This window comes from Streptomyces botrytidirepellens, from assembly GCF_003721215.1.
In the GTDB taxonomy this organism is placed as follows: domain Bacteria; phylum Actinomycetota; class Actinomycetes; order Streptomycetales; family Streptomycetaceae; genus Streptomyces; species Streptomyces himastatinicus.
Genome location: NZ_RIBZ01000179.1, coordinates 1 through 56446, shown reverse-complemented (window position 1 = coordinate 56446; position 56446 = coordinate 1). Strand labels below are relative to the sequence as shown.

General features: G+C 71.9%; 54 protein-coding genes (1 of these 54 cut by a window edge). 33 read left to right on the top strand and 21 right to left on the bottom strand.

Annotation, left to right across the window (positions count from 1 at the left end; translation table 11 throughout):
- From EEJ42_RS13930 to EEJ42_RS13875, 12 genes are all read left to right on the top strand, one after another.
- Positions 1-1157, top strand: the 3' portion of a protein-coding gene (locus tag EEJ42_RS13930) for an acylneuraminate cytidylyltransferase (protein WP_123100257.1). Its footprint begins 43 nt before the window's first position; only the last 1157 of its 1200 coding nucleotides appear in the window; its start codon lies beyond the left edge, outside the window; its stop codon occupies positions 1155-1157.
- A complete protein-coding gene (locus EEJ42_RS13925; protein ID WP_009717215.1) occupies positions 1158-2090 on the top strand; it encodes an N-acetylneuraminate synthase family protein in 933 nt (310 codons plus the stop codon).
- A 167-nt stretch (positions 2091-2257) separates the two neighbouring features.
- A complete protein-coding gene (locus EEJ42_RS13920; RefSeq protein ID WP_123100314.1) occupies positions 2258-3373 on the top strand; it encodes a hypothetical protein in 1116 nt (371 codons plus the stop codon).
- Positions 3374-3567: 194 nt separating this feature from the next.
- Positions 3568-4791: an amidohydrolase gene (locus tag EEJ42_RS13915; RefSeq protein ID WP_123100256.1), complete on the top strand. Its 1224-nt coding sequence runs from the start codon at positions 3568-3570 to the stop codon at positions 4789-4791.
- A 134-nt stretch (positions 4792-4925) separates the two neighbouring features.
- Positions 4926-5957, top strand: coding sequence for a BMP family lipoprotein (locus EEJ42_RS13910; RefSeq protein WP_123100255.1), 1032 nt, complete (start codon positions 4926-4928; stop codon positions 5955-5957).
- Positions 5958-6044: 87 nt separating this feature from the next.
- Positions 6045-7697, top strand: coding sequence for an ABC transporter ATP-binding protein (locus tag EEJ42_RS13905; RefSeq protein ID WP_123100254.1), 1653 nt, complete (start codon positions 6045-6047; stop codon positions 7695-7697).
- The gene (locus EEJ42_RS13900; protein ID WP_123100253.1) at positions 7694-8815 is read left to right on the top strand and encodes an ABC transporter permease; all 1122 of its coding nucleotides are present in this window, start codon (positions 7694-7696) and stop codon (positions 8813-8815) included. Before EEJ42_RS13905 ends, EEJ42_RS13900 begins: the two co-directional genes overlap by 4 nt.
- Positions 8812-10104 (top strand): ABC transporter permease, encoded by a 1293-nt coding sequence (locus EEJ42_RS13895; RefSeq protein WP_123100252.1) that lies wholly within the window; start codon positions 8812-8814, stop codon positions 10102-10104. The genes EEJ42_RS13900 and EEJ42_RS13895 overlap by 4 nt, the downstream gene beginning before the upstream one ends.
- The gene (locus tag EEJ42_RS13890; protein ID WP_123100251.1) at positions 10101-10520 is read left to right on the top strand and encodes a cytidine deaminase; all 420 of its coding nucleotides are present in this window, start codon (positions 10101-10103) and stop codon (positions 10518-10520) included. Before EEJ42_RS13895 ends, EEJ42_RS13890 begins: the two co-directional genes overlap by 4 nt.
- Before the next feature lie 59 nt (positions 10521-10579).
- Entirely contained in the window at positions 10580-11857 is a 1278-nt protein-coding gene (locus EEJ42_RS13885; protein WP_123100250.1) for a thymidine phosphorylase, read from the top strand.
- Positions 11858-12072: 215 nt separating this feature from the next.
- Positions 12073-13749 (top strand): ABC-F family ATP-binding cassette domain-containing protein, encoded by a 1677-nt coding sequence (locus tag EEJ42_RS13880; protein ID WP_246096680.1) that lies wholly within the window; start codon positions 12073-12075, stop codon positions 13747-13749.
- Between the two features lie 42 nt (positions 13750-13791).
- Complete coding sequence (locus tag EEJ42_RS13875; protein WP_123100249.1) at positions 13792-14433, top strand: LysE family translocator; 642 nt, start codon at positions 13792-13794, stop codon at positions 14431-14433.
- A 267-nt stretch (positions 14434-14700) separates the two neighbouring features.
- On the opposite strand, the gene EEJ42_RS13870 is transcribed toward EEJ42_RS13875, so the two are convergent.
- A complete protein-coding gene (locus EEJ42_RS13870) occupies positions 14701-15150 on the bottom strand; it encodes a low molecular weight phosphatase family protein (protein ID WP_148081938.1) in 450 nt (149 codons plus the stop codon).
- A 270-nt stretch (positions 15151-15420) separates the two neighbouring features.
- Here EEJ42_RS13870 and EEJ42_RS13865 point away from each other — a divergent pair, with 270 nt between their 5' ends.
- Positions 15421-17310 carry an ATP-binding cassette domain-containing protein gene (locus EEJ42_RS13865; protein ID WP_184503073.1) on the top strand — a complete coding sequence of 630 codons (1890 nt, stop codon included), beginning with the start codon at positions 15421-15423 and terminating at the stop codon, positions 17308-17310.
- 177 nt (positions 17311-17487) lie between these two features.
- Entirely contained in the window at positions 17488-17754 is a 267-nt protein-coding gene (locus EEJ42_RS13860) for a hypothetical protein (protein WP_123100247.1), read from the top strand.
- A gap of 148 nt (positions 17755-17902) precedes the next feature.
- On the opposite strand, the gene EEJ42_RS13855 is transcribed toward EEJ42_RS13860, so the two are convergent.
- Entirely contained in the window at positions 17903-18595 is a 693-nt protein-coding gene (locus EEJ42_RS13855) for a PepSY domain-containing protein (protein ID WP_123100246.1), read from the bottom strand.
- Between the two features lie 214 nt (positions 18596-18809).
- Complete coding sequence (locus EEJ42_RS13850) at positions 18810-20099, bottom strand: MFS transporter (protein ID WP_123100245.1); 1290 nt, start codon at positions 20097-20099, stop codon at positions 18810-18812.
- 93 nt (positions 20100-20192) lie between these two features.
- Between EEJ42_RS13850 and EEJ42_RS13845 the strand changes: the two genes are divergently transcribed.
- Positions 20193-21146 carry a LysR family transcriptional regulator gene (locus EEJ42_RS13845; protein ID WP_123100244.1) on the top strand — a complete coding sequence of 318 codons (954 nt, stop codon included), beginning with the start codon at positions 20193-20195 and terminating at the stop codon, positions 21144-21146.
- Here the strand turns inward: EEJ42_RS13845 and EEJ42_RS13840 are convergent.
- Positions 21103-21804, bottom strand: coding sequence for a TetR/AcrR family transcriptional regulator (locus EEJ42_RS13840; protein ID WP_246096667.1), 702 nt, complete (start codon positions 21802-21804; stop codon positions 21103-21105). The genes EEJ42_RS13845 and EEJ42_RS13840 overlap by 44 nt on opposite strands.
- 201 nt (positions 21805-22005) lie before the next feature.
- On the opposite strand from EEJ42_RS13840, the gene EEJ42_RS13835 reads away from it, so the two are divergent.
- The 5 genes from EEJ42_RS13835 (at position 22006) to EEJ42_RS13815 (ending at position 27540) form a co-directional block, all read left to right on the top strand.
- Positions 22006-23307 carry a UDP-glucose dehydrogenase family protein gene (locus EEJ42_RS13835; protein ID WP_123100243.1) on the top strand — a complete coding sequence of 434 codons (1302 nt, stop codon included), beginning with the start codon at positions 22006-22008 and terminating at the stop codon, positions 23305-23307.
- Positions 23308-23424: 117 nt separating this feature from the next.
- Positions 23425-24642: a glycosyltransferase gene (locus EEJ42_RS13830; protein WP_123100242.1), complete on the top strand. Its 1218-nt coding sequence runs from the start codon at positions 23425-23427 to the stop codon at positions 24640-24642.
- A 57-nt stretch (positions 24643-24699) separates the two neighbouring features.
- Entirely contained in the window at positions 24700-26328 is a 1629-nt protein-coding gene (locus EEJ42_RS13825; protein WP_123100241.1) for an MDR family MFS transporter, read from the top strand.
- 64 nt (positions 26329-26392) lie between these two features.
- Positions 26393-27154, top strand: a complete 762-nt coding sequence (locus tag EEJ42_RS13820; protein WP_123100240.1) for an SDR family NAD(P)-dependent oxidoreductase — start codon at positions 26393-26395, stop codon at positions 27152-27154.
- 26 nt (positions 27155-27180) lie between these two features.
- Positions 27181-27540 (top strand): MerR family transcriptional regulator, encoded by a 360-nt coding sequence (locus EEJ42_RS13815; RefSeq protein ID WP_221179368.1) that lies wholly within the window; start codon positions 27181-27183, stop codon positions 27538-27540.
- Between the two features lie 31 nt (positions 27541-27571).
- Here the strand turns inward: EEJ42_RS13815 and EEJ42_RS13810 are convergent, their stop codons facing one another.
- The 3 genes from EEJ42_RS13810 to EEJ42_RS13800 all read right to left on the bottom strand — a co-directional run bounded on the left by EEJ42_RS13810 (position 27572) and on the right by EEJ42_RS13800 (position 30148).
- Positions 27572-27814, bottom strand: coding sequence for a hypothetical protein (locus EEJ42_RS13810; protein ID WP_123100238.1), 243 nt, complete (start codon positions 27812-27814; stop codon positions 27572-27574).
- Positions 27815-27822: 8 nt separating this feature from the next.
- Positions 27823-29157, bottom strand: coding sequence for a S8 family peptidase (locus EEJ42_RS13805; protein WP_246096655.1), 1335 nt, complete (start codon positions 29155-29157; stop codon positions 27823-27825).
- Between the two features lie 226 nt (positions 29158-29383).
- Positions 29384-30148: an alpha/beta hydrolase gene (locus tag EEJ42_RS13800; protein ID WP_123100237.1), complete on the bottom strand. Its 765-nt coding sequence runs from the start codon at positions 30146-30148 to the stop codon at positions 29384-29386.
- Between the two features lie 103 nt (positions 30149-30251).
- On the opposite strand from EEJ42_RS13800, the gene EEJ42_RS13795 reads away from it, so the two are divergent.
- Together EEJ42_RS13795 and EEJ42_RS13790 are read left to right on the top strand one after the other, a co-directional pair.
- Positions 30252-31418: an adenosine deaminase gene (locus EEJ42_RS13795; protein ID WP_123100236.1), complete on the top strand. Its 1167-nt coding sequence runs from the start codon at positions 30252-30254 to the stop codon at positions 31416-31418.
- Positions 31419-31556: 138 nt separating this feature from the next.
- Entirely contained in the window at positions 31557-31874 is a 318-nt protein-coding gene (locus EEJ42_RS13790) for an ATP-binding protein (RefSeq protein WP_123100235.1), read from the top strand.
- Between the two features lie 79 nt (positions 31875-31953).
- Here EEJ42_RS13790 and EEJ42_RS13785 read toward each other — a convergent pair whose 3' ends face one another.
- The 5 genes from EEJ42_RS13785 to afsQ1 form a co-directional block, all read right to left on the bottom strand.
- Positions 31954-32157, bottom strand: coding sequence for a PspC domain-containing protein (locus EEJ42_RS13785; RefSeq protein WP_123100234.1), 204 nt, complete (start codon positions 32155-32157; stop codon positions 31954-31956).
- 68 nt (positions 32158-32225) lie between these two features.
- The gene (locus tag EEJ42_RS13780; RefSeq protein WP_123100233.1) at positions 32226-32801 is read right to left on the bottom strand and encodes a VanZ family protein; all 576 of its coding nucleotides are present in this window, start codon (positions 32799-32801) and stop codon (positions 32226-32228) included.
- Positions 32802-32983: 182 nt separating this feature from the next.
- Positions 32984-33601, bottom strand: coding sequence for a hypothetical protein (locus EEJ42_RS13775; RefSeq protein WP_123100232.1), 618 nt, complete (start codon positions 33599-33601; stop codon positions 32984-32986).
- Positions 33598-35121, bottom strand: a complete 1524-nt coding sequence (locus EEJ42_RS13770) for a sensor histidine kinase (RefSeq protein WP_184503079.1) — start codon at positions 35119-35121, stop codon at positions 33598-33600. Before EEJ42_RS13770 ends, EEJ42_RS13775 begins: the two co-directional genes overlap by 4 nt.
- 136 nt (positions 35122-35257) lie before the next feature.
- A complete protein-coding gene (afsQ1, locus tag EEJ42_RS13765) occupies positions 35258-35935 on the bottom strand; it encodes a two-component system response regulator AfsQ1 (protein ID WP_009717259.1) in 678 nt (225 codons plus the stop codon).
- A 197-nt stretch (positions 35936-36132) separates the two neighbouring features.
- Here afsQ1 and EEJ42_RS13760 point away from each other — a divergent pair, with 197 nt between their 5' ends.
- Positions 36133-36915, top strand: coding sequence for a SigE family RNA polymerase sigma factor (locus tag EEJ42_RS13760; protein ID WP_123100231.1), 783 nt, complete (start codon positions 36133-36135; stop codon positions 36913-36915).
- 263 nt (positions 36916-37178) lie between these two features.
- On the top strand, positions 37179-37493 hold the full coding sequence (locus EEJ42_RS13755) for an SCO4225 family membrane protein (RefSeq protein WP_148081937.1): 315 nt from the start codon (positions 37179-37181) through the stop codon (positions 37491-37493).
- 16 nt (positions 37494-37509) lie between these two features.
- Here EEJ42_RS13755 and EEJ42_RS13750 read toward each other — a convergent pair whose 3' ends face one another.
- Complete coding sequence (locus tag EEJ42_RS13750; RefSeq protein WP_246096714.1) at positions 37510-38151, bottom strand: SDR family oxidoreductase; 642 nt, start codon at positions 38149-38151, stop codon at positions 37510-37512.
- Positions 38152-38354: 203 nt separating this feature from the next.
- On the opposite strand from EEJ42_RS13750, the gene EEJ42_RS13745 reads away from it, so the two are divergent.
- Complete coding sequence (locus tag EEJ42_RS13745) at positions 38355-39392, top strand: Lrp/AsnC family transcriptional regulator (RefSeq protein ID WP_123100228.1); 1038 nt, start codon at positions 38355-38357, stop codon at positions 39390-39392.
- 10 nt (positions 39393-39402) lie between these two features.
- Here the strand turns inward: EEJ42_RS13745 and EEJ42_RS13740 are convergent, their stop codons facing one another.
- The gene (locus EEJ42_RS13740; protein ID WP_123100227.1) at positions 39403-40095 is read right to left on the bottom strand and encodes a uridine kinase family protein; all 693 of its coding nucleotides are present in this window, start codon (positions 40093-40095) and stop codon (positions 39403-39405) included.
- Positions 40096-41498: 1403 nt separating this feature from the next.
- Between EEJ42_RS13740 and EEJ42_RS13730 the strand changes: the two genes are divergently transcribed.
- From EEJ42_RS13730 to EEJ42_RS13710, 5 genes are all read left to right on the top strand, one after another.
- Positions 41499-41984, top strand: coding sequence for a GNAT family N-acetyltransferase (locus EEJ42_RS13730; protein WP_123100225.1), 486 nt, complete (start codon positions 41499-41501; stop codon positions 41982-41984).
- Positions 41981-42715, top strand: a complete 735-nt coding sequence (locus EEJ42_RS13725; RefSeq protein ID WP_123100224.1) for a nucleotidyltransferase domain-containing protein — start codon at positions 41981-41983, stop codon at positions 42713-42715. Before EEJ42_RS13730 ends, EEJ42_RS13725 begins: the two co-directional genes overlap by 4 nt.
- Before the next feature lie 132 nt (positions 42716-42847).
- On the top strand, positions 42848-43420 hold the full coding sequence (locus tag EEJ42_RS13720; RefSeq protein ID WP_123100223.1) for a TetR/AcrR family transcriptional regulator: 573 nt from the start codon (positions 42848-42850) through the stop codon (positions 43418-43420).
- Between the two features lie 10 nt (positions 43421-43430).
- Positions 43431-44102, top strand: a complete 672-nt coding sequence (locus EEJ42_RS13715) for an enoyl-CoA hydratase-related protein (RefSeq protein WP_123100222.1) — start codon at positions 43431-43433, stop codon at positions 44100-44102.
- A 53-nt stretch (positions 44103-44155) separates the two neighbouring features.
- On the top strand, positions 44156-44599 hold the full coding sequence (locus EEJ42_RS13710) for a PaaI family thioesterase (RefSeq protein ID WP_123100221.1): 444 nt from the start codon (positions 44156-44158) through the stop codon (positions 44597-44599).
- A gap of 12 nt (positions 44600-44611) precedes the next feature.
- Here EEJ42_RS13710 and EEJ42_RS13705 read toward each other — a convergent pair whose 3' ends face one another.
- The 3 genes from EEJ42_RS13705 to deoC are packed head-to-tail and all read right to left on the bottom strand — an operon-like array spanning position 44612 to position 47900.
- Positions 44612-45472 carry an aldehyde dehydrogenase family protein gene (locus tag EEJ42_RS13705; protein ID WP_123100220.1) on the bottom strand — a complete coding sequence of 287 codons (861 nt, stop codon included), beginning with the start codon at positions 45470-45472 and terminating at the stop codon, positions 44612-44614.
- Positions 45465-46898: an aldehyde dehydrogenase family protein gene (locus tag EEJ42_RS13700; RefSeq protein WP_123100219.1), complete on the bottom strand. Its 1434-nt coding sequence runs from the start codon at positions 46896-46898 to the stop codon at positions 45465-45467. The genes EEJ42_RS13705 and EEJ42_RS13700 overlap by 8 nt, the downstream gene beginning before the upstream one ends.
- A 6-nt stretch (positions 46899-46904) precedes the next feature.
- Positions 46905-47900: a deoxyribose-phosphate aldolase gene (deoC, locus tag EEJ42_RS13695; RefSeq protein WP_184503072.1), complete on the bottom strand. Its 996-nt coding sequence runs from the start codon at positions 47898-47900 to the stop codon at positions 46905-46907.
- A 146-nt stretch (positions 47901-48046) separates the two neighbouring features.
- Here deoC and EEJ42_RS13690 point away from each other — a divergent pair, with 146 nt between their 5' ends.
- On the top strand, positions 48047-48730 hold the full coding sequence (locus EEJ42_RS13690) for a PH domain-containing protein (RefSeq protein ID WP_184503071.1): 684 nt from the start codon (positions 48047-48049) through the stop codon (positions 48728-48730).
- A 9-nt stretch (positions 48731-48739) separates the two neighbouring features.
- Here the strand turns inward: EEJ42_RS13690 and EEJ42_RS13685 are convergent, their stop codons facing one another.
- From EEJ42_RS13685 to EEJ42_RS13670, 4 genes are all read right to left on the bottom strand, one after another.
- A complete protein-coding gene (locus tag EEJ42_RS13685; protein ID WP_123100217.1) occupies positions 48740-50431 on the bottom strand; it encodes a phospho-sugar mutase in 1692 nt (563 codons plus the stop codon).
- Positions 50432-51537: 1106 nt separating this feature from the next.
- A complete protein-coding gene (locus EEJ42_RS13680) occupies positions 51538-52368 on the bottom strand; it encodes a purine-nucleoside phosphorylase (RefSeq protein ID WP_123100307.1) in 831 nt (276 codons plus the stop codon).
- An 81-nt stretch (positions 52369-52449) separates the two neighbouring features.
- A complete protein-coding gene (locus EEJ42_RS13675; protein WP_246096641.1) occupies positions 52450-53427 on the bottom strand; it encodes a hypothetical protein in 978 nt (325 codons plus the stop codon).
- Positions 53428-53507: 80 nt separating this feature from the next.
- Positions 53508-53945 (bottom strand): gamma-glutamylcyclotransferase family protein, encoded by a 438-nt coding sequence (locus tag EEJ42_RS13670; RefSeq protein WP_123100215.1) that lies wholly within the window; start codon positions 53943-53945, stop codon positions 53508-53510.
- Between the two features lie 108 nt (positions 53946-54053).
- Between EEJ42_RS13670 and EEJ42_RS13665 the strand changes: the two genes are divergently transcribed.
- Together EEJ42_RS13665 and EEJ42_RS13660 are read left to right on the top strand one after the other, a co-directional pair.
- Positions 54054-55499 carry an NAD(P)H-quinone dehydrogenase gene (locus EEJ42_RS13665; RefSeq protein WP_123100214.1) on the top strand — a complete coding sequence of 482 codons (1446 nt, stop codon included), beginning with the start codon at positions 54054-54056 and terminating at the stop codon, positions 55497-55499.
- A 162-nt stretch (positions 55500-55661) separates the two neighbouring features.
- On the top strand, positions 55662-56446 hold a 785-nt coding region (locus tag EEJ42_RS13660; protein ID WP_246096608.1), incomplete at its 3' end, for a DeoR/GlpR family DNA-binding transcription regulator.

The window sequence follows — 56446 nt, the reverse complement described above, 5'->3', positions numbered from 1 at the left end:
GCGGCGGGTCGAAGGGCGTGCCCGCCAAGAACCTCGCCGCCGTCGGGGGTGTGCCGCTGGTCGCCCGCGCCGTCATGGAGTGCCGGGCCTCCCGCCTGGTGACCGACGTGGCCGTGTCCACCGACGACGCGGGCATCGCCGCCGCGGCGCGCGGCGCGGGCGCCGTGGTCATCCAGCGGCCCACCGACATCGCGGGCGACACCGCCACCAGCGAGGCCGCGGTCATCCACGCGATGGACGCGTACGAGGCGATGCACGGCATCCCCGTGGACGTCGTGCTCCTGGTGCAGTGCACCAGCCCGTTCATCGTCCGCGAGGACATCGACGGGGTGGCCGGGGCGGTCGCCGAGAAGGGCGCGGACAGCGCGCTGACGGTGGCCCCGTTCCACGGCTTCGTGTGGCGCGAGGGCGACGACCCGGGTAGGGACGGCGGCGACGGCGTCAACCACGACAAGTCGTACCGCCCGCGCCGCCAGGACCGCCCCCAGGACTTCCTGGAGACCGGCGCCGCCTACGCCATGGACGCGCGCGGCTTCCGCGAGGCCGGGCACCGCTTCTTCGGCCGCACCGAGCTGGTGCGCACCGACGCCGCCCGGGTGCTGGAGGTCGACGACCCGCACGACCTGGCCCGCGCCCGCGCCCTCGCCCCGCTGCTGGACGCGGAGCGCCCGGGCGCCCTCCCCACCCGCGACGACATCGACGCGGTGGTACTCGACTTCGACGGCACCCAGACCGACGACAGGGTGCTGATCGATTCCGAAGGACGCGAACTCGTCGCCGTGCACCGCGGCGACGGGCTCGGGATCGCCGCACTGCGCCGAGCGGAGCTGGCACTGCTGATCCTGTCCACGGAGAAGAACCCGGTCGTCGCCGCACGGGGCCGCAAACTCCAGGTCCCCGTGCTCCACGGCATCGACCGAAAAGATCTCGCACTGAAGCAGTGGTGCGAGGAGCAGGGCATCGCGCCGGAGCGCGTGCTCTACGTCGGCAACGACGTCAATGACCTCCCGTGCTTCGGCCTCGTCGGCTGGCCCGTGGCGGTCGCAGGTGCGCACGACGTCGTGCGCGGCGCTGCACGTGCGGTCACCTCCACCCCCGGAGGGGACGGCGCGATCCGCGAGATCGCCTCGTGGATTCTCGGAAAGGAACTGTCTTAAGTGAGCTCCAACTCTCGCCTCCGCACCCTCGGCGCGAAGACCGCCGGTCCCGGCAACCCGGTCTACGTCACCGGTGAAATCGGCATCAACCACAACGGCGACCTGGAGAACGCGTTCAAGCTGATCGACGCCGCCGCCGACGCCGGGTGTGACGCGGTCAAGTTCCAGAAGCGAACCCCGGAGATCTGCACCCCGCGTGACCAGTGGGACATCGAGCGGGACACCCCCTGGGGCCGGATGACCTACATCGACTACCGCCACCGCGTGGAGTTCGGCGAGGACGAGTACCGCGCCATCTCCGAGCACTGCACCAAGCGCGGCATCGACTGGTTCGCCTCCCCGTGGGACACCGAGGCCGTCGCCTTCCTGGAGAAGTTCGACGTCCCGGCGCACAAGGTGGCCTCCGCCTCGCTGACCGACGACGAGCTGCTGCGCGCCCTGCGGGCGACCGGCCGCACGATCATCCTGTCGACGGGCATGTCCACCCCCAAGCAGATCCGCCACGCGGTGGAGGTGCTCGGCAGCGACAACATCCTGCTGTGCCACGCCACCTCCACGTACCCGGCCAAGGCCGAGGAGCTCAACCTGCGCGTGATCAACACGCTCCAGGCCGAGTACCCCAACGTGCCGATCGGCTACTCCGGCCACGAGACCGGTCTCCAGACCACCCTGGCCGCCGTCGCGCTCGGTGCCGCGTTCGTCGAGCGCCACATCACCCTGGACCGCGCCATGTGGGGCTCGGACCAGGCCGCCTCCGTCGAGCCGCAGGGTCTCGCCCGCCTGGTGCGTGACATCCGCGTGGTCGAGGAGTCGCTGGGCGACGGCGTCAAGAAGGTCTACGAGAGCGAGCTGGGCCCGATGAAGAAGCTGCGCCGGGTCTCCGGTGTGGTCGCCGAGGCCGAGGCCGCCGACCGCGAGCCCGTCGCGGTCTGAGGTTCATCTCCGTGATGCCCCTGGCCGGTCGGACCGGCCCGCGCCCGGAAGCGGCGGGATCCCTCGATTTCTCGGGGGACACCCGCCGCTTCCGGGCCCTGCCCTTGGACGGTGTGATGTCTGTGGCCGGTGAGAGGTCTGTGGACGGTGCAACTGTGGACGGTGTGATGTCCGGGAGCGGCGCGAAGAAGTCCGCCACCACCCTCGCCTTCGTCGAAAGCCCGGTGCAGCTCCTCAACGTGCTGGAGTGGGCGTACACGGACGCCCTGCGCGCCCCGGGGCCGGAGACCAAGCCCGCCGACCTCACCGTCGTCGTGCTCTCCCCGCACGATCCGATGACCCGCGGCCAGCTGCGCCGGATGGCCGAGCTGGCGCGCGACGAGGGCGTCACGGTGCGCTGGGAGGACGCGCGGGGCGGGGCGGGTGCACCGCTGAAGACCATCGGCGGGCTGCGCGGACCGCTGCGCCGGGCCGCCCGGATCGTGATCGGGGACCCGTTCTCCCGCTACGTCCAGCTGCTGCTGACGCTCACCCGGGCCAAGGACCTGGTCGTGGTGGACGACGGCACGGCCACCATGGAGTTCATCTCCCAGCTGGCCAACGGGGAGCGCCTGGAGCGCTGGCACCGGCGCGGCAACAGCCGCGGGGCGCTCGACATGGCGTTCGCGCCGGTCTCCGCCACCGCGCGCCGCAGGCTCACCCCGGGAGAGAAGCGCCGGGTCGAGGTGTTCAGCTCGATGCCCGTCGAAGCGCCCCCCGGGGTCACCGTCACCGCCAACGACTTCTCCTGGACCCGGGCCCGCTTCGGCCCGCCCCGGCTCACCCGCGGCACCGACCTGGTCGGCACCTCGCTGGTCGAGACCGGCGTGGTCGACCTGGAGCGCTACCTGGAGGCGGTCGCCGGGCTGGCCGAGGCCCACGGCGCGACCCGCTACTTCGCCCACCGCCGGGAGAGCGCCGAGAAGCTCAGCCGGGTGGCGCACGAGGTGGGGCTGGAGATCGTACGGCCGGACCTGCCGCTGGAGCTGATAGCGCGCCGCGGCCCGATCGGGCACACCATCGTGAGCTTCCCGTCCACCGTGGTGCACACCCTGCCGCTCGCGCTCGCGGGCACCGAGGTGAAGGTCGCCGTGTACGACGTCGACCCCGCCTGGCTGACCAGCGACGCGTCCCCGCGCGCCCAGGGGTTCCTGTCGGGCGTCACCGGCACCGCCCGGGACGTCCAGCGGCCGGGGCCCGTACCGCCCACCGCCACCCCCGACACCCCGCTGGCCATGTCGTAACGCCGGCGGGTACCCCATGTGGCGCTTCTCACGAAACGATCACACGCTCGCCGAGAAGCGAAGGGTTATACCCCCTGACTAGGGAGATCATGCACCGGCCGGGGTACTTTCCCGCCCCGAACGGGTTGAAGTTTTGTTGATCGACATTCGCTCCACCCCAAGGTCGTTCTACGCTTCATTGGGTGAAGCAATTGATGTCCCTCGATGAGACCGATGCCACACCTTCCGCCGACGCGGCACTGCCCGGCGCGCTCCCCGATGAGCTGCGCGCCGAACTGATCGCCTTCCGGCGGGACTTGCACATGCACCCCGAGCTGGGCAACTGCGAGTTCCGTACCACCGCCGCCCTCAAGGCGCGGCTGGAGAAGGCGGGCCTTACGCCCCGCGTCCTGCCCAGTGGCACCGGCCTCATCTGTGACATCGGCCCCTGGGACGGGGTGACTCCGGCCCTGGCCCTGCGCGGCGACATCGACGCCCTGCCCATCCCGGACACCAAGACCGTCCCGTACCGCTCGACCGTCCCCGACCGCGCCCACGCCTGCGGCCATGACGTCCACACCACCGTGGTCCTCGGCGCCGGCCTGGTCCTCGCCGAGCTGGCCCGCGAGGGCCGGCTGCGGCGCCCGGTGCGGCTGCTGTTCCAGCCCGCCGAGGAGGTCCTGCCGGGCGGTGCCGCCGACGCGGTCGACGGCGGCGTCCTGGACGGCGTCGGCCGGATCCTCGCCCTGCACTGCGACCCCAAGGTGGAGGTCGGCCGGATCGGGCTGCGCACCGGCCCCATCACCTCCGCCTGCGACCGGCTGGAGGTCTCCCTCGACGGTCCCGGCGGCCACACCGCCCGCCCCCACCTCACCACCGACCTGGTCACCGCGACCGCCAAGGTGATCACCGAGGTGCCCGCGCTGCTGGCCCGCCGGGTCGACGCCCGCTCCGGCCTCGCCGTCACCTGGGGCCGGGTCGAGTCCGGCCACGCGTGCAACGTCATCCCGCAGCACGCCGAGCTGTCCGCCACGGTCCGCTGCCTGGACCTGCCCGCCTGGTACGCCGCCCCCGACCTGGTGCACGCCGCGATCGACGAGATCGCCACCCTCCACCGCGCCAAGTCGGAGATCAACTACATCCGCGGGGTCCCGCCGGTGGTCAACGAGGAGACCTCGACCGAGCTGCTGCGCGACGCGATGGTGGCCCGCCGCGGCTCGTACGCGGTCGAGGACACCGAACAGAGCCTCGGCGGCGAGGACTTCTCCTGGTACCTGGAGAAGGTGCCCGGCGCGATGGCCCGGCTCGGCGTGCGCAGGGTCGGCGACACCACCCGGCGCGACCTGCACGCGGGCGACTTCGACGTGGACGAGGGCGCCATCGCGGTGGGCGTCGAGCTGTTCACCGCCGCGGCGTTGCTCGACCGAAACGTCCTGTAGATCCACTCTTCACGAGAGGTTCGCGACGATCCGATAACGGCTTCGGAGCGGGCCTTTATCTGGGATCTACGCGCGTTACGATGCGGCGGAGCCAGCGCCGCAGAGAGGCGCTTCGAGATTCAGAGGGGACCCTCGTGCGCCGGGTATCCACGATAGCTGTCGCGGGCATTGCCACCGCGGCTCTCGCACTGTCCGTCACCGCCTGTGGCAGCAGCTCCGAAGAGGGAAGCAAGAACGCCGGCGTCGGCCTCGCCTATGACGTCGGCGGCCGCGGCGACCACTCCTTCAACGACTCCGCTGCCAAGGGCTACGACCGCGCCCTGAAGGACTTCAAGATCGAGGGCAAGGAGCTGACCGCGAAGGACGGCGACACCGACGCCGACCGCTACGACAAGCTGTCCAGCCTCGCCGAGGCGGGCTACAACCCGGTCGTCGGCGTCGGCTACGCGTGGACCCCCTCGCTGGCCAAGGCCGCCAAGAAGTACCCCGACACGGACTTCGGCATCGTCGACTCCGTCGTCGACTCCAAGAACGTCGCCAGCCTGGTCTCCGCCGAGCACGAGGGCTCGTACCTCGCCGGGGTGGCCGCCGGCCTCAAGACCAAGTCCAACAAGGTCGGCTTCATCGGCGGCACCGACAGCGCGCTGATCAAGAAGTTCGCGGGCGGCTTCCAGCAGGGCCTGAAGGACACCAACCCCAAGGCGTCCCTCGACGTCCAGTGGGTCCAGGTCGGTTCGCCCAAGGGCTTCGGCATGCCGGACCGCGGCAAGGACATCGCCGAGGGCATGCTCTCCAACAAGGTCGACGTGATCTTCTCCGCGGCCGGCGGCTCCGGCGCGGGCGCCATCGAGGCGACCGGCAAGAAGAAGGGCACCTGGTCGATCGGCGTCGACGGCGACCAGTACTACGACAAGGGCCTGGCCCCGTACAAGAACGCGATCCTGACCTCCATGGTCAAGAACGTGGACGGCTCGGTCTACGACTTCATCAAGAGCGTCGTCAAGACCAAGAAGTCCGAACACGGCGTGCAGTCCTACGACCTCAAGCGCGGCGGCGTCGGCCTCTCGTACTCCGGCGGCTTCATCGACGACATCAAGCCGAAGATCGAGGCGGCGAAGAAGAAGATCGTCGACGGCAAGATCAAGGTCGCGGACACCTACAAGTAAACCGGTCCCCGTCGACGACGGACCTGGGGGGCGTGCCATGGGGCGCGCCCCCCGCGTACAACACCCCCCGCCCCTCAGGAGTGCGCCATCAAAGCCGCCAGCCCACCCAAGGGCGCCCCCGCCGGTGACGTCGGAGACGTTGCCGTCCAACTCCGCGGAATCACCAAGCGGTTCCCCGGAGTCGTCGCCAACCACGACATCGACATCACCGTGCGACGCGGCACCGTGCACGCCCTCGTGGGCGAGAACGGCGCGGGCAAGTCCACCCTGATGAAGATCCTCTACGGGATGCAGCGCCCCGACGAGGGCACCATCGCCCTCGACGGCGCACCCGTGGAACTGCACTCCCCGGCGGACGCCATATCCCGCGGCGTGGGCATGGTGCACCAGCACTTCATGCTCGCCGACAACTTCACCGTGCTGGAGAACGTCGTCCTCGGCGCGGAGAAGCTGCACGGCATCGGCGGCAAGGCGCGCGCCCGCATCAAGGAGATCTCCGACGCGTACGGGCTGGGCGTCCGCCCCGACGTCATGGTCGAGGACCTGGGCGTGGCGGACCGCCAGCGCGTGGAGATCCTCAAGGTCCTCTACCGCGGCGCCCGCACCCTCATCCTCGACGAGCCCACCGCGGTCCTCGTCCCGCAGGAGGTCGACGCGCTCTTCGCCAACCTCCGCGACCTCAAGGCCGAGGGCCTGACCGTCCTGTTCATCTCCCACAAGCTGGGCGAAGTCCTCGCCGTGGCCGACGACATCACCGTCATCCGGCGCGGTACGACGGTGGCCTCGGTCGTCCCCTCCGAGACCGACCCGCGGCGGCTCGCCGAGCTGATGGTCGGCAGCGAACTGCCGTCGCCGGAGACCCGCGAATCCACCGTCACCGACACCGGGATGCTGACCCTGGACGGGGTGCGGCTCACGGCCACCGACGTGGACGGCGTCGAGCGGGCCGTCCTGGACGACATCGGCTTCACCATCCGCAAGGGCGAAGTCCTCGGCATCGCGGGGGTCGAGGGCAACGGCCAGGCCGAACTGGTCGAGGCCATCATGGGCATGCGCGACCCCGACGCGGGCACCATCACCCTCGACGGCGCCGACATCTCCCACGCGCCCACCCGCAAGCGGCGCGAGGACGGCATCGGCTACATCCCCGAGGACCGCCACCGGCACGGCCTGCTGCTGGAGGCCCCGCTGTGGGAGAACCGCATCCTCGGCCATGTCACCGAGACGCCCAACAGCAAGGGCGGCCTGCTCAACCCGGCCGCCGCCCGGCGTGACACCGAGCGCATCGTCGCCGCGTACGACGTCCGCACCCCCGGCATCGAGGTCACCGCGGCCTCGCTGTCCGGCGGCAACCAGCAGAAGCTGATCGTCGGCCGCGAGATGAGCCACCACCCCAAGCTGCTCATCGCCGCGCATCCGACGCGCGGCGTGGACGTCGGCGCGCAGGCGCAGATCTGGGACCAGATCCGCACCGCGCGCCGCGAGGGCCTGGCCGTGCTGCTGATCTCGGCCGACCTGGACGAGCTGATCGGCCTGTCCGACACCCTGCGGGTCATGTACCGGGGCCGCCTGGTCGCCGACGCCGACCCCGCCACGATCACCCCGGAGGAGCTGGGCTCGGCCATGACCGGCGCGGCGTCCGGCCACCTGGAACACCCTGCGGAAGAGCCCGCGGAAGACCCCGCGGAAGACCCCGTGGAAGAGCCTGCGGCGGAGACGACCGGGGGAGAGGACCGATGAAGAAGTTCGACAAGGAGCGGGTGCTCCTCGCGGTCGCGGCCCCGCTGCTCGCGCTCGTCGCCGCGTTCCTCCTGACCGCCCTGGTGCTCGCCGCCACCGGCAAGGCGCCGTTCAACGCCTTCGGCATCATGTTCGACTACGGCATCAAGGCGGACAGCCAGGTCTACATCCTCAACAAGGCGACGACGTACTACCTGGCGGGTCTCGCGGTGGCCATCGGCTTCCGGATGAACCTGTTCAACATCGGCGTCGACGGCCAGTACCGGCTCGCCGCCTTCTTCGCCGCCGTCGTCGGCGGGGCGCTCGAGCTGCCGGGCCTGGTGCAGATCCCGCTGATCATCCTCGTCGCCATGCTGGTCGGCGCGATGTGGGCGTCCATCGCCGGACTGCTCAAGGTCTACCGCGGGGTCAGCGAGGTGATCAGCACCATCATGCTGAACTCCCTCGCGGGCATCCTCATCAGCTATCTGCTGGTCGACGGGCGGCTGGCCGAGCTGGACAAGCAGACCAACATCGTGTCCACCGAGCCGCTGCCCTCCTCCAGCCACTTCTTCACCATCCCGGCGGGCGGCGACCTCGACCCCGTCTTCGGCTTCATCGTCGTCGCCGCGCTCGCCGGGGTCGGCTTCTGGTTCCTCCTCGGCCGCACCCGCTTCGGCTTCGACCTGCGCGCGGTGGGCCGCTCCGAGTCCGCCGCCCAGGCCAGCGGCGTCGACGTCAAGCGCATGGTGCTCACCAGCATGCTGCTCTCCGGCGGGATGGCCGGGCTCATCGGCATGCCGACCCTGCTCAACGACACCCACCAGTTCACCTCCGACTTCCCGCAGGGCATCGGCTTCACCGGCATCGCCATCGCCCTCCTCGGCCGCAACAACCCGGTCGGCATCGCGCTGGCCGCGGTGCTGTGGGGCTTCCTGGAGCGCGGCGCCAACCGGCTGGAGTTCGAGGGCTACGACAAGGAGATCGTCGGCGTCATGCAGGGCGTGATCGTCCTGTGCGTCGTCATCGCGTACGAACTGGTGCGCCGCTACGGCCTCAAGCGCCAGCAGCAGCGGGTCGGCGCGGAACTCGCCGCCCAGGCTCGCAAGAGCGAGAAGAAGAAGGAGGTGGCGGTATGAGCGCCACGGCTACCGCCACCAAGAGCACCGCACCCGGGAAGGCCCCCAAGCGCGGGCCCCGGATGTCCGTCGCCACGGTGCTGCTGATCATCGCCGGAACGCTGGTCGCGCTGTCCCTGCTGCGTGCCCTGGTCGGTGCCACCCAGCAGTCCGCCTTCGAGAACATCACCTCCTCCGGCCAGATCGGCGCCGCCCTCTCCATGGCCGTGCCCATCGGGCTCGCCGGGCTCGGCGGGCTGTGGGCCGAGCGGGCGGGCGTCGTCAACATCGGCCTCGAAGGCATGATGATCCTCGGCACCTTCTTCGGTGCCTGGGCGGGTTACCAGACCAACCCCTGGGTGGGCGTCCTCGCCGGGGTCCTCGGCGGCGCGGTCGGCGGTCTGGTGCACGCGATCGCCACCGTCACCTTCGGCGTGGACCACATCATCTCCGGTGTCGCGATCAACATCCTCGCGCTCGGCGCCACCACCTACCTGGCCAAGCGCTGGTTCGAGCCGCTGTCCGACATCGGCGGCAGCCCCAAGCAGTCCCCGCAGGTCGACGACATCGCGTCGTTCACCGTGCCGGGGCTGTCCGACGGGCTGGCCACCGTCGAGAACCACCACTGGTTCCTGGTCTCCGACCTCGCGGGCCTGCTCGGCGGCCTGGTCACCGACATCTCCGCGCTGACGATCGTCTCGATCCTGCTCTTCGCGGGCACCTTCTTCGTGCTGTGGAAGACCTCGTTCGGGCTGCGGCTGCGGTCCTGCGGCGAGAACCCCACCGCAGCCGAGTCCCTCGGCGTCAACGTCTACCTCTACAAGTACGCGGCCGTCGTCATCTCCGGTGGCCTCGCCGGACTCGGCGGCGTCTTCCTCGCCCTCGTCCGCTCCCACATCTACAACGAGGGCCAGACCGGCGGCCGCGGCTACATCGGCCTCGCCGCCATGCTCTTCGGCAACTGGCGGCCCGGCGGCCTCGCCATGGGCGCGGGCCTCTTCGGCTACTCCGACGCCCTCCAGCTGCGCAACGGCGGCGCCACCGTCCACGCGCTGCTGCTCCTGGTGGCCCTCGGACTCGCCCTCCTGGCGGGCTGGCGGCTCTACCGTAAGAGGTACGTCGCGGGCGCGGTGTGCGGCGGCGCCGCCGTGCTGCTGGTGCTGTGGTACGCCCTGACGGAGACCGTGGCCAACGACCTGGTCCCGGCGACCCCGTACATCGTCACCCTGCTGGTCATGGGGCTCGCCGCACAGCGGCTGCGGATGCCCAAGGCCAACAACAAGCCCTACCGGAAGGGACAGGGCACATGACCCCACCCGCCGCGGCGGCTCCCGACTGGGAGGCACTGCGCACGGCGGCCCGGGACGCCATGTCCCGGGCGTACGCCCCCTACTCCCGCTTCCCCGTGGGCGCCGCCGCCCTCGTCGACGACGGCCGCACGGTCAGCGGCTGCAACGTGGAGAACGCGGCGTACGGCGTCGCGCTGTGCGCCGAGTGCGGCCTGATCTCCGCCCTCTTCGCCACCGGCGGCGGCCGCCTCACCGCCTTCACCTGCTGCGACCGCGACGGGGCCGTGCTGATGCCGTGCGGCCGCTGCCGCCAGCTGCTGTGGGAGCACGGTGGCCCCGAGCTCCAGATGGACACGGCGTCCGGCATCCGCCCGCTCTCCGAACTCCTCCCGGACGCGTTCGGCCCGGCCGACCTGGCCCGCATCAGCGCGCCGTGAACCACGCCTGAGCCCCTGTTACGTCCGTACGAAAGGCCCCCCCGCACATGGACGCGCACATGGACGCCATCTCCGTCATCCGAGCCAAGCGCGACGGCGGCCGCCTGAGCGACGCCCAGATCGACTGGATCATCGACGCCTATACGCGCGGCGAGGTCGCCCACGAGCAGATGTCCGCCCTCGCGATGGCGATCTTCCTGAACGGCATGGACCGCGCGGAGATCGCCCGCTGGACCGCCGCGATGATCGCCTCCGGCGAGCGGATGGACTTCTCCTCGCTGCCCCGCCCGACCGCCGACAAGCACTCCACGGGCGGCGTCGGCGACAAGATCACCCTCCCGCTGGCGCCCCTGGTCGCCGCCTGCGGGGCGGCCGTACCGCAGCTCTCCGGCCGGGGCCTCGGCCACACCGGCGGCACCCTCGACAAGCTGGAGTCCATCCCCGGCTGGCGGGCCTCGCTCTCGAACGACGAGATGCTCGGCGTGCTGAGCGAGGTGGGCTCCGTCATCTGCGCGGCGGGCGACGGCCTCGCGCCGGCCGACAAGAAGCTCTACGCCCTCCGCGACGTCACCGGCACGGTCGAATCGATCCCGCTCATCGCCTCCTCGATCATGTCCAAGAAGATCGCCGAGGGCACCGGCTCCCTGGTCCTGGACGTCAAGGTCGGCTCCGGCGCGTTCATGAAGGACATCGACGCCGCCCGCGAACTGGCCACCACCATGGTCGGCCTCGGCACCGACCACGGCGTCCGCACCACCGCCCTGCTCACCGACATGGCCACCCCGCTCGGGCTGACCGCGGGCAACGCGCTCGAAGTCCGCGAATCCGTCGAGGTCCTGGCGGGCGGCGGCCCCGCCGACGTCGTCGAGCTCACCCTCGCCCTGGCCCGCGAGATGCTCGACGCGGCCGGGCTCCCCGACGCCGACCCCGCCAAGGCGCTCGCCGACGGCACCGCCATGGACGCATGGCGGCGCATGATCTCCGCCCAGGGCGGCGACCCCGACGCGGCGTTGCCGGTGGCCCGCGAACAGCACATCGTCACCGCGGAGTCGACCGGTGTCCTCACCCGCCTCGATGCCTACGCCGTGGGCGTTGCCGCCTGGCGGCTGGGCGCGGGCCGGGCCCGCAAGGAGGACCCCGTGCAGGCGGGCGCGGGCATCGAGATCCACGCCAAGCCGGGCGACCACGTCACCGCCGGTGCGCCCCTGCTGACCCTCCACACGGACACCCCTTCGACGTTCGCGTACGCGCTGGAGGCCCTGGAAGGCGCCACCGACTACGCCCCGGCGGACACCGGATTCACCACGAAGCCCATCGTGCTGGAGCGCATCGCCTGACGCGTCAACTGGGAGGGCGCGGCGCGTCATTGGTTTGATCGCGCCGCGCCCTCCCGCGTATCCTCGTACGCATGTACACAGGCACATGGTTCATGAGGCCCCGCACCCGCCGCTGACGGCGGCGCACCGAGCCTTCTCCCTGCCCGCCGTTCCGGCCTTCCGCCGGGCGGCTCCTCGTATGCTGCCCGGCTCCATCCCGAGCTGCGGAGCACCCTGTGTCTTCCCTTCCCCCCGCGGGCTCTTCGAGCCTGCCCCGAACCGAACTCCCCTCCCGGGCCCCGGTCGGCGACCGAGCCCATCTGCGCGCGGATGACATCACCGTCACCCGTGGCGCGCGGCAGATCCTCCGGGGCGTGTCCGTCACCGTCTCCGCCCGCTCCCGGCTGGCCGTCGTCGGCGAGAACGGCCGCGGCAAGACCACGCTGCTGCATGTGCTCGCCGGTCTCCTCGCGCCCGACAGCGGCACCGTGCACCGGGCGGGCACCTTCGGCCTCGCACGGCAGGCCCTGCGCTCCCGCTCCGGCGAAACCGTCGGCACACTGACGGCCGACGCGCTGCGGAGCGCCCACGCCGCCCTGCACACCCTGGACCTGGCTTCCGCGGACCTCGCCCGGGGCGCCGACGGCGCCGACGACCGGTACGCCGACGCGCTGGACGCCGCCACGCGGCTGGACGCCTGGGACGCCGACCGGCGCGTCGACATGGCCCTGGAGGCGCTGCACGCGTGCACCGACCGGACCCGTGAGCTGGCCACCCTGTCCGTGGGACAGCGCTACCGGGTGCGGCTGGCCTGCCTGCTGGGCGCCTGGCACGACATCCTGCTGCTCGACGAGCCGAGCAACCACCTCGACGCCGACGGCCTGGCCTTCCTCACCGACCGCCTGCGCGGCCACGGCGGCGGCGTCGCCCTGGTCAGCCATGACCGCGCCCTGCTGCGCGACGTCGCGAGGGAGTTCCTGGACCTGGACCCCACCCAGGACGGGCGCCCCCGCGCATACGCCGGTGGCTACGAGGCGTGGCAGGACGGCCGCCGCCGGGACCGCGAGCGGTGGATCCAGGACTACGAGGAACAGCAGGCGGAGCACCGCAGGCTGACCGTCGCCGTCGACCAGGCCCGCGACCGGCTCAGCACCGGCTGGCGCCCCGCGAAGGGCACTGGCAAGCACCAGCGCCAGTCGCGGGCACCGGGCGCCGTGCAGGCGCTCAACCGCGAGCGGGAGGCGCTGGAGGCACACCGCATCACCGTGCCCGAGCCGCCGCTGTCGCTGCGGTGGCCCGCGCTGGCCACCCGCCCCGGCTCCGCGCTGGTCCGCGCGCAGGACGTGGCGGTCGCCGGGCGGCTCACCGGCCCGGTCACCCTCGACGTCGACGGCGGGGACCGGCTGCTCATCACGGGCGAAAACGGGTCCGGAAAGTCCACCCTGCTGTCGGTGCTCGCCGACGCGCTCACCCCGACGAGCGGCACGGTGCGCCACCTCGCCGGTGCGCGGGTGGCCATGGTCGCCCAGGAAGTCCCGTCCTGGCCGGGGGAGTTCACTGCCCGGCAGGTGTACGAACAGCACGTGGGGCGGCTGACCGTCCGCGGCGCGGTGCCCGAGCGCGACCTGCTGCCGCTGGGCGCGACCGGCCTGCTGGACCGCGAGGCGATGCGCACCCCGGTCGCCCGCATGTCCCTGGGCCAGCAGCGCCGCCTCGACCTGGCCCTGCGCCTGGCCGTCCGCCCCCACCTGATCATCTTCGACGAGCCCACCAACCACCTCTCGGCCGTGCTCGTCGACGAACTGACCACGGCCCTGCTCGGCACCCCGGCCGCCGTCATCGTCGCCACCCACGACCGCCAACTCCTGGCCGACCTGGCGCCCTGGCCGCGCCTGCACCTGACCCCGGTCTAAATCGATGGGCGGCAGCGGCGTCCGGTTATTACGCTGACCCGTATGCCGCCCGCCGACCGCCTGCTCGCCTTCGCGGCCATGTCGTTCCTGCTGATCGTCGTCCCCGGCCCCAGCGTGCTGTTCGTGATCGGACGCGCGCTGGCCCAGGGCCGACGCGCCGCCCTGACCTCGGTCCTCGGCAACACCCTCGGCGCGTACGCCCTCGTCGTGGCCGTGGCGCTCGGGGTCGGGACGCTCGTGGAGCGCTCGGTCCTCGTCTTCACGGCGCTCAAGCTGGCGGGGGCGGCGTACCTGGTGTACCTGGGCGTGAAGGCCGTGCGCCGACGCCACGCCCTCCCCGCCGCCCTCACCGGCGGCGGCCCCACCGCCCACGGCAGCCTGCGCACGTTGGGCGAGGGGTTCGCCGTCGGCGTGGCGAACCCCAAGACCATCGTCTTCTTCGCCGCCGTCCTCCCGCAGTTCGTCGACCGCGGCGACGGCCACGTGGCACTCCAGATGCTGCTGCTCGGCCTGGTCTTCAACGCCATCGCCCTCGCCTCCGACAGCGTCTGGGGCCTGGCCGCCGCCACCGCCCGGGGCTGGTTCACCCGCTCTCCCGGGCGCCTCGCCCTGGTCGGCGGCGCGGGCGGCCTCACGATGATCGGCCTCGGCGTCACGGTCGCCGCGACGGGCCGCAAGGACTAGGGCGCGAAACTCCCCAGGGCGCAGGTCAGGGGTTCCAGAAGACGTCGGTGTACACGCGGTCGAAGCGCCGCGCGGCCAGGTACGCGCGCTGGATCACCCAGTGGACGGTGGCGCCTCTGCGTCAGCGCCGCACAGGGGCGGGCGGCGGTCATCCACCGCTCCACGTCGTCGGCGGGAACGCCCAGCGCGATCGCCCTCTCACGGAAGGGGCGTAACCGGTCCCGCATCTCAGGAGTCATGGGCGCACCGTAGAGGAAGGGACCGACATCAGCCCTCGCCGTCGACGGCCTCCACCGCGGCGGGGACGAGCACGACCTCTTGCGGGGTCCAGCAGTCCGAGCGCTCGGTGGCCACTTCGGCGGAGCACCCGCGGCACACGAGGTTCGGGCCGTCGCAGCCGTCCAGGCCGCAGCAGCCGTTCCGCCGTCCGCGCAGCGAGGTCAGGTCGGTGCCGCGCACATCGGCCCGGGCCAGGACGATGCCGGTCAGCCCCGCGCGCCGGAGGCCCAGGGCCGCCCCCGGGACCTGTGGCCGGAAGACGCGCTCCCCGGCCTCCGGCGGATCGTAGGCGAAGGTGCCCGGAGCCATCCGCGGCGGGCACTCCTCGCCCTCCGCCAGCTCGTACGGCGCCGGGGCGCTGTCCGCGTCGGGCAGCGGCACCTCTCGTACGGGCGCGGTGACATCGCCGTGGCAGCGGCGGCAACGGAAGACGACCATGCGCGCCATTGTCCGGTTCCGAGCGGGCGGGCTCTACCGCCAGACCACCGTGCGCCAACCTCATACGCCCCCCACGTCACCACCACCGGCGTTTCGGCCACCCCCGGCCGGGCCGGAAGCCTTGCGGTGGGCGACCACGCGTTCGATGGCCCCGCATTCCCGGGCCGCCGCTTCGTCCGGAATCGCGCGCGTTCGATTGAGCCCCTGCCTCGTTGAGCCTGGCATCGCCGGACCACCCAGGTGCGGCGGGCGACCCGAGGAGGGATCCAGGTGACCGTGACCGACACCTCGACCGAACGCTCCGCAGCGCCACCCCCTCCACCACCGGCGGTCATCAGCTTCGAGGGGAAGCACGGCAAGAACCCGCTGGAAGAGGCGAGTTTCGCGACGATGTGCTCGCGGCTTCCCGCGGTGCTGACGAAGACCGCGCGCATGGCCTGGGCCGTCGACCGCGCCGCGGTCGTCCTGCTCCTCGCCTGTCAGGTCCTCACCGGCGCCGCGGCCGCCTGCGTGCTCGGGTTCACCGCGCGGGCCATGACGCACATCCTCGGCGCGGGCACCGTCTCGACGCGCTTACACGCCGCGCTGCCCGCCCTCGTCGTCGTGGCCGTGGCCGCCGCCACTGGCCGGATCAGCGGTGCTCTGTCCTCGTACGCCGACGGGCGGATCACCCCGCGCCTGATGTCCGAGGCGGACACCGCCCTCGTGTCCGCCGTGTGCCGGGTCGAGGCATCCGCGTACGGGGAGCCGGGGTTCGCCGACCGGCAGGAGGCCGCCGAGGTCGGCGTCACCCGCACCCGGCTGATGGTCCAGGACGCGCAGCGCTTCATGGCCGCCCTGGTCCGGATGATCGCCGCCAGCGGTGTCATCACCGTCCTGCACTGGCTGATGCTCCCGCTGCTCCTGCTCGCCGTGCTGCCCGCCGGGCTGGGCGCCGTGCTGTCCGCCCGCGTCGACTACGAGACCCACTACGCCAACATCGGCGACCGCAACGTCCGCGGCATGATGCGCTGGTGGGCCACGTACTCCCGGTACGGCGACGAGGTGCGCGCCAACGGCATGACCGGCTATCTCGTCTACTGGTACCGGGCCCTGTCCGAGCGCATCGACCAGCGCACCCTGACCGCCGCGCCCCGCATGCTCCGCATCACGCTCGCGACCTCCGCCCTCGGGGGCCTGTTCCTCCTCGGCACCTGGGCCGCCCTCGCCTGGCTGGCCACCACCGGCCGGGTCGCCCTGCCCGTCGCGGCCACCGCGGTCGTCGCCGTCCAGGCCACGCTCGCCGCGCTGTCCCAGCTCGTCATCCACGGCGCCGCGATGTTCCACACCTCGCTCTACCTCGCCGACATGCGGTCGTTCCTCGACATGGCCGCCGACCGCGCCCCGCAGCGGGGGGAGTTGACCATCCCGGAGCGGGTGGACGAGATCCGCCTCGACGAGGTCGTCTACCACTACCCGGGCAAGGGCGACCCCGCGGTCGACGGCGTCTCCCTCACCCTGCGCCGCGGCGAGATCCTGGCCGTCGTGGGCGAGAACGGCTCGGGCAAGTCCACCCTGACCAAGCTCCTCACCGGAATCCTCCTCCCCGACAAGGGCCAAGTGCTGTGGGACGACACCGATCTGGCCGACGCCGACTCCGACGCGGTGTGGGCGCGCACCGCCCTCGTCCCCCAGAACTTCGCCTGCTGGCCCCTGCGCGCCCGCGAGAACATCACCCTCGGCCAGCCCAAGACCTACGACGACACCCCGGTGTGGGAGGCCGTCGACGCCGTCGGCATGCGGGAGGCCGTCGAGAAGCTGCCCCGGCAGCTCGACACCCTGCTCGCCCGCGAACTCTTCGGCGGCGCCGAACTGTCCGGAGGACAGTGGCAGCGCCTCGCCTGCGCCCGCGCCCTGTACCGCCGGACCCCGTTGCTGATCCTGGACGAACCGACGTCGCAGATGGACCCGCGCGGCGAGCACCAGATCTTCCTGGAGGTCAAGCGCATCGCCGCCGAGCGCATGACGATCGTGGTGACGCACCAGCTGGAGAACACCCGCCTCGCGGACCGGATCGTCGTCATGCAGCACGGCCGCATCATCGAACAGGGCGGGTACGACGAACTCGTCCACGCGGGCGGGCTCTTCGCCGAGCTGGTGGCGCTGGCCAAGGACCGGTAGGCCGCAGCCTTCGGCTCACCGCGACACGGTGGCGGCACTGCGCCATTGGAGGGGACGAGGGACAGTCCTTGGGCCGTGTGGATCAATTCCGGCGTCTCCCTCAAGACCTTTTCACGATTTTCTTCCTTAAATCTGAATTGACAGTCGACATCCGACTGCGCTTCATGTGGAGGAAACATGCAGATCGCGAAGAAGGCGGCCCTCCTGGCCGCGACCGTCGGCAGCCTGGCGCTCCTCGGGACCGGCACCGCGGCCGCCCACGACGGCACGGGCCACGAGGTTCCGCCTCCGCCCGTCAGCGTCCAGAGCTGTAGCGTCACCACCGGCGACATCACCATCACCAACGGGGACGTCACCACCGGGGACGTCGGGGACGACTCCCCGGTTGCCAACAACACCCTCGTCATCAGTGTCAGCTGCTTCAACACCACCGATGAGGACTGAGGCGGCTTAAGCCGTCCGCGCAGCGTGGCCGGCCGGGCAGGCCCGGCGCCTTTCGCATTCCGGCCCTGGAACGGGCGAAGGGGCCGCGCCCGCCGGACAGTGGCGGGTGCGGCCCCTTCGGGCTCATGAGGCGTCAGGCGCGGGCTGTTCAGTCGTCGTCGCTGTCGCTGTCGTCCTGGTCGTTGTCGTCGTGGTCGACGTGCTGGTCGAGGACCTTGCCGTTGGCGGCGTCGACGGTGACGTCGTGGCTCTTGTGGTCCTTGCCGAGGACGTCGACCTCGTAGACGGTCGAGCCGGTGCGGTCGTTGTCGTCCAGGCCGAAGGAGGTCACGGTGCCGGGCACGGCCTTCAGGGCCTGGTCGGTGGCCTGGCCGTAGCCGGTCTTGTCGCCCTTGATCAGGGCCTGGGCCTCGCGGGCGTCCTCGGCGGCGTCGTCGTCGCGGTCGGTGTGCTTGTTCAGGACCTTGCCGTTGCCCGCGTCGATGGTGACGTCGTGGCTCTTGTGGTCCTTGCCGAAGACGTCGACCTCCCAGATGAGGGAGCCGTTGCGGTCGGCGGTGTCGAGTTCGGCGGAGGTCGCGGTGCCGGGGACGGCCTTCAGCGCGGCGGCCGTGGCCTGGTCGTAGCTGACCTTGCCGGCCTTGACCTCGGTGCGGTCCTGGGCGGTGTCGTCCAGGTGGCGCTCGTTCTGGGTGAGCTGGACCGAGGACTTCGGCGCCGGGCCGCCGTCGTCGTCCGCGAAGGCGCTGGCCGCGCCCGTGCCGCCGATCAGGGCGATGGCGGCGGCCGTGCCGAGAACGACGGCGCGGGGGGTGAGGGTGCGCTTGGCGGTGGCCTTCATGAGGACGTTCCTCCGGTTCGTGTCGCGGTTTCGCTTCCGTCGGCGGGCCCTGTCGCGCCCTTCCGACATCCACTACGTTGCCGAACCGAACCTGAACGCAGCCTGAAGTCCTGAAGCCGTCTTCAGGTTGGGGAGTTCCCGCAGGCCGAACGGGCGAAGGGGCCGCCCCCGCCGGACAGTGGCGGGGCGGCCCCTTCGGGCTGAGAGGGGGGCGTCAGGCGTGCGCCGGGGCGGGACCCATTCGCCGCTCGACCCGGGCCTTGCGCGTCCCGTACAGGGTGATGGCCGTGGCGCCGACGACGGCCAGCAGGCCGAGGGCGACGGTGCCGGTCCAGCCGCCCGCGTGGAAGGCCATGGCGCCGAGCGTGCCGCCCGCGCTGCTGCCGACGTAGTACGCGGTCTGGTAGAGCGCGGCGGCCTGGGCGCGGCCGGTCTTCGCGGTGCGGCTGACCGCCGAGGAGGCGGCGGCGTGGCCCGCGAAGAAGCCCGCGGTGATCAGGACCAGGCCGAGCAGGACCAGCGCCAGCGAGTCGGCGAGGCTCAGCAGGAGCCCGGCGGCGGTGGTGCTCACCGCGACGTACAGGGCGCCGCGACGGCCGAGGCGGCCGACCAGCTTGCCGGTGGCGGCGGAGGAGACCGTACCCACCAGGTAGATCAGGAAGATCGAACCGATCATGCTCTGCGAGAGCCCGAAGGGCTCGCCCACCAGCCGGTAGCCGATCACCGTGTAGACGCCGCCGAAGACGGTCATGAAGAGCGCGCCGATGGCGTACAGGCGGCACAGCAGCGGGTCGGACAGGTGCCGGGTCACGGTGCGGGCCAGGGCCCGCGGGCTGACCGCGGCGGGGGTGAAGTTCCGGGCCTTGGGGATCAGCAGCCGGAAGGCGATCCCGCAGACCAGCGCCATGGCGCCGACCGCCGCGAGGCCCATCCGCCAGCCGTGGCCGTCGGCGACCCAGCCGGTGATGAGGCGGCCGCTCATGCCGCCGACGCTGTTGCCCGCCACGAACAGCCCGATCGCGCCGACCAGCGCCCGCGGTTCGACCTCCTCGGAGAGGTACGCCATCGCGGAGGCCGGGATTCCGGCGATCGCCGCGCCCTGGACGGCGCGCAGCGCGATCAGCCAGCCCAGGTCGGGGGCGTACGGCACGACCAGCGCGAGCGCCACCGCGACCGTCAGCGAGACGGTCATCATCGTGCGGCGGCCGAACCGCTCGGACAGGGCGCTCAGCGGGACGACCATCAGCGCCAGCGCCAGGGTGGCCGCGGACACGCTCCAGCTGGCCTGGTCGGCCTGGACGTGCAGATCGTCGGAGATCGCGGGGAGCAGCGCCTGGGTCGAGTAGAGCAGGGCGAAGGTGGCGAGTCCGGCCGTGAAGAGCGCGAGTCTCATCCGGATGTAGCCGGGGCGGCCGGGGGCCATGCGCTCGGGAGCAGAAGAGACGGGCGGTGCGGAGGCGTCCACGCGGCTGTGGGTGGACGCCCCGGTATCAGCGGGAGGCATGGTTCGAAGGTAAGGACCCGGGGGTTGATGCGTCCAATGCACGGAATCGCGATAATCGATCCACCACAGCATGAGCAGAGGTCAGGGGCGTTTATGTCACGCATCCGCAACGAAAACGACATTCCGGTGACAGTCGAGGTCGAGGCCGAGTCCTGGGCGGCGGCCCTGACGCCCCGCCTCGCCCAGTTCGCCGCGGTGGCGCGCCATGAGCATGTCACTCGCGCGGCACAGGAGTTGGAGGTGCCCCAGTCGACGCTCAGCCGGGCGATGGTGCGGCTGGAGGAGGACCTGGGCGTGGCGCTGTTCGCCCGCCGCGGCCGTACGGTGGCGCTCACCCCGGCGGGGCGCACGTTCCTGCGCTCGGTGGAACGGGCGCTGGCCGAGGTGGACCGGGCAGCCGAGTCCGTACGGGCCGACGCGGACCCGGCGGCGGGCCGCGTCGCGTTCGGCTTCCTGCACACGCTGGGCTCGGAGACCGTACCCGGCCTGATCCGCGGCTTCCGTGCCTCCCACCCCCGGGTCCGCTTCCAGCTGGTCCAGAACTACGGCCAGGCGATGATCGAGCGGATGCGGGCGGGCGGCCTCGACCTGTGTCTGACCTCACCCGTCCCCGACGCCCCCGACCTGGTCGCCCGCCGCCTGGACGAGCAGCGGCTGCGGCTGGTGGTGCCGGACGACCACCGGCTCGCCGGGCGCCGCCGGGTCCGGCTCGCCGAAGCGTCGGCGGAGCTGTTCGTGACGCTGGAGCCGGGGTACGGGCTGCGCCGGATCACCGACGCCCTGTGCGCGGAGGCGGGCTTCACCCCGAAGATCGCGTTCGAGGGGGAGGAGGCCGAGACGATCCGCGGTCTCGTCGCCGCGGGTCTCGGCGTGGCGCTGCTGCCGCCGCCCGCCGTGCCCCGCCCGGGGGTCGCGGAGCTGACGGTCACGGCGCCGCGCGCGGTCCGTGAGATCGGCGTGGCGTGGCTGGACGGCCACCCCGACACGCCTCCGGTGGCCGCCTTCAAACGGTTTCTGCTGAGCCGTCGCGGTCAGCTTCTGGACTGACGCTCTCGCAGCTTTCCCGACGGGTGTTCTCCCGGCTGAGGTTCGCGGCGTCCGGGCTGATCAGGACGTCGACCCCGGCCCGCAGGAACTGCTCGAAGACGTCCTGGTTCTCCGCCGAGGCCAGCGCGGGGGTCTGGATGGTGCCGCGCATCAGGCTGGTGCCGAGCACCCACGCCACCAGCAGCTCGGCCCGCACCTCGGCGTGCGGGCCCTCCAGGCGCGCGGCGAACCGCTTGGTGAACATGTCGGTCAGCTCCTCGCGCAGACGGCCGATGGCCTCGTCGCGGCTGGAGGAGCGGAGCACGGTGAGCACGGGGTGGGGGAAGTCGGCGTCCTTGGGCTCCCCGGCTATCAGCGCGCTGAACCATTCCGCGACGCAGTCCAGGGGGACGTCGAGCAGCGGTTCGAACACCTTGGAGTTGCTCGACACCGTCTCGAACAGCGCTTCCTTTGAGCCGAAGTACCGGTAGACGAGCGCCGCGTCCACTCCGACGTCCCCGGCGATGTCGCGCACGCTGGTGCCGTCGTAGCCGTACCGGCCGAAGCGGAAGGCGGCGGCGGACATCAGGGCGGTGCGCGTCCGCTCGGCGCTGCGCTTGCGCGCGGGCTCGCACCGCCCTGACGTCCCCGAAGTCCGGTCGTTCGCTGGTTCGTTCACCCGATAGCTCCTCGTGCAGATACGGCCCGTCGCCGGTCGCCCATCCTCCAGGCTCTGCCGACTGTCTCAAAGTCACCGATCGTTGTCAGCGCTTGTTGACTTTTCGTCGCACGCACCTGCACGATGATCGATAAGTCAACGATCGATGACTTAGGGGTTGGGAGATCAACTGTGTCTGAGGTATCTGGCCGCCATGTCGCCGTGATCGGAACCGGCTACGTCGGACTGACCACCGGCGCCTGCCTGGCGTCCCTGGGCCACCACGTGGTGTGCGCCGACGCCGACTCCCAGAAGGTCCAGCGGCTGCGGCGGGCCGAGGTCGACATCCTCGAACCCGGCCTGCCGGATCTCGTCCGGGACACCGTGGCCACCGGCCACCTGGAGTTCACCCAGGACACCGCGGCCGCCGTGGCCGACGCCGACGTCGTGTTCCTCTGCCTGCCCACGCCCATGGGCGCGGGCGGCGCCGCCGACCTGGCCGCCGTCGAGACGGTGGCCGGGGAGATCCGCACCGTCCTGCCGCAGGGCAGCGTGGTCGTCAACAAGTCCACCGTGCCCGTCGGCACCGCGCAGCGCGTCGCGGACCTGCTCGGCCGCCCGGACGTGACGGTGGTGAGCAATCCCGAATTCCTCCGCGAGGGCCGGGCCGTGCACGACTTCCTGCACCCGGACCGCATCGTGATCGGCGCCGCGGACCGGGAGGCCGGGCAGCGCGTGGCCGACCTGTACGGCACGCTGGACGCGCCCGTCGTGCTGACCGACGCCGCCAGCGCCGAACTGGCCAAGTACGCGGCCAACTTCTTCCTGGCCATGAAGCTGTCCTTCGCCAACAACCTGGCCACCCTCTGCGAACACTTCGGCGCCGACATCGGCGACGTCACCGACGGCATCGGCCACGACCCCCGCATCGGCCCCGCGTTCCTGCGGCCCGGCCCCGGCTGGGGCGGCTCCTGCCTGCCCAAGGACACCCACGCCCTACTGACGATCTGCCAGGAGGCCGGGGTGGACTTCCCGCTGCTGCGGGCCACCATCGAGACCAACGTCGAGCACCAGTACCGGCTGGTCGAGCGCATCGTCGCCGAGTCCGCGGCCGCTGACGGCTCGCTGCACGGCGTACGCCTCGCCCTGCTCGGCCTGACCTTCAAGGCGGGCACCTCCGACCTGCGCGACTCACCCGCCCTGGCCATCGCCCGGCTCCTGAAGGAGCGCGGCGCCGAACTCCTCGCCTACGACCCGGCGCTGGAGGGCACCCGCCGCCCCGACCTCAGCGATCTGCTCACCGTCGTGGACGACCCGCTGGAGGCGGCGGCCGGTGCGGACGCGTGCGTCGTCCTCACCGAGTGGCCGCAGCTGCGGGACCTCGACTGGGAGGCCATCGCCGGGCGGCTCGCCACCCCCACCGTCCACGACTTCCGCAACCTCCTCGACCCGGTCCGGCTGGAGCGGGCCGGGCTGCGGTGGTACGGCGTCGGCCGCACGCCCGCCCTGGCGCCGCGCGGCTGAGCGTCACGCGACGCCCCGACTCCGTACGCGACGCCCCTCCGTACGCGACGCCCCGACTCCGAACGCGACGCAGCCCGACCACGTCACCGAACCGACCGAACAGAAAGGGTTCACCCCATGCGGGTCCTGTGCACCACAACCGGCAGCGCCTCCCACGGGCGCGCCCAGCTACCCCTGCTCCGCGCGCTCGCCGCGGCCGGACACGAGGTGCTGGTGGTCACCAACTCCGGACTGGCACCGGTCTTCCAGGACGACGACGTCCGCGTGACCACCGTCATGCCCGACCTCGACCCCCGCGCCCGGATGCAGGAGCAGGCCGACGAGATGGCCAACCTGCCGCAGGGCGACACGGCCGCGCTGCACTCCGCGATGGGACGGCTCATGTTCCGCGGCATGGCGGGCGCCGGGGCGAAGATCTCCCTGGAGGCCGTCTTCCCGACGGCGAAGGAATTCCAGCCCGACCTCATCCTGCGCGACGGCATGGACATGGGCGCCTGCCTGATCGCCGAGCGGCTGGGCATACCCCATCTGCCCACCCCCTCCGGCGCCGTCAACATCCTCGACCCGGCCGATGTGCTGCCGTACCTCAACGGCACCCGCGAGGAAGTCGGGCTGCCCACCCACGACGACCCGCTGTCCATCGCGCCGCACGGGCGCGTCGACTGCGTACCGCCGGAGTTCACCTTCGCCCGGAACCTGCCCCCGACGTTCTCGTACCGGCAGACCGTGGACGTCGAGCGGGCCTCCGTCCTGCCGCGCTGGGTCGCCGAACTCCCCACCGACCGGCCGCTGGTGTACGCAGCCATCGGCACCGCGTTGCCGAAGATGCTGGAGATGGGCGGCGCCGAAGGAGGGCTGGAGCTTCCCCCCGGGTTCCCGGACCCCACGGCCACCCTGCGCACCATCGCGGACGCCGTGTCGCGGCTGGAGGACTGCACCGTCGTCCTCACCACCTCGGGCGTCCCGCTGGACACCGACGGCCTGCCGCCGCACGTCCACGTCACCGAGCGGCTGCCGCAGCCGATCCTGCTGGAGTCCGTCGACGTGTTCCTCACCCACGGCGGCTTCAACAGCATCCGTGAGTCGCTGCGCACCGCCACCCCGCTGGCCGTCCTGCCGCAGTTCGGCGACCAGCACGCCAACGCGCGCCGGGTGGAGGAGCTGGGACTGGGCCGCCACGTCACCGACACCACCCCCGAGGGCGTCGCCGCCGTCTGCCGGGACGTCCTCGCCGACGACGCCATCACCGCCCGGGCCCGTACGGCACGGCTGACGATGCTGGCCACGCCGGGCATCGAGACCGCCGTCGGCGATCTGGAGAAGCTCGCCGGATAACCCCGCCCCGCACGCCGAACGGTACGACGCGACCCCCGGGAAGAGACGGACCTCCTCGTGACCACCTCCGACACGACCGAGCGGGGCGCGGCCCCCGACGCGGACGGCCCGCCCGTACGGCTCACCCACCGCCAGATCACCACCGTCATGTCGGGCCTGGTGCTCGGGATGTTCCTGGGGGCGCTCGACGGGACCGTGGTGTCGTCCGCGCTGCGCACCATCGCGGACGACCTCCACGGCCTCACCGCCCAGGCCTGGGTGACCACGGCCTACCTGATCACCGCCACCATCGCGACCCCGCTGTACGGCAAGCTCTCCGACATCCACGGCCGCCGCCCGGTCTACCTGGCCGCGATCGTGCTGTTCACCATCGGCTCGCTGCTGTGCGGGATCGCCACCTCGATGTACGAGCTGGCGGCGTTCCGGGCGGTGCAGGGCCTGGGCGGCGGCGGGCTGATGTCGCTCGCCATGACGATCGTCGCCGACATCACCTCGCCCCGGGAACGCGGCCGCTACCAGGGCTACTTCATGGCGGTGTTCGGCGGCGCCAGCATCGTCGGCCCGCTCGTCGGCGGGGCGCTGGCGGGCAGCGAAACCCTGCTGGGGATCGACGGCTGGCGCTGGATCTTCCTGATCAACGTGCCGCTGGCGATCCTGGCCATCACCGTGATCCTGCGGGTGCTGCACCTGGTGCCGCACCGCCCGGTGCGGCACCGCCTCGACTACGGCGGCGCGGCCGCCCTCGCCGTCGGTCTGGTCCCGCTGCTCACCGTGGCCGAGCAGGGCCGCAGCTGGGGCTGGGGCGCGCCGCTGTCCCTGGCCATGTACGCGATCGGGGTGCTGGGCCTGGCCGGGTTCGTCCTGGTGGAGCGGCGGATGGGGGACGCGGCCCTGCTGCCGCCGCGGATGTTCCGCATCACGTCGTTCCGGCTCGGCACGACGCTGCACTTCATCGTCGGCATCGGCATGTTCGGCGCGATGACGACGCTGCCGCTGTATCTCCAGCTGGTGAAGGGCATGAGCCCGATCGAGGCGGGTCTCGCCACGCTGCCCACCGTCGCGGCGAACCTGACGGTCACGCTGGTCGTCGGCCGACTGATCGCCAAGACCGGGCGGTTCAAGGTCTACCTGGTGACGGGCATCGGCTCGTTCGCGGCCGCCATGGTCGTCTACGCGACGCTGGGCGTGGACAGCCCGCTGTGGCACGTCGCCCTCGGCATGGTGTTCATGGGCGCCGGGCTGGGCGCGGCCATGCAGACGCTCACCACCCTCGCCCAGAGCGAGGTGCCCCGGAAGGACATGGGCGCCGCGACCGCTGGGGTCAACTTCTTCCGCTCCAACGGCGGCACGGTGGGCGCCGCCGCCTTCGTCTCCATCCTCTTCTCGTTCGCGGGAACGCGGATCGGCGACCGCTACACCGAGGCGCTTGCCCACCCCGCGTACCGCAAGCTCGCCGAACAGCCCGCGAACGCGGAGGCACTGAAGGCGGCCGTCGGCCCCGGCGGCAAGGTCAACCTGGAAGACTCCGCCTTCCTGCACACCCTCGACCCCCGGGTCGCCCAGCCCTTCCTGGAGGGGTACGTCAGCTCCCTGCGGATCGTGTTCCTCACCGGCGCCGCCGTGATCCTGGTGGCCTTCCTGATCGCCGCCCGGCGGGTGCCGGACCTGACGCTGTCCGACGAGTAGCCACTTCAGACGCAGCGGGCGCCGCTTGACCTTGCCGCCGGCGGCAGGGTTGGACGATCACGGCATGGACACCAGCACCGCACCGCAGAGCGGCAGGACCGTCGTCGTCACCGGGGCCGGGACCGGGATCGGCCGTGCCACCGCCCGGGCCTTCGCCGCCGAGGGCGCCCAGGTGCTCGCCGTCGGACGGCGGGCCGAACCGCTCCACGAGACAGCCGCCGGACACCCGCGGATCACCCCGCTGACCGCGGACATCACGGCCGTGGGAGAGCCGGAGCGCATCGTCCGCACCGCCCGGGAGTCGCACGGCCGGCTGGACGTGCTGGTCAACAACGCGGGCATCGTGCGCAGCGGAGCCCTCGGCACTCTCACACCGGAGATGATCGACCCGCAGATCGCCACCAACCTGATCGCCCCCATCCTGCTGACCCAGGCCGCGCTGCCCCTGCTGGAGGCGACCGGCGGGGTGATCGTCAATGTGAGCACCTCGGTGGGGCAGCGGGCCTGGCCCGGCAGCTCGGTCTACGCGGCGACCAAGACCGCGCTGGAGCTGCTGACCCGCAGCTGGGCGGTCGAGCTGGCACCCCGCGGCATCCGCGTGGTCGCGGTCGCCCCCGGCGCGATCGAGACCCCGATCGGTGAACACCAGGGCCTGACACCGGAACGGAGGGCCGCGGTGCGGGAATGGCAGCTGGCCCACACCCCGCTGGGCCGCATCGGCCAACCCGGGGAGGTGGCCCGGGCCGTCACCCAACTCGCCTCGCCCGAGGCGTCGTTCGTCACCGGAGTCGTGCTCCCGGTCGACGGCGGGGCGGTCGTGGCGTGATAGGTGTGGCCCCGGAGGTGGCGCGGGTGAGGATCGGCGAGCTGGCCAAGGCGACCGGGACGACCCCGCGTGCGCTGCGGCACTACGAACAGGCCGGGCTGATCTCCTCCGAGCGGGCCGTCAATGGCTACCGCGTCTACGACGAACGGGCCGTGGTGCGGGTCCGCAACATCCGCCACCTGCTGGCCGCCGGACTCACCCTCGACGACGTCCAGGCGTTCCTGCCCTGCCTGGACGGCGATGTGGCGGCCGCACCGCCGTCGGACAAGGGGCTGCGCGTCGCGTGGGAACGGCTGGCGGTCCTCAACGAACGGATCGCCGCCCAGACCGAGGCCCGCGACCGGCTGGAGTCCGCGCTGCGGAACACGACCCGCCCCGGGGCCTGACCCTCTGCCCCACGACAGAGGGTCAGGCCGCTCACTGCAACGGCGAGTCCGGCGGTGGAATGCGCACGATGCGCTCCCGGTCGACGGCCTCCACCCCGTCCACCGCCTCCAGCACCGGGATCCGGTCCTCGGCGATGGTGCCGGACAGCGAGCCGAGCAGGGGCTGTTCGCCGGTGACCGTGAGACCGGCCGCGCGGGCGGCCCGTACGACCTCCGCGAACCGGTCGGGGTCGACCGAGACGATCACCCCGACCGGTCCGGATGCCTCGCTCACGGGGCCCGTCACGGCGCCTGCAACAGACCCGCGCCGACATCCGCGGCGGGCTGCGGCAGCGGGTACGCCCCGGAGAGCAGCCGGGACCGAAGCCCCGCCCCCGACGCCTCCGGCGCCGCCTGGGCGATCAGCGCGAGGACACCGGCGGCGTGCGGGCACGCCATGCTGGTGCCGCGCAGCGTCTGGTACTTGCCGCCCGGGGCGGCCGAGAACACACCGACGCCGGGCGCCGCGATATTGACCTCGCCGCCCTTGTCGTTGATGGCGCCGCACGAGAAGAACGCCGTCGACAGGTCCTTGTCGAGGGCTGCGACCGCCAGTATCGAGGGGCAGTTGGCGGGCCGTCCGACGGGGACGACGAGTCCCGGCCGTCTGCTCTCGTTGCCCGCCGCGGCGACGATGACCGTCCCGCGCTGGAGCGCGCGCTGGGCCACATTCTCGTAGGTCTGCGGGAAGAGTTCTCCCGGCTGGACCTGGGCGCCGAGCGACATCGAGATCACCCGTGCGCCGTGGGCGATGGCCCAGGCCATGCCCGCCAGGATCTGGCCGTCGCTGCCGGTGCCGCGGTCGCCCAGCACCTTGCCGGCGAGGATCTTCGCCTCGCCCGCCACGCCGTAGCGGGGCGCGTGCTCGGGTTTGGCGGGACCGGCGACGGTGCCGATGCAGTGCGTACCGTGGCCGTGGCCGTCCTCCACGTCCTCGCCCGGCACGAACGAGGCCGTCAGCTCGAGACATCCGGCCAGGTCCGGATGGCCGGTGGCCACCCCGGTGTCCAGGACGGCGACCTTCACCCCGCGACCGGTCAGATGCGAGAGGTTGGCCCGGATCGCCTGCTGTCCCCAGGTGGTGGTCTGCTCGTCCCAGGCCGGGCCCAGCGAGGCGGCGAGTTCGGCCCGGGTGTGCCGGTCGACCTCGTCCTCGTCGCTGCGGTAGGTCGGGAAGAACCCGGTCAGCGTCCGCTGCGGCTCGGTGATCACCGAGGCGTACACCATCCGTTCCGGCTCGGCGGCAATGATGGAGGGCTCGGTCTGCGCCGTGGTCACCAGTGTGTGCCGCTGGTCGGGCTGCACTTCGACGACGGCGGCACCGAGTTCGTCGAACAGCACCGACACATCGGGGCGTTGGAGCAGCTCGGCGGCGCCGGCGGGCTCGATCCCGCGGACGCGTTCGACGGACGCGATCCCTGCGGACGAGCGCAGCGCGTCCAGTCCGCGTTCCGTCTCCCGCTGGTCGAGCAGCACCACGTACCGGCCGGTGTACTCGGTGGCGTGGGGCATGAGCGGCACATCGGCACGCTCGGGATGTTCGCCATTGGGCGGCCTGCCCATGGGTCCGTTCGTCATGGGGATTCTCCGCTTCTGTGCGCTTCCCCCGTGCTGTGGGGGCGCGCGCCGATGCGCGGAGTGTCGGGCGCCAAGACTGTCGGGGCGGTCCGTCGCGTACCGGCGCGGTGCCATCGCCCACTTCGAGGCGGTCGTCTCACGGTCGTGTCACGCTCGCCTCGCGGGCGCCCCCCTCATCCACCGTCACGCCGCTGACGGGCCCCCGCAACTCAGGCCCGGCGGTTGCTCAGCGCCGCAGCGTGGAGCCGAAGCCCGCGGCCAGCGGCATGCGCAGGCCCAGCGGGGGCGGCGCGGCCAGGGCGTCGGCCACCGGGCGGGAGTAGCCGGTGGCGAAGAGGGAGCCGAGGAGGAAGTCGATGGCCAGCGCCTGGACCTCGGAGCGGTGCTGGTTCAGCCCGTGCCCGTCGGTGTGCACCTCGAAGCGGCACACATCGCGGTTGACCTTCTTGGCCCGCTCGGCGAACCGGTACGACAGCTCGGGGTCGACGCGCTCGTCGTTCGTGCCGTGGGCGATCAGCACCTGCCGCCCCACCAGGTGCTTGACCGGCTCGGGCTCCAGCGTGTCCGGCTCCGGGAGCCAGGGCGCCAGGGCCACCACCGAGGCGACGGCGGGATGCCCGGCGGCGCGCAGCGCGGCGCGGGCGCCCATGCCGTGGCCCGCGAGGCACACCGGTACGTCGCCGTAGCGCCGTACGACCTCCTGGGTGGCCCATTCGGCGTCGGCGGCCGCGGCCGCGTCGGGCCCGTTCCAGCCGCGGCACCGGTAGTGGACGACGTGGGCGGCCAGCCCCTCCTCCTGGCCCGCCCGGACCAGTCGCCGGGCCAGCGGCAGCACGGCCGCGACGGACATCCGGGTGGGCCGCCGGGTGCCGCCGTCCGGATCGCCGCCCGGAAGCAGCAACACCACACCGTGCACGGTCCTCCGCGAGGCGGCCGCGCCCATCGGCCGCCCCAGCCGGGCGCCCCGTTCGGGCAACGCTTGCTGAGCCATGGCAAAACGATCGCAGAACGGAGAGTGGAGTCCACTACCCGTGCGGGTCACTGTTCCGTATCTATCCGCGACGGTCTACGCGCGTAGGGGCTATGGTGCGCAGATGACGAGCGAGCACACCCACCAGCCCACCCCCGAACAGATCCGCCGTGCCCCCAAGGTGCTGCTGCACGACCACCTCGACGGTGGGCTGCGCCCCGGCACGATCATCGACCTCGCCCGGGAGACCGGGTACGAGGCGCTGCCGGAGAGCGAACCGGACAAGCTCGGCCTCTGGTTCCGCGAGGCGGCCGACTCCGGCTCGCTGGAGCGGTACCTGGAGACGTTCGCCCACACCTGCGCCGTCATGCAGACCCGGGACGCGCTGGTCCGGGTCGCCGCCGAATGCGTCGAGGACCTGGCCGAGGACGGCGTCGTCTACGCCGAGATCCGCTACGCCCCCGAGCAGCACCTCACCCAGGGACTCACCCTGGAGCAGGTCGTCGAGGCGGTGAACGACGGCTTCCGCGAGGGCGAGCGGCGGGCCCGGGACAACGGCCACCGGATCCGCGTCGGCGCCCTCCTCACCGCGATGCGCCACGCCGCCCGCGCCCTGGAGATCGCCGAACTCGCCAACCGCTACCGCGACCTCGGCGTCGTCGGCTTCGACATCGCGGGCGCCGAGGCGGGCTTCCCGCCCACCCGCCACCTGGACGCCTTCGAATACCTGAAGCGGGAGAACAACCACTTCACGATCCACGCGGGCGAGGCGTTCGGGCTGCCCTCCATCTGGCAGGCGCTCCAGTGGTGCGGCGCCGACCGGCTGGGCCACGGGGTGCGCATCATCGACGACATCGAGATCGCCGACGACGGCTCCATCACGCTGGGCCGCCTCGCCAGTTACGTCCGGGACAAGCGCATCCCGCTGGAGCTGTGCCCGACCTCCAACCTCCAGACGGGCGCGGCCACCTCGTACGCCGACCACCCCATCGGGCTGCTGCGCCGCCTGCACTTCCGGGCCACCGTGAATACGGATAATCGTCTGATGAGCGGTACGAGCATGAGCGTCGAATTCCAGCACCTGGTTTCGACGTTTCAGTACACGCTGGACGACATGCAGTGGTTCACCGTTAATGCGATGAAGTCGGCCTTCATTCCTTTCGGTGAACGTCTGGCGATGATCAATGACGTGATCAAGCCTGGGTATGCTGAATTGAAGTCCGAATGGCTGTTCCGGCAGGTGGGCTCGACCACCCCTGTGACCAGGGATTCTGCGGTCGAGGGCAGCTGATCGTACGGACGGAAGAAAAGGCCGGGGAAAGGGTTTGGTGGCCGTCCGGTGACCGCTTTTCCCTGTTTGCGGGCGTCCGAAAACCAGGGCTACGTTTCCGTATCGGTCAAGACCCCCGTCTGCAAGGACAGATTTCTGATGAAGCAGGGAACCCTCAAGACCCTCGGCGTGATGGCCCTCGGCGCTGCCGCCCTCGTGGCCGGAGGCGGCGTCGCGTCCGCGGCCGGCACCCCCGGCCCCCACGGCCATGGCACCTCCGCCGTCCCCGGCGGCCCGGGCGCCGGCGCCTCCGCCCCGCAAGCGTCGCTCCCCGGCAACGCGGTCCCCGGCAAGCCCGGCAGCGGCCCCGCCGCCGGTCGGCCCAGCCAGCCCGAGCCGCAGGGCCTGCTGGGCAACCTCGGCGGGCTCGGTGGGCTCAAGAACCTGCCGACCAACAACCTCATGCGACTGGGCTGATCCTCCGTCCGGCACCCGGCCGGGCCGCACACCCGCCTCGGGTGTGCGGCCCGGCCGCGTCGTCGGTGGCGGGCTGCCGTCACCAGGCCTCGCGGTAGGAGTCCTCCGCCGGTAGGAGGATCCACAGCGCGATATAGAGCAGGAACTGCGGGCCCGGCAGCAGACAGGAGACCAGGAAGATCACCCGCATCGTGGTCGAGGTCGTTCCGAACCGGCGGGCCAGCCCGGCGCAGACGCCGGCGATCATCTTGTCGTTGCGGGGGCGTACCAGTGCGGCGGCCATGATGGCGGCTCCTCGGCGTAGGGGTTCGTACCGTCCCGGGTCGTGTTGCCCGAGCTGATACCTCCACGCTAGGTCCGCGAGCCGGACGAGGCGTCGCTCCAGGGGGCGAGGCCGACCCTGGTCATCGTCGGGGTCACCGTCCGGCCGCTCTCCTCCCGCGGGAGGGCGGCGCCCCCGACCCGGTCGGCCCGGCGGCGGACCAGGGTCCGTACGGCGGGCACCACCAGCAGGTGCGCGAGCGCGACCCCGAGGGTGTTCAGCAGCAGCGCGTCCACGCTCACGATCTGGCCGGTCACCTCGCTGCGCAGCAGGGCGATCGCCATGGCCGTCATCGCCCCGGTGAAGGTCGTCCGCACGAACGAGGCGAACGGGTACGCGTCCACCCGGCCCCCGGCCAGCGGCAGCAGCACCCCCAGCGGCGCGAGCAGCAGCAGCCCCCCGCCGATCGAACGGGCCGCGGCCCAGGGGGTGAGCGCCAGATCGGCGCGGATGGCGCCCAGCGGTTCCAGGGTCTCGGCCGTCACCCACGGCACGGTCAGCGGGCGCAGGGTCAGCCAGCAGACGAACGCAAGGTGAGCGACGAGGAGAACGAAACCCGCGGCGCGGTAGCGGAAGGCGGCCCGACGGCCGAAACGACCCTGCACGTATCTCAGGACGCGACCGGCCGGGCTCGCGGTTCCGCGCGCACCGCGCTGGTCAGTAACGGGTTACCGACTGGTCGGTTACCGGATCGTCACGGGAAACGGGCCGGGAACGGGCGGCGAACCACAGGGAATCGGTCAGTCCGCCGGTCAGGACGCAGCGCCTCGTCACACCGGTCGCCCGGTCAGGTCACCAGCACCCCGGAGGTCACCGCGACCTCCGGACGGCTCCGCATCTCCTCGGTGCACTCGTACCGCTTCAGCGGGTCCCTGTCGCTGTCCGGGCCGCCGAGCACCACCTTGTGCTCCTCGTCCGCCGCCGCCGAGCCCGCGAACGTGCAGATGATCTGCGCGAGCGCGTACGACGGCAGCTCCTCCGGCGGCCGGTTCAGCCGCAGCGCCCCGTCCGGGTCGCCCTTCGCCGGACCGGAGACCGAGATCCAGTCCTCCACCGCGGTGGAGAACCCGGCCGAGGACTCGGACGCCGAGGGCGGCTGCCGCAGCTGCTCCAGCAGCGCCCGGGCCGCCTCCACCCGCTCGATCGGCGCCTTCCGCTCCGACAGCTGCGCGTTCCGGTTCACCGACAGGATCCGCGAGGTGCACAGCAGATAGATCCGTACGGACACCCGGCCCGCCCCCTCGGCGGCCCGCCCCGTCTCCGGCGCCCGGCACGACGCGCGCGAGGGCGCGGCCCCGGCGTCCACCGGCACCGAGGTGCCGCGTATGCCGCACCCGGCCGCCAGCAGCGCGGCCACGACGGTCAGCAGCAGGGCGGCGCGCCGCCGGGTCGCTCGCGGGCTCATGGCGCGCCCCCTTCGTTCCTACGGCTGCCCTCGGCACCGTCGTCCTTGCCGGGCTCGCCCTTGCGCTCCCTGCCCTTCCGGTCCTCGCCCTTCCGGTCCTCGATCGAGGCCAGGCGCGAGGCGTCCATGGGCAGCCGCAGCGTGAAGACGGCCCCGCCCTCCGGCGAGTTCGCGGCGCTGATGTCACCGCCGTGGATGTGCGCGTTCTCCATCGCGATCGACAGCCCCAGCCCGCTGCCCTCCGAGCGGGGCCGGGAGGCGCTCGCCTTGTAGAAGCGGTCGAAGACGTGCGGCAGCACGTCCTCCGGGATGCCCGGACCGTGGTCCCGCACCTTGATCAGCAGATCCTCGCCCTCGGGCAGTACCGACACCCGCACGGGGGAGCCCCCGTGCTTGAGCGCGTTCCCGATCAGGTTCGCCAGGATGACGTCCAGCCGCCGCGGGTCCAGCCGGGCCATGATCCCGCGCGCCGCGTCCAGCTCCACCGCGTCCAGCCAGGCGCGCGCGTCGATGCACGCCGTCACCTGGTCCGCGACATCGACGTCGTCGAGCACCAGCCGGGCGGTGCCCGCGTCGAAGCGGGTCACCTCCATCAGGTTCTCCACCAGGTCGTTCAGCCGCCGGGTCTCGCTGACCACCAGCTGCACCGCCGGGGCGATCATCGGGTCGAGCGCGTCGGCCTCCTCCTCCAGCACCTCGGTGACCGCCGTGATCGCGGTGAGCGGGGTCCGCAGCTCGTGCGACATGTCCGCGACGAAGCGCCGGCTGGACGCCTCCCGCGCGCTCAGCTCCGCCACCCGCTTCTGGAGCCGCTCCGCGGCCCGGTTGAAGGTGTGCGACAGCTTGGCCAGCTCGTCCGAGCCGGAGACCTGGAGCCGGGTGTCGAGATGCCCCTCGCCCAGCCGGTTCGCCGCCTCGCCCAGCCGCTGCACCGGCCGCAGCACGGTGGCCGCGGCCGCCTGCGCGAGCAGCGCGGAGCCGACCAGCGCCAGGGCGGTGGCGATGCCCAGCGACCAGGCGAGCGAGTTCAGGTCCTGGCGCTCGGTGTCCAGGGACTTGAGCATGTAGCCGGTCGGCCCGCCCCCGTTCACCTTCGCCCCGCCCACCAGGTACGGGGTGCCGTCCAGCGTGATCCGCTGCCAGTAGAGGTGGTACGGGGCGGCCTGCGACCCCTCGGCGGCGCGCCGCTCGTCCACCGCGCGCCGCAGCACCCCCGGCACGGCCTTCATGGTGAACAGATCCGGCTTCGAGGCCGCCGTGCAGCCGCCGCTGCCCGTTGTCCGGGTGACCAGCAGCACCTCGTACTTCTGCGTGTTGTCCGCCATGCGGTCCGCCGCGTCCTGAAGCTCGGGACAGGTCGGCGTGACCGGCAGCGGATCGGTGTCGTCCTTCAGCGCCTTGCGGAACTCGTCCAGCGCCGCGTCCTGGGTGCGCGTCAGCACCGCGTCACGGTTCAGCCAGTACGCGATCGCCGACGCGGACGCCGCGGCCGCCAGCGCCACCAGACCGAAGACCAGCATCAGCCGCAGCCTCAGGCTGAGCCACCGCAGAATCCCCGCGGCCCAGCCCCGCCCCCGGCCGGGCTCCTCGTTCACACCGCTCAATTCCGCGACTCTCCGCCCCACCCGTGCGCACCGGCGTACGCGGCCGCGTCCCTCACGCCGGAGCGTCCAACCGGTACCCGACCCCACGCACCGTGCGGATCAGCGTCGGCGACGACGGCACGTCCTCCACCTTGGCGCGCAGCCGCTGAACGCACGCGTCCACCAGCCGGGAGTCACCCAGATAGTCGTGCTCCCACACCAGCCGCAGCAGCTGCTGCCGCGACAGCGCCTGCCCCGGCCGCCGGCTCAGCTCCAGCAGAAGCCGCAGCTCGGTGGGGGTGAGCTGAAGGTCCTCGCCGTTCTTGGTCACCGTCATGGCGGCCCGGTCGATCACCAGGCTGCCGAAGGACGCCGCGTCGTTCGCCTCCCGTTCGCCGCGGCGCAGCACCGCGCGGATACGGGCGTCCAGCACCCGCCCCTGCACGGGCTTCACCACATAGTCGTCCGCGCCCGACTCCAGCCCCACGACCACGTCGATGTCGTCGTTCCGGGCCGTCAGCAGAATGATCGGCAACTGGTCGGTGCGGCGGATGCGGCGGCACACCTCGAAGCCGTCGATCCCGGGCAGCATCACATCCAGCACGATCAGATCCGGCCGCTGCTCGCGCAGCAGCTTCAGACCGTCCTCGCCCGTCGCCGCGGTCGCCACACGGTGGCCCTGGCGGGACAGGGAGAGTTCGAGGGCCGTGCGGATGGCGTCGTCGTCCTCGATCAGCAACAGGAAAGGCACGTTGGTCATTCTGGCCTACAAGGGGCCTGTAGTTCGACCGTCGGGTCTCCACCAGCTTGATCGCCTGTGACGAGCCTGTGACAGTCGGCAGACAGCGCCATGAAACTGGTTCGGCAAAGTCTTCTGTGCACCGGCCGGAACGAGCGGCCGGGCAGCCAGCAGACGACCGAGCAGGCTCCACCGACGGGGGGCGCGACATGAGCACACTGCACTACACCCACAACAGCGCAGTCATTCGCACGCGTCTCCACGACGCCGGCCGGAGCGCGGAGAAGTCCGGTGCCGTGAGCGGGCGGGGGTGCGCTCGCGGCACCGGGCGTCAGCGGCCGCCGTACATGGTGGCCATTGACGCGAACTCGGGGGCCGGGGAGGGCCCCGGGGGGAACGGGGGTCCCGGGGGGGATCACGGGGGCAGCTCGTACAGGGAGGCAGAGGGGGAGCGGCGCACGCAGAGCGGGGCGGAAGCGGAATTCACCGCGTACGTCCAGGAGCGCCGCGCCTCCCTGTACGCAACCGCCTACCACCTGACCGGCGATCGGTTCGAGGCCGAGGACCTGCTCCAGAGCGCGCTGTTCTCGACCTACCGGGCCTGGGACCGGATCAGCGACAAGGCCGCGGTCGGCGGCTATCTGCGCCGCACCATGACCAACCTGCACATCAGCGCCTGGCGTCGGCGCAAGCTCAACGAGTACCCGACGGAGGAGCTGCCGGAGACGGTCGGCGACCAGGACGCGATGCGCGGCACCGAACTGCGCGCCGTGCTCTGGCAGGCCCTGGCCCGGCTCCCCGAACTCCAGCGCACGATGCTGGTGCTGCGGTACTACGAGGGCCGGACGGATCCGGAGATCGCGGACATACTCAACATAAGTGTCGGAACGGTCAAGAGCAGCATCTGGCGTTCACTGCGCCGGATGCGCGAGGACGACACCCTCAGCTTCGGCCGTGACGAGGAAGAGTCCTTCGGCGAACTCGTCGCCTGAGGGCAGGGGAAAACGGGGGCCGGTGCTCGGGGGAGCGCCGGGTGAATGGGGAAACGGGGAACAGAGGGAAAAGGGGGAAACGGGGGAAACAGGGAAAAAATCGGGGGATAACGGGGAAACGGGATCGGGGGATCCCCACGGGGGAGAGCGGGTCCGGACGGCCGGGGGGTCTGTCCGGGCCCGTTCGCATGCGCGGTCGTACGGAGCGGTTTGAGTACGGATACTCATGCCCCCGTATCGCCCGTTTCGGCAGGCTGATCCGCATGCTGATCCGCAGGAAGACAAGCGACGTTCTACGACGCGTCCTCGATGTGGTCGCGGGCGACTGGCTCTCCCGCGGCTACCTCGCCGTGGTCTTCGCCCTCCTGGCCTGGGCGTGGGCGGACGCCAGCTTCTTCCCGTACGACGACGCCTCGTTCGCGGCGGTCGTGCCCGCCCTGTTCACGGCACCGGCCAGCCTGCTCTTCGTCCTCCTCCCGGAGGGCACCGAGGGCTCCTACTTCGGCCTGGTCACCGTGGCCGCCGTGCTCAACGCCACCGCGATCACCCTCCTGGCGCGTACGGCGCGCAGCGCCTAGGGGGCTCCCGCGGCGTTCACCACGGCACGGTCCGGCCGAAGCGATCCAGATATGCGAGCCCGGGCATTCCCCGCCTCGACAGCAGGACGTCCACCACCTGCGGGACGGCCTCCTCGATGGTGAACGGCGCATCCGGCCCGCCTAGGGCGGTGCGGATCCAGCCGGGCGCCATGAGGACGAATGCGCGCCGAGTCCCGGACTGCCGTGCCGAGAAGCTGCGCATCAACATGTTCAAGGCCGCTTTGCTGCCCCGGTAGACCTCGCGCAATCCGGTCGCATTGTTCGTGATGCTCCCCTGCCCGGAGGACATCGCCCCGATGAGCCCGGTCGGGGGCACGAGGTCTTCCAGGGTTTCGATGACGCGCATGGGGCTGAGCGCGTTGGTGACCATCACCTCCACGAAATCGGCGGTCGGAACCGCACCGATCGGCGTCTGCTCATGGCCGGCGGTCCCCGCGTTGACGAAAAGCACGTCGAGTTCTCGCTGGGCGAGACGTTCGTGCAGGGGTGCCAGCTGGGCGGGTTCGTTGATATCGAGATGCTCGACCGATACGCGCCCGTCGGCGCGGTCGGCGAGATCGTGCAAGGGCGTTCGTGTTGCCGGGTTTCGGACCGTGCCGATGACGTTCCACCCTCTGTCGAGGAATTCGGCCGCCATCGCGTGCCCGAGACCGCGCGACGCCCCGACGATGAGGGCGGTCGGCGCGTGCCGGTCCGCGTCAGTCGATGACACTCCGCGTCATCTCCTTACGTCGTCATGTCGCATGGTGAGCTGATGCGCGTCGAGTCTTTCCGGCACGCCGCCGTCAGGGCACGTCCCGAGGGCAGATATGTACGATCGCCCACGTGACAGGAGCATCCATGGCTGAATCAACCGCTCTCCAGCCCGACGATGTGCGTCTCATCCGTGCGCTCCAGGTCGCCCCGCGAGCCTCGTTCGCCTCGATCGCGGCCGCGCTCGGCCTCACCGAGGGCGCTGTCAGCCGCCGCTATCGCCGACTGCGCGCCGACGGCGTCATCCGCGTCACCGGCGTCGTCGATCCCGGGGCGCTGGGAGAGAGCAAGTGGCTGGTGCGGCTGCGCTGCCACCCCGGCAGCGTGACGGCGATCGCCGACGCGCTCGCGAAGCGCGACGACGTCAGCTGGGTCGCCCTCACCGCCGCGGGCTCCGAAATCACCTGCGCGGTCCGGTCGCGCACCCGGGAACAGCGTGAAGACCTCCTCGGTCAGCGACTTCCGCGCACCGCGGCGGTGCTCGACATCAATGCGTCCGCGATGCTCCGCCAATTCGTCGGGGGCCGTGGCCATTACTGGGCCGCGTTGCGCGGCGCGCTGACTCCCCAGCAGGAATCGCTCCTCGGAAACGACGGCCCCCCTTTCACGGAATCCCCGGTCATCACCCGCGATCCCGTGCGCCTCACCCCCGGGGACGAGAAGATGCTCGACCTTCTCGCCGCGGACGGCCGCGCCAGCCTGGTCGATCTCGCCGCGGCGGCCGACCTCACGCCCGGGCGCGTCTCACGCCGCCTGCACGCTCTGCTCCTGCGCCGCGTCTTCCATATCGATGTCGAAATCGTCGCAGCGGCACTGGGCTTTCACGCCCGGGCGAACCTCTGGCTCCTCGTCCATCCGTCGGCCGTCAAGAGCGTCGGCCGCACCCTCGCGCAGGAACCCGAAATCGCCTTCGCCGCGGCCGTTTCCGGGACCCACAACATCCACGCCGTCGCGCACTGCCGGGATCTGGACGAACTCTTCGAATTCACCACGGACCGCATCGGGGCCCTGCCCGGACTCCAGAGCATGGAGGTCTCTCCCTTGCTCCAGCAGATCAAGCAGGTGGGCACGCTCCTGTCCGGCGACCGTCTCGTCGAGCCGCGAAGCCCTCGCGTACGCCGCTGAAGACGCACCCCTAGGTGCGCACCCCTTCCCGCTGGTGATCCGCCGTGCCCGCCGCCGCTATCCGCTCCAAGGCTGCGTCCCGGCCGCACGCGTACGCGCCCAGCGCCGTCTGCCGTTCCACGATGCCGCGCTCCGACCGCATCAGCCGCCACCCCCGCCGCACCAGATACGCCGCCGACTTGCGCCCCTCCCGCAGATCGCGCAGCAGCCGCCGCCGGAACGTGGTCGAGGGCCGCCCCCGCAGACAGATCGCGTCCGCCAGCAACCCCAATGCCCGGCACCGGTCGATGATGTCGGCCGCGAAGATCCCCTCCGCCACGAACAGTGGCCCCCGCCCGATGTCCATCGACTCCTGGCCCACCCGGGAGCTGGACGCGATGTCGTACACCGGCACGGTCGTCCGCCCCGTACGGCACAACGCCTCGACCGCCCCCACCGCCGCATCCGCGTCCCACGACAACGGCGAGTCCCAGTCCGCCCCTCCACCCCCGGCGAGCTGCGGGAGCGTCGGATCGTCGCCCTCCTTGTAGAAGTCGTCGAGGTTCAGCACGGGCAGCCCGGTGCGGGCCGCGAGGGACGACTTTCCCGAACCGGAGGGCCCGGTGAGCAGGACGACGCGCGCGAAGGCGGAAGGAGAGGTCACGGAACACCAGTGTGAACCATTCCCCACCCCCGCATGAACCCTTGGGAGCGCTGCGGCCATCCCTCGGCAGGCAGTCAGACGGTTGCCTGCTCTCCCTGGCGTGGCCATGACCTGGCCCAGGTGCCGAAAGCGCTCGGTGACGCGTGACGCCGACGCGTCCTCGAAGGCGCTCACCTGGTGAGCACAGTGCTGGTGGGCACAGGCGAAGGCGTCATGGAGTCCGACTGGCGGCCCGGATCACCCGTCACTCGCCGATTCGCCGACGCGGACGCCCCGTTCATGCCACCCCGAAATGGCGCGACACCTGATCGTCCTCGCCACCATCACCTGCCTCTATCTCTGCCGCACACTAGCGGCCCGATACTCCAGCAGGTCAACGCACGCATGGAGGCCAGGCTGCGGCGGGCCGACGCGCTCGCGGATCACTACGATGGCCTGCACGTGGCGACCATCGGCAACCAGACCGTCCACCTTGCGCGTGCCTCGGCCGACAGCCTGTTCCACAGCGAATCATCCACGCATACATTGAACCTGCTGACCAGCCATAGCCCCTTGGTAGCACCCCGATTCAGGGCCCCTGGGCATCCGCTGGGGAGTCAGGGGGACTCGTCGCAGAGTCTTGTCCCGAAGCTTCGGCATTGTTCGGGAGCGGCTCCGACCTTCGATATTCGATCATCGCCTGAATTCTCTTTTCCGGGTCAGGAAGTTGGTTAACGGTCTGGATAAAGGAATATTGGAATGCTCGATCGGCCCTGTCGCGTGCCCATGCCCGGGCCTGGGCAACGACTGGCGGCACCAGGACGATGAAGGCGACTCCCAGCAGCACGGCCCACCAGGGTGCTCCTGACAGCAGGGCGGACAGCCCCGCTCCTCCGGCGGCGAGCGAGGGGAGGGAAGTCAGGTTCATGCGCACGGCCGTGCCTTTCCGGCAGGGGGCAGCGCAGGCGCCCCCTGTCCTGACGTGCCGGCCGTAGCCGGAGAACGAGGGGGCTGGGGGATCTGCCTGGGACCAGACGGTGGGTGTCGGGGAGCTGCGGTTCCTGGTCAAGTGCCTGTGCGAGGCCCTGCGGGATGCGCTACGGGTCGCCGAGAGCCGGGGCGGACGGCTGGGGGTGGGGGAATGAGTGAGGTTGCTCCCATACCGGGGCGCGGTCTGCGGCGTGGCCGGGACGGGCGCCTTGAGCTGCCGCTTCGGGGCGTCCGGCCTGGGCAGGCCACTCCCGCCACGCTGGTGCTGACGACGCTGGAGGCGGAGCAACTGCACGCGGCGCTTTGCTACGCGCTTGACGGTGAGCCGGTGCCCGGGGATGTGCCGGGGTGCCGGGCGGCGGTTCGCTATCCCGGTGGTCGGGAGCGTTATTGAAACGAGCCTCCTCGCCCGCGAGTGTGCGGGCGAGGGGGTCGGGGGCCAAGGTCCCCTTGGAAGCGCCCCGGCCGCGCAGGCCGTTGCGTACAGTCCCTCCATGCCCGAGTTAGAGCTGCTCCGCCCGGACCACGCGCCCGCGCTCCTCGCGTTCGAGCGGGAGAACCGCGCCTACTTCGCCGCGTCCATCCCCGACCGGGGCGACGACTACTTCCACCGCTTCGACGAGCGCCACCGCGCCCTGCTCGCCGAGCAGGAGGAGGGTCTCTGCTACTTCCACCTGCTGGTCGGCACGGAAGGCGAGGTGCTGGGGCGGGTCAACCTCGTGGACGTGGCGGACGGTTGCGCCGAACTCGGCTACCGGATCGCCGAGCGCGCCGCGGGCCGGGGGCTGGCCACCGGGGCCGTGCGGGCGATGTGCGACCTCGCTGCCGACAGCTACGGGCTGACCGCTCTGCGGGCCGCGACCACCCTCGACAACGCGGCATCACGGACTGTGCTCGCCCGCACCGGGTTCACTGTCGTCGGTGAGACGGAACTCGACGGTCGTCCTGGTCTGTCGTATCGGCGGGATGTGCGCCCATGAAGGGGCCAGCAGACCCGGTGGCTCAGGCGCTGCGGCTGGTCACGAGCCGCTGTCCGGACGCCCTGGGCGCGATCCTCGGTGGTTCGGCCGCCCAGGGCCGCGCGACTCCGGCCAGCGATCTGGACGTGGCGGTCCTGCTCCCGGACTCGGACACCAGCCGCCGCGAGGTCGTACGCCACGACGGCCGCCTGGCCGAGCTGTTCCTGCACACCCTCGCGGATCTTCCGGAGATCTTCGAAGGGGACAGAGCCCGCCGCCGGGGCACGGTCCTCTTCATCTATGACCAGGGCCTCCCCCTGATGGACCCCCACGGCCACCTGTCCCATGCCCGCGCCCAGGCGCGAGCCGCCCTCGCGGCCGGGCCACCACCGCTCACCCCGACCGAGCGGGAACGAGGCCGCTACCTCCTCACCTGTTTCATGGACGACCTGCTCGACACCCCATCGGCCGACAGATACGAACAGCTCTCCCTCGCCGACGCCACCCTGCGCGAGGCCGCGCACCTGCTCACCGACCACCACACCGCCTGGACGGGCATCGGCAAATGGCTCCCCCGCAGACTGCTCGGCGCCGACCCGGCGCGGGGCGGCGCCCTGCTGGACGGCCACCGAACCGTGGCCGAAGACGGCGATCCCGCCCCCTTGGCGGCCGCGGCCGAGCAGGTGCTCGCCCTGCTCGGCGGCCCACTGCGCGAGGGCTACACGGAACGAAGTCGGCCTCCTCGCCCCTGAGCGCGCGGGTCTGCCTTCGGAAGGATCACTGGACCCCTCTTGCGGGTTCTATGCCATACCTCATAAGTTACCGACAGGTAGCTCGGAGGGTGGTGAGCGGTGAGTCCGCGCAGGAGTGACAGCCGTGACCGGATGGTGCTCAGTGCCGCCGCCCTGCTGCGCGAGTACGGCGCGAGCGCGACCAGTATCGACCGGGTGCTTGCCCACAGCGGGGCCCCGCGGGGCTCGGTGTATCACCACTTTCCTGGCGGGCGGACGCAGCTCATCGACGAGGCGGTGGCGCTGGCGGGCGACGTCATCGCGGGGCTGATCGACGCCGCCACGCGGGCCGACGATCCGGTGCGGGCCGTCGACGCGTTCTTCGCGTTGTGGCGCGACCGGCTGGTGGAGAGCGGCTTCCGGGCGGGCTGCCCGATCGTGGCGGTGGCCGTCGAGACCAACGACGACGCACCGCAGTTGGCCCGCTCCGCCGCCACCGTCTTCGCCCGCTGGCAGCAGGCCCTCGCCGAACTGCTCGTCCGGCACGGCCTGACCGAGGAACGCGGCCGAAGGCTCGGCGCCTTCATCATCGCGGCGGTCGAAGGCGCGGTGATCATGTGCCGGGCTGAACGGAGCACCGCTCCGCTGGAGGCTGCCGCCGCCGAGATCCACGACCTGCTGCTCAACGCCCTGCACCAACGGCCTGAGGCCGAATCCCGGCCCTGAAGGAGTCGTCATGCCCTCGCTCGACCGCCAGGAAAACGTCTTCGTCCTCGATCTGGGAGACGGCGAGAACCGCTTCCACCCCGACTGGCTCGCCGCCGTCAATACCGCCCTCGACGAGGTGGAGAAGGCGGAAGGACCCCGCGCCCTGGTCACCGCCGCCACGGGCAAGTTCTACTCCAACGGGCTCGACCTGGACTGGCTGTTCGCCCACCCCGACCAGCACCAGGACTACGTCGTCTCCGTCCACGAGCTGTTCGCGCGGATGCTGTCGTTGCCGGTCATCACGGTGGCCGCGCTCCAGGGTCACACGTTCGCCGCGGGCGCGATGTTCTCCCTGGCCCACGACTTCCGCGTCATGCGCGCCGACCGCGGCTACTGGTGCCTGCCCGAAGCGGACATCAACATCCCCTTCACTCCCGGCATGTCCGCCCTCATCCAGTCCCGGCTGACACCGCAGACCGCGCACGAGGCCATGGTCACCGCCCGCCGCTACGGCGGGTCCGACGCCGCGGCCGTCGGCATCGTCGACCAGGCGGTCGCCGAGGACGCCGTGCGCTCCACCGCCATCGCCATCGCCCATGCCCAGGTGAACAAGACCGGCGAGACCCTCGGCACCATCAAGTCCCGTATGTACGCCCCGGCCCTGGCCACCCTGCGCGACACCACCAACCCGCTCGGCTGACCAGCACCGCACCACCGATGCCCGCGCCCCCGGCACCACCAAGGAGAACGACCATGACCACCACCGACCTCGCAGCCATGACCGGCCTGGAACTGATGCGCTGGGTGCAGACCGAACGCCCCACCGACATCCCCTCCATCGGCCGCCTGCTCGGCATGCGCTTCGACGAGGTCGAGCACGGCCGCATCGTCATCTCCCTCGACACCCGCCCCGACTTCGCCAACCCCCTCGGCACGGTCCACGGCGGCATCGCCGCCACCCTCCTCGACTCCGCCATGGCCTGCGCCGTCCACACCACCCTCCCCGCCGGCACGAGCTACACGACCCTCGAACTCAAGGTCAACTACATCCGCGCCGCCCGCACGGACGGACAGACCCTCACCGCCGAGGGCACCGTCATCCACGCGGGCCGCCGCACCGCGACCGCCGAGGGCAAGGTGCTGGACGACCAGGGCAACCTGATCGCCCACGCCACCACCACGTGCATGATCCTTTAGAGGCCGGGGTGCTCAGACGCCCATGGGGTGCCAGACCGTTTTCGTTTCCAGGAAGGAGAGGAGGCGGTCGGTGCCGGGGTCGGCGGTCCAGTCCACAGGGTGTGGACGGACCACGCGCTTGAGGTTGTCGGCGGCGGCCCGCTCCAGGTCGGTCGCCAGCTCCTGGTCCGCGCCCGCCAGGTCGATCGCGTTGACGTCCTGGTGGGCGGCGAGCGGGGTGGCGAGTTCGGGGGTGCGGCCCGAGAGGATGTTGACCACGCCGCCCGGGAGGTCCGAGGTGGCCAGGACCTCGGCCAGGGAGAGGGCGGGGAGGGGCGCGCCCTCGGCGGCCACGACGACCGCCGTGTTGCCGGTGACGATCGCCGGGGCGAGGACCGAGATCAGGCCGAGGAACGAGGAGTCCTGGGGGGCGAGGAGCGCGACGACGCCCGTCGGTTCGGGGGTGGAGAGGTTGAAGTACGGCCCGGCGACGGGATTGGCGGAGCCCGCGATCTGGGCGACCTTGTCGGACCAGCCCGCGTACCAGACCCAGCGGTCGATCGCCGCGTCGACGGCGGCGGTGGCCTTGGACTTGGACAGGCCCTCTGCGGCCGCGACCTCGGCCGCGAACTGGTCGCGGCGGCCCTCCAGCATCTCGGCGATGCGGTACAGGATCTGGCCGCGGTTGTAGGCGGTGGCGCCGGACCAGCCGCCGAACGCCTTGCGCGCGGCGACCACCGCGCCGCGGGCGTCCTTGCGGGAGGCCAGGGGGGCGTTGGCCAGCCAGCGGCCCTTTGTGTCGGTCACCTCGTACACCCGTCCGCTCTCGGAGCGCGGGAACTTGCCGCCTACGAAGAGCTTGTAGGTCTTGAGCACGGAGAGTCGTTCAGACATTGAGGTATGCCTCCAGGCCGTGGCGGCCGCCCTCGCGGCCGTAACCCGACTCCTTGTAGCCGCCGAACGGCGAGGCGGGGTCGAACTTGTTGAACGTGTTGGACCAGATCACCCCGGCGCGCAGCTTGCTCGCCATGTCCAGGATGCGCGAGCCCTTCTCCGTCCAGATGCCCGCCGACAGGCCGTACGGGGTGTTGTTCGCCTTGGCGACGGCCTCGTCGGGGGTGCGGAAGGTCAACACGGACAGGACCGGGCCGAAGATCTCCTCGCGGGCGATCCGGTGGGCCTGGGTGACGCCGGTGAAGAGGGTGGGCGCGAACCAGTAGCCGGAGCTGGGCAGTTCGCACTCCGGGGCCCAGCGCTCGGCGCCCTCGGCCTCGCCCGCGTCGGCCAGGGCGCGGATGCGGGCCAGCTGCTCGGCGGAGTTGATCGCGCCGATGTCGGTGTTCTTGTCCAGCGGGTCGCCGACGCGCAGGGTTCGCATACGGCGCTTGAGCGCGTCGAGGAGCTCGTCCTGGACGGACTCCTGGACCAGCAGGCGGGAGCCCGCGCAGCAGACGTGGCCCTGGTTGAAGAAGATGCCGCTGATGATGCCCTCGACCGCCTGGTCGATCGGCGCGTCGTCGAAGACGATGTTCGCGGCCTTGCCGCCCAGCTCCAGGGTGACCTTCTTCTTCGTACCGGCCACCGTGCGGGCGATCGCCTTGCCGACCTCGGTCGACCCCGTGAAGGCCACCTTGTCGATGCCGGGGTGGGCGACCAGCTCGGCGCCGGTCGAGCCGTCGCCGGTGACGATGTTGACCACGCCCTTGGGCAGGCCCGCCTGGCGGCAGATGTCCGCGAAGAAGAGGGCGCTGAGCGGCGTCGTCTCGGCGGGCTTCAGCACGACCGTGTTGCCGCAGGCCAGCGCCGGGGCGATCTTCCACGCCAGCATCAGGAGGGGGAAGTTCCAGGGGATGACCTGGCCCGCCACGCCCAGCGGCTTCGGATCCGCCCCGTAGCCTGCGTACGCGAGCTTGTCGGCCCAGCCCGCGTAGTAGAAGAAGTGCGCGGCGACCAGCGGCAGGTCGGCGTCCCGCGACTCGCGGATCGGCTTGCCGTTGTCCAGCGACTCCAGGACCGCCAGCTCCCGCGAGCGCTCCTGGATGATCCGCGCGATGCGGAACAGGTACTTGGCGCGCTCGGCGCCGGGCAGCGCCGACCAGGACTCGAACGCCTTACGGGCGGCCTTCACCGCGCGGTCCACGTCCTCGGCGTTGGCCTGGGCGACCTCGGAGAGGACCTCCTCGGAGGAGGGGGAGAGGGTCTTGAAGACCTTGCCGTCGCCCGCCTCGCGGAACTCGCCGTCGATGAACAGCCCGTACGACGGGGCGATGTCGACGACCGCGCGGGACTCGGGAGCGGGGGCGTACTCGAAAACGGGCATGGCGTATCAGTCCACCGTCACGTAGTCGGGACCGGAGTACCGGCCGGTGCTCAGCTTCTGGCGCTGCATCAGCAGGTCGTTCAGCAGACTCGACGCGCCGAAGCGGAACCAGTCCGCGGTCAGCCACTCCTCGCCCAGCGTCTCGTTGACCATCACCAGGTACTTGATCGCGTCCTTCGACGTACGGATGCCACCCGCGGGCTTCACCCCCACCTGCACCCCGGTCGCGGCCCGGAAGTCGCGGACCGCCTCCAGGAGGACCAGGGTGACCGGCGGGGTGGCGTTGACGGACACCTTGCCGGTGGAGGTCTTGATGAAGTCGGCGCCCGCGAGCATCGCCAGCCAGGACGCGCGGCGCACGTTGTCGTACGTCTGGAGCTCGCCGGTCTCGAAGATGACCTTCAGATGCGCGGCGCTCCCGTCCTGGCGGACGCACGCCTCCTTCACCTGCCGGATCTCCTCGAAGACCTCCAGGTAGCGGCCGGAGAGGAAGGCCCCGCGGTCGATCACCATGTCGATCTCGTCGGCGCCCGCGGCCACCGCATCCCGGGTGTCGGCCAGCTTCACCGGCAGCGCCGCCCGGCCGGACGGGAACGCCGTCGCCACGGCCGCCACCTGAATACCGCTGCCCCGGAGGGCCTCCTTCGCGGTCGCCACCATGTCGCCGTAGACGCAGATCGCCGCGACCTCGGGGACGGTGCGGTCGGTCGGGTCGGGGTTGATCCCCTTCGCGCACAGCGCCCGGACCTTGCCCGGGGTGTCCGCGCCCTCCAGGGTCGTCAGGTCGATCATCGAGATCGCCAGGTCGATGGCGTACGCCTTCGCCGTCGTCTTGATCGAGCGGGTGCCGAGGGTCGCGGCACGGGCCTGGAGGCCAACCGCGTCGACGCCCGGCAGGCCGTGCAGGAAGCGGCGCAGCGCGCTGTCGGTGGCGGTCACGTCCGCCATCGACGCCAGTCGCTCCGCGGCCTCTTTGCCGTATGCGGGAACTGTGGTGGGCATGGTCACCACCTGAGCATATCTACGCGCGTAGCGGTATGCCACCCCCCGGCCGTGATCGGCCCCGGCCCCCGCCCGATCACGATCCGTACTCGTTCCGTGTTGATCCCGAGGCCCAACGCCCCGGACCGTGGGGCACAATCGGCCCCATGACGAGCCCGGACGACCCCGCCCCCGCCCCGCAGCCCGACGGGGAGCCCCACGCGGAGCCTCACGGGGAGCCCCATGGGGAGCCCACCCCGTACGCCGACCGCGTCTACCGCTCCCCGGGCGGCATCGTGGGCGGCGTGCTGCTGCTCGGACTCGGCGGCTGGCTCGGCATCGACGCCATCCTGCGCGGCGAGGGCCGGACGCCGTGGCTGGCCCTCGCCGGGCTGCTGTTCGCGGTGCCGGTGGTGATCGCCTTCACCGTGCGCCCGGCGGTGTACGCGGGCGCGGACCGGCTCCTCGTACGCAACCCCTTCCGCACCATCACCCTCCCCTGGGCCTCCGTCGACACCCTGCGCGCCAGCTACACCAGCGAAGTGCTGGCGGGCGGCGCGACGTACCAGCTGTGGGCCGTCCCCGTCTCGCTGCGCCAGCGCAAGCGCGCCGCCCGCCAGCAGAACCGCGACGCGGCGTCGCCGACGTCACTCGGTCGTACGCCCGGCCCGGGCGCGACGGCGGACCGCCGCGCCCAGGCCGACCAGACCATGGACGACCTGCGCGAACTGGCCGAGTCCAACGCGGGCCGCGACGGCGCGCAGGGCGAGCCCGAGGTGCGCTGGGCGTTCGAGGTCATCGCGCCGACGCTGGCCGGGGCGGTGCTGCTGGTGATCATGCTGCTGATCTGAGGGCGGCGGTCAGATCCCGGCCGCCGTCGAGAGGTCCTTCTTCAGAGCCGCCAGAACCGTGTCCGCCGTGGCGCGGGCCCGGGGCAGGTCCGCGGCCGCGGGCACGTCCACCACCACCTCCAGGTAGCACTTCAGCTTGGGCTCCGTGCCGCTCGGGCGCACGATCACCCGCGCCGAGCGGACCGTGTCCTTCCCGGCGAGCTGATAGCGCAGGCCGTCCGTCGGGGGCAGGGCGTCCGAGCCCTGGGTCAGGTCCTCGGCCGAGCCGACATCCAGGCCCGCCAGTTCGGCCGGGGGCCGCTCGCGCAGCCGCCGCATCGCCGCCGCGATCAGGGACAGATCCTCGACCCGTACGGACAACTGGTCCGTGGCGTGCAGACCGTGCGCGACGGCGATGTCGTCCAGCAGGTCGGTGAGGGTACGCCCCTGCCCCTTCAGCTCCGACGCCAGCTCCGCCACCAGCAGCGCGGCCGTGATCCCGTCCTTGTCGCGCACCCCCTCCGGGTCCACGCAGTAGCCCAGCGCCTCCTCGTACGCGTAACGCAGACCGTCCACCCGGGCCAGCCACTTGAAGCCCGTCAGCGTCTCCGCGTATGCCAAGCCCGCGTCGGCCGCGATGCGGGACAGCAGCGACGAGGAGACGATCGTCGTCGCGACGGTGCCGCGGGCGCGCTTGTGCACGAGGTGGGTGGCGAGCAGCGCGCCGACCTCGTCGCCGCGCAGCATCCGCCAGCCGGTGCCGGTGTCCGTGCCGGTCCCGGTTGTGGGCACCGCCACCGCGCAGCGGTCCGCGTCCGGGTCGTTCGCGATGACGATGTCGGGCGCCGCCTCGCGGGCCGTCGCGAACGCCAGGTCCATCGCCCCCGGCTCCTCCGGGTTCGGGAACGCCACCGTCGGGAACGCCGGGTCCGGATCCGCCTGCTCGGGAACCACCGTGGGCGCCGGGAAGCCCGCGCGCGCGAACGCGGCCGTCAGCGTTTCCCGGCCCACGCCGTGCAGGGGCGTGTAGACGACGCGGGCGTCCCGCGGGGAGCCGGGCGTCAGGACGGCGTCCGTGCGGGCCAGGTACGCGTCGAGGACGCCGTCGTCCAGCGTCTCCCAGCCGGTGTCCGGGCGCGGTACGTCGTTCAGGCTGCCGACCGCCGCGATCTCGGCCGCGATCCCCGCGTCGGCGGGCGGAACGATCTGCGAGCCGTCGCCCAGGTACACCTTGTAGCCGTTGTCGCGCGGCGGATTGTGGCTCGCCGTCACCTCGATCCCCGCGACGGCCCCCAGATGGCGGATGGCGAACGCCAGCACCGGCGTCGGCAGCGGCCGGGGCAGCAGCGCCGCGCGGAAACCGGCGCCGGTCATGACGGCGGCCGTGTCGCGGGCGAAGTCCGCGCTCTTGTAGCGGGCGTCGTACCCGATGACGACGAGGCCGGAGGCGTGCCGCGGCTGCTTCGCGAGGTACGAGGCCAGACCGGCGGCGGCGCGGATGACGACGGCGCGGTTCATCCGCATGGGGCCGGCGCCCAGTTCGCCGCGGAGGCCCGCGGTGCCGAACTGAAGCGTGCCGGAGAAACGCTCGGCAAGCGCGCGCCCCGCCTCGGGGTCGCCCCCCTGGGCCGCGTCGAGGAGGGCGCGCAACTCGTCCCGGGTGTCGGGGTCGGGGTCCTCGGCCAGCCAGGTGCGGGCCTGGTCGATGAGGTCGGGCGCCATTGGGGGGCCTCCTGGGTGGGGGTGCGGTGTGTCGTTGTGCGGTGGCTGGTGTGGTGGCTTGGTGCCGGGTGCGGGTGCGGGTGCGGGTGCGTGGGTGGTGCGCCGGGGGTGCGGGGTGGGTGCCGGGTGCGGCGCCTCCGGGGCGGGGCCCTGGACCGTCTATTTACGGCGCCGCTGCCGTAGAACGTGGGGTGGGCCGGAAGTCCACGGCGCCACAAATACACGTGGTGTCCAGGACCCCACCCCTGCGACCCCGCCCCCTCCCGTCGAGTGGCGGCCACCGGCGGGTGGCCCCGGCCCCTGCCCGGTTCCGGTTCGCCCGGTGGGGCAGGTGCTCCCGCATCGTCGGCGGCCACCGGCGGGTGGCCCCGGCCCCTGCCCGGTTCCGGTTCGCCCGGTGGGGCAGGTGCTCCCGCATCGTCGGCGGCCACCGGCGGGTGGCCCCGGGCCCTGCCCGGTTCCGGTTCGCCCGGTGGGGGCGGCTCCGTCCCGCGCACGCCGTATTGCGCCCACCGGCCGGTGGCCCTGGGGTCTGGCCGGGTTCGGGTGGGGCGGCCCCATCCCGCGCCCGCAGTACGGCAGCTCTTGGCGAGTGGCCCCGGGCTCCGGCCCGGTTCCGATGCGTCCGGTGGCCCCGGGGTCCGCAGGTGCTGGGCGGGGGTGGGAACAGTCCGCTGCCCGCCGTTGGTGGCTTCCGGTTCTCCCGAGGGCGGGCGCAGGGCGGGACGGGGTGCGGCCTTCCTCTGTCGCTCGCGATGCCGTCTCCTCCTGTCGAATGGCGTCGGGTCGTCACCGGCCGGGAGACGGCGACGCGAAGAGGGCCCGGTGCGTGACCCCGGGCCACCGGGGTGCAGACGCCGACGATGCGCAGGGGCGGGGTCGCAGGGGTGGGGTCCTGGACACCACGTGTATTTGTGGCGCCGTGGACTCCCGGCCCACCCCACGTCTCCGAGCACCGGCGCCGTAAATAGACGGTCCAGGGCCCCGCCCCGGAGGCCCCGCACCGGCACCACCCACCGCACCGACCGCGCACCCGCCCACCGGGCGAAACACGGGGCCCGGGGCGGAGCCCCGGCGGGGGGTTTGGGGGCGGAGCCCCCAAGACCTCAGAGGCGGTCCAGCACCTGGGCCAGCAGCGTGCCCATCCGGGTGGCCGAGTCGCGGCCCGCCTGGAGGACTTCCTCGTGGTTGAGGGGTTCGCCCGTCATGCCCGCGGCGAGGTTGGTGACCAGGGAGATGCCCAGCACCTCGGCGCCCGCCTCGCGGGCGGCGATCGCCTCGAGGGTGGTGGACATGCCGACCAGGTCGGCCCCGATGGTGCGGGCCATGGTGATCTCGGCCGGGGTTTCGTAGTGGGGGCCGGGGAACTGGGCGTAGACGCCCTCTTCCAGGGTGGGGTCGATCTGCTGGCAGAGGGCCCGCAGCCGGGGGGAGTAGAGGTCGGTGAGGTCGACGAAGTTGGCGCCGACGATGGGGGAGGCGGCGGTGAGGTTGATGTGGTCGCGGATGAGGACCGCTTGGCCGGGGCGCATGCCGTCGCGGAGGCCGCCGCAGCCGTTGGTGAGGATGATGGTCTTGCAGCCGGCGGCGACGGCGGTGCGCACGCCGTGGGCGACGGCGGCGACGCCGCGGCCCTCGTAGTAGTGGGTGCGGCCGAGGAAGACGAGGACGCGCTTGTCGGCCAGCTTGTACGAGCGGATGGTGCCCGCGTGGCCCGCGACGGCGGGCGGCGGGAAGCCGGGCAGCTCGGTGACGGGGAACTCGTGCTCGGGGCTGCCGAGTGCGTCGGTGGCGGGGACCCAGCCGGAGCCCAGGACCAGGGCGACGTCGTGGGTCTCCGCGCCGGTCAGCTCGCGCAGGCGCGTGGCGGCGGCGTCGGCGGCGGCGTGGGGGTCGGCGGGGCCGCCTTGGCTGTCCCTAGTAACAGATGCGTTCACGCGCACGAGGGTAGCCCCTCCTGGCCTACGCGCGTAGACGGCCTCCGCGGGTGGTGTTCGGATCGTTGCGAACGGGGCGCGCTACGCGGGGGCGGCGAGGCGGTCGTAGGCCTGGGAGAACCGTTCCAGGGGGTCGCCGTCGGCGTTCCAGGGCCAGGGGGTCACCACGCCCGTGGTGGCGCGCAGGGCCGTCGTGGCTTCGCTCATGCGGCCGGACTTGACCAGGGCGTAGGCCAGGACGTTGAGGTCCGCGAGGGCGGCGGCGTGGCGGAGGAAGCCGGGCTGGGGCCAGTCCTGCGCGGCTTGGTCGAGGACGGAGGCGACCTGCTCGCGACGCCAGTGCTCCCCGGCGCTGATGGCCTCCATGCCGCCGGTGGCCATGGCGCGCTGGTGGCCGCGGACGATGGAGGTCAGCTCCAGGGCGGCGGCGGGGGCGTCGGCGGGCATGCGGCCGCGGACCGAGTCCAGCAGGTCGAGGAGCTGGACGGCGGAGCCGCACTCGTCGGGGGACAGATAGCCGAGGACCTGGAGGTAGGCCTCGCGGTTCCACGGGTCGCGGGCCATGACCTCCTGCCAGACGGCCGACAACTCGTGGTGGGGGCGCTGCTCGCGGCGCAGGGTGGCCAGGTGCACGACGTACGGGGTGGGGTCGGCGGGGACCAGCTCGGCGGCGAGGCGGCAGGCGTCGCGGGCGTCGCTCAGGTCGGACTGGGCCTGGAGCAGGTCCGACCAGGCGTGCAGCAGCAGGGCTCCCTGGTCGCGGGGGTGGTGACGCCGCCAGATCCCGGGCAGCGCCCGCCCCGCGGCGGCGGCGAGGACGGAGAGGCGGTGGGCCTTGCGGTCCCAGTCCTGACCGGCGTCCTCGACCACCCGGGAGACCTGGGCGATCACCGTGGTGTCGAGTTCGCCGCGGACCCAGCTCGTCTCGAGGCGTTGCCGGACCCGGCCGAGGGCGGTGTCGTCGAGTTCGGGGACCAGACGAGGACGGCTGCCCTTGCGGCGCCGGAAGACGGGCATATCGGTCGGCTTTCGGTGGTGGTGATCGAGAACAATCCGCATCCTCAACCGGGTTCCCCGGAGGTGAACAGGGGGACGGCCACATCGGCACGATGATTTCACCAGCCGCGCGCAAGCGGACGTCAGCAGGGCCGTTTACGCAGCTCCATGACGTAGTCGTGCGGCGCGCCCGCGGATTCGGCGGCGTCGGCGATCTCGCCGAGGTAGCGGGCGGAGGGCAGGCCGCCCTCGTAGCCGTTGAGGACGTACAGCCAGGCGGGTTCCTCGCCGTCCAGCGTGTGGACGCGGATCCGCATGCGGCGGTATATGTCCAGGCCGACGCCCTCCCAGCGGTCCATGGAGTCCTCGTCCATGGGGGCGATGTCGTAGAGGGCGACGAAGACCTGGGAGCGCGGGGCCTCGACGATGGTGGGAAGGGCGCCCTCCCAGCCCATCTGCTCCCCGCCGAAGGTCAGGCGCCAGCCGGTGATCCAGCCTGTGCCGCGCAGGGGTGAGTGCGGTGCGCGGCGGGACATCAGCCGCGCGTCGAGGTTGCCGGCGTACGCGGCGTAGAGCGACATGGATCAGAGGGTACGGGAGAGGGGTGGAAGCGCTCTTGGGGTGGCGGGTGCGTAGCGCGATGCGCACTCGAACCCCCGGGCGGAAGCCTAGCGTGTGGGTACGGGACAATGGAGCATGTGACTCGGATCGTGATCATTGGTGGCGGACCCGGCGGGTACGAGGCGGCGCTGGTCGCCGCGCAGCTCGGTGCGGAGGTGACCGTCGTCGACTGCGACGGTCTGGGCGGGGCGTCGGTGCTGACCGACTGCGTGCCGTCGAAGACGTTGATCGCCACGGCTGAGGTGATGACGACGTTCGACTCTTCGTACGAGGAGTTGGGGATCATCGTCGCCGATGACACCCCGCCGCTGGAGCAGGCGGCCCGGGTGGTGGGCGTGGACCTGGGCAAGGTCAACCGGCGGGTGAAGCGGCTGGCGCTCGCGCAGTCGCACGACATCACGGCCTCCGTCACGCGCGCCGGCGCGCGGGTGATGCGGGGGCGCGGACGGCTGGAGCCCGCGCAGGCGCCGGACGGATCGCGGAAGGTGATCGTCCGGGCGGCGGACGGCTCCGAGGAGACCCTGATCGCGGACGCGGTGCTGGTGTCGACCGGCGCGCATCCCCGGGAGATCCCGGACGCGCAGCCGGACGGCGAGCGCATCCTGAACTGGACGCAGGTGTACGACCTCGACGAGCTGCCCGAGGAACTGATCGTGGTCGGGTCCGGTGTCACGGGCGCCGAGTTCGCGGGCGCGTACCAGGCGCTGGGGTCCAAGGTCACGCTGGTCTCCAGCCGGGACCGGGTGCTGCCGGGCGAGGACCCGGACGCGGCGGCGGTGCTGGAGGACGTCTTCCGGCGGCGCGGGATGAACGTGATGTCCCGCTCGCGGGCCGCGGCGGTGAAGCGGGTGGGCGACCGGGTGGAGGTCACGCTCGCGGACGGGCGGGTCATCACCGGCAGCCACTGTCTGATGGCCGTGGGCTCGATCCCGAACACCGAGGACATGGGCCTGGAGGGGGCCGGGGTCCGGATGAAGGACTCCGGGCACATCCTGACCGACAAGGTGTCGCGCACCAGCGCGCCGGGCGTGTACGCGGCCGGTGACTGCACCGGCGTGTTCGCGCTGGCGTCGGTGGCCGCGATGCAGGGCCGGATCGCGATGTACCACTTCCTGGGGGACGCGGTGACGCCGCTGAACCTGAAGACGGTGTCGGCGAACGTCTTCACCGACCCCGAGATCGCCACGGTCGGCTACTCGCAGGCCGATGTGGACGGGGGGAAGATCGACGCCCGGGTGGTGAAGCTGCCGCTGCTGCGCAACCCGCGGGCGAAGATGCAGGGCATCCGGGACGGCTTCGTGAAGATCTTCTGCCGCCCGGGCACCGGCATCGTGGTCGGCGGTGTGGTGGTCGCGCCGCGCGCGAGCGAGCTGATCCATCCGATCGCGCTCGCTGTCGACAACAACCTGACGGTGGAGCAGATCGCCAAGGCGTTCACCGTGTACCCGTCGCTGTCCGGCTCGATCGCCGAGGTGGCACGGCAGTTGCACACCCGCAAGTCGTCCGAGGGATAGTCCGGATAAGTCCCCGGGGCGTGAGGTGCGCCCCTTATAGCAGCTTGCGCCCGCGCAGATGAACAACTTCTGCTAATTAGTGCAAGCTGCTGAAAACAGACAGTCGTTGGCGTTACTGTCAGTTTCGTGTTCGCTGCAGAACGTCGCCAATTGATCCTTGAAATGGTGCGTGCGAACGGAGCGGTGTCGCTCCGTGAGCTCGCCCGCGTCGTCCAGACCTCCGAAGTGACCGTACGGCGTGATGTGCGGGCGCTGGAGGCAGAAGGACTGCTCGACCGCCGGCACGGCGGTGCGGTGCTGCCGGGCGGATTCACCAGGGAGTCCGGCTTCCCGCAGAAATCCCATCTAGCGACCGCGGAGAAGACGGCGATCGCCGATCTCGCGGCCGGTTTCGTCGAAGAGGGCGAGGCCGTCGTGGTCGGCGCCGGTACGACCACGCAGGAGCTGGCCCGCCGGCTCGCGCGGGTCCCCGGGCTGACCGTGGTCACCAATTCCCTGCTCGTCGCGCAGGCGTTGGCGCATGCCAACCGGGTCGAGGTCGTGATGACCGGCGGCACCCTGCGCGGCTCCAACTACGCGCTGGTCGGCAGCGGCGCCGAGCAGTCCCTCCAGGGGCTGCGGGTCTCGCGCGCCTTCCTGTCCGGCAGCGGGCTGACCGCCGAGCGCGGGCTGTCCACGTCCAACATGCTGTCGGCCAGCGTCGACCGGGCGCTGGTCCAGGCCGCGGCGGAGGTCGTGGTGCTCGCCGACCACACCAAGCTGGGCACCGACACCATGTTCCAGACGGTGCCCACCGATGTGATCACGCGGCTGGTGACCGACGAGCCACCCGCCCAGGACGACCGCGCGCTGACCGAGCTGCAAGCCCTGGCCGATCAGGGCGTGCAGATCGCGGTGGCGGGGCCGGGCGCGGGGTCCGGCCCGGCCGGTGGCGAGGGCGGCGGCCC

Coding starts and splice junctions, on each gene's coding strand:
- EEJ42_RS13920 (WP_123100314.1), top strand. CDS start 2,258: ATGTCCGGGAGCGGCGCGAAGAAGTCCGCCACCACCCTCGCCTTCGTC.
- EEJ42_RS13915 (WP_123100256.1), top strand. CDS start 3,568: ATGTCCCTCGATGAGACCGATGCCACACCTTCCGCCGACGCGGCACTG.
- EEJ42_RS13900 (WP_123100253.1), top strand. CDS start 7,694: ATGAAGAAGTTCGACAAGGAGCGGGTGCTCCTCGCGGTCGCGGCCCCG.
- EEJ42_RS13895 (WP_123100252.1), top strand. CDS start 8,812: ATGAGCGCCACGGCTACCGCCACCAAGAGCACCGCACCCGGGAAGGCC.
- EEJ42_RS13890 (WP_123100251.1), top strand. CDS start 10,101: ATGACCCCACCCGCCGCGGCGGCTCCCGACTGGGAGGCACTGCGCACG.
- EEJ42_RS13885 (WP_123100250.1), top strand. CDS start 10,580: ATGGACGCCATCTCCGTCATCCGAGCCAAGCGCGACGGCGGCCGCCTG.
- EEJ42_RS13875 (WP_123100249.1), top strand. CDS start 13,792: ATGCCGCCCGCCGACCGCCTGCTCGCCTTCGCGGCCATGTCGTTCCTG.
- EEJ42_RS13870 (WP_148081938.1), bottom strand. CDS start 15,150: ATGGTCGTCTTCCGTTGCCGCCGCTGCCACGGCGATGTCACCGCGCCC.
- EEJ42_RS13860 (WP_123100247.1), top strand. CDS start 17,488: ATGCAGATCGCGAAGAAGGCGGCCCTCCTGGCCGCGACCGTCGGCAGC.
- EEJ42_RS13855 (WP_123100246.1), bottom strand. CDS start 18,595: ATGAAGGCCACCGCCAAGCGCACCCTCACCCCCCGCGCCGTCGTTCTC.
- EEJ42_RS13850 (WP_123100245.1), bottom strand. CDS start 20,099: ATGCCTCCCGCTGATACCGGGGCGTCCACCCACAGCCGCGTGGACGCC.
- EEJ42_RS13845 (WP_123100244.1), top strand. CDS start 20,193: ATGTCACGCATCCGCAACGAAAACGACATTCCGGTGACAGTCGAGGTC.
- EEJ42_RS13830 (WP_123100242.1), top strand. CDS start 23,425: ATGCGGGTCCTGTGCACCACAACCGGCAGCGCCTCCCACGGGCGCGCC.
- EEJ42_RS13820 (WP_123100240.1), top strand. CDS start 26,393: ATGGACACCAGCACCGCACCGCAGAGCGGCAGGACCGTCGTCGTCACC.
- EEJ42_RS13805 (WP_246096655.1), bottom strand. CDS start 29,157: ATGACGAACGGACCCATGGGCAGGCCGCCCAATGGCGAACATCCCGAG.
- EEJ42_RS13800 (WP_123100237.1), bottom strand. CDS start 30,148: ATGGCTCAGCAAGCGTTGCCCGAACGGGGCGCCCGGCTGGGGCGGCCG.
- EEJ42_RS13795 (WP_123100236.1), top strand. CDS start 30,252: ATGACGAGCGAGCACACCCACCAGCCCACCCCCGAACAGATCCGCCGT.
- EEJ42_RS13790 (WP_123100235.1), top strand. CDS start 31,557: ATGAAGCAGGGAACCCTCAAGACCCTCGGCGTGATGGCCCTCGGCGCT.
- EEJ42_RS13785 (WP_123100234.1), bottom strand. CDS start 32,157: ATGGCCGCCGCACTGGTACGCCCCCGCAACGACAAGATGATCGCCGGC.
- EEJ42_RS13775 (WP_123100232.1), bottom strand. CDS start 33,601: ATGAGCCCGCGAGCGACCCGGCGGCGCGCCGCCCTGCTGCTGACCGTC.
- EEJ42_RS13770 (WP_184503079.1), bottom strand. CDS start 35,121: ATGCTGGTCTTCGGTCTGGTGGCGCTGGCGGCCGCGGCGTCCGCGTCG.
- EEJ42_RS13760 (WP_123100231.1), top strand. CDS start 36,133: ATGAGCACACTGCACTACACCCACAACAGCGCAGTCATTCGCACGCGT.
- EEJ42_RS13755 (WP_148081937.1), top strand. CDS start 37,179: ATGCTGATCCGCAGGAAGACAAGCGACGTTCTACGACGCGTCCTCGAT.
- EEJ42_RS13750 (WP_246096714.1), bottom strand. CDS start 38,151: ATGGCGGCCGAATTCCTCGACAGAGGGTGGAACGTCATCGGCACGGTC.
- EEJ42_RS13745 (WP_123100228.1), top strand. CDS start 38,355: ATGGCTGAATCAACCGCTCTCCAGCCCGACGATGTGCGTCTCATCCGT.
- EEJ42_RS13740 (WP_123100227.1), bottom strand. CDS start 40,095: ATGGCCGCAGCGCTCCCAAGGGTTCATGCGGGGGTGGGGAATGGTTCA.
- EEJ42_RS13730 (WP_123100225.1), top strand. CDS start 41,499: ATGCCCGAGTTAGAGCTGCTCCGCCCGGACCACGCGCCCGCGCTCCTC.
- EEJ42_RS13725 (WP_123100224.1), top strand. CDS start 41,981: ATGAAGGGGCCAGCAGACCCGGTGGCTCAGGCGCTGCGGCTGGTCACG.
- EEJ42_RS13720 (WP_123100223.1), top strand. CDS start 42,848: ATGGTGCTCAGTGCCGCCGCCCTGCTGCGCGAGTACGGCGCGAGCGCG.
- EEJ42_RS13715 (WP_123100222.1), top strand. CDS start 43,431: ATGCCCTCGCTCGACCGCCAGGAAAACGTCTTCGTCCTCGATCTGGGA.
- EEJ42_RS13710 (WP_123100221.1), top strand. CDS start 44,156: ATGACCACCACCGACCTCGCAGCCATGACCGGCCTGGAACTGATGCGC.
- EEJ42_RS13705 (WP_123100220.1), bottom strand. CDS start 45,472: ATGTCTGAACGACTCTCCGTGCTCAAGACCTACAAGCTCTTCGTAGGC.
- EEJ42_RS13700 (WP_123100219.1), bottom strand. CDS start 46,898: ATGCCCGTTTTCGAGTACGCCCCCGCTCCCGAGTCCCGCGCGGTCGTC.
- deoC (WP_184503072.1), bottom strand. CDS start 47,900: ATGCCCACCACAGTTCCCGCATACGGCAAAGAGGCCGCGGAGCGACTG.
- EEJ42_RS13690 (WP_184503071.1), top strand. CDS start 48,047: ATGACGAGCCCGGACGACCCCGCCCCCGCCCCGCAGCCCGACGGGGAG.
- EEJ42_RS13685 (WP_123100217.1), bottom strand. CDS start 50,431: ATGGCGCCCGACCTCATCGACCAGGCCCGCACCTGGCTGGCCGAGGAC.
- EEJ42_RS13675 (WP_246096641.1), bottom strand. CDS start 53,427: ATGCGGATTGTTCTCGATCACCACCACCGAAAGCCGACCGATATGCCC.
- EEJ42_RS13670 (WP_123100215.1), bottom strand. CDS start 53,945: ATGTCGCTCTACGCCGCGTACGCCGGCAACCTCGACGCGCGGCTGATG.
- EEJ42_RS13665 (WP_123100214.1), top strand. CDS start 54,054: ATGGAGCATGTGACTCGGATCGTGATCATTGGTGGCGGACCCGGCGGG.